Below are 45710 nucleotides of genomic sequence, written 5' to 3'. Positions count from 1 at the left end.
TGCGGGGCGGTGGTGCGGGGCGGTGGTGCGGGGCGGTGGTGCGGGGCGGTGGTGCAGGGCCGGTGGTGCGGGGGCGGTGGTGCGGGGGCGGCCGTGCGGGGGCGGCGGCGCGAGGGGCGGCCGTGCGGGGGCGGTGGTGTGGGGGAGTTCGGGCGGTTGGAGCAGGGGGCGCAACCTGGGTGGCGGCGTGGGACTCTTCTCTGTGCAGCAACCGGGGCAGAAGGGGAGCCGCGCGTGCCCGAGCCGATGATCGAGCTGGATCTCACCACGCCGTGGGAGTCGGTCGTCGAAGGCGGGCCGCCGCCCGGGCGGCGGCGGAAGCGGCGGGTCGTGGGCGCCGTCCTTGTCGGGGTCGTCGCCGCGGGGCTGCTCGCCGGCGCGGCGCCCGCGCGGGTCGACGAACCCCTGTTCGCGCTCGACTACCAGGTTACCGGGGTGTACCTCGCGGGCGGGCGGGTCTTTGCCGGGCGGTACAAGCCCGGTGCGTCCGGGCAGGAGCTCCAGGCGCTCGACGTGCGGGACGGGCGGGTGCGCTGGAGTCTTCGGATGGCGCAGAACCAGTATGTCCGCAGCGTCACCGCGAGCGTCGTCGTGCTGGTGCAGGAGCGCGGCGATCCCGACGACGCCGTCAGTGACGTTGCCGTGCACGATGCCGCCAGCGGGGTGCGGCTGTGGCGGCGGGAGTCGGTGCGGGTCTTCGGGCGGTTCGGGGGGCGCATGCTCGTCGAGGACATGGTCGACGTTGCGGAGCCGGAGCGGCGCTTCGTCGTCGACGAGGGCGACGACGGGGTGCTGCGGAACCAGGCGCCCGAGCTGCGCGAGCAGCATCTTCTGGCGCTCGACGAGCGGACCGGAGCCCCGGGCTGGCGGCTCGACGTGCCCAAGGGGAACCGGCTGTCGTTCGAGTGGGGCGGCAGCTGGGAGGACCTGGTGGGGATGGCCGAGCTGACGCCGGACGGGGAGCTGCGGGCGCACGACCCGCGCGACGGCACCGTGACGCGGACGGACCGGCTCGACTGGTCGGGGGCGGTTTCGTGGTTCGAGATGGACGGCCCGGAGGTGGTGGTCTACCGGGTCGGGGACGTCGGCGGCGACGTGTACGACCGCAGGGACGGGCGGCGGCTGTGGCACTGGCAGGACCCGGAGCACTACGGCGGGCTCGCCACCTGCTGGCCCGGCCTGTACTGCGTGCAGGACCAGGGCGGTACCGCCGCCCTCGACCGGCGGACCGGGCGCACGGTGTGGCAGCTCCGGCAGTACAACAGCCTCCTCGGAATGACGGCGGACGCAATGATCATGAGCGTGTGGGAGTCGCCCGACCTCGCCCCGGGGCCGGTCGCCGCCGTCGACCCGCGGACCGGGCGGGCGAGGACCGTGCTGGAGGGGTGGAACGCGATCCAGCTGAACGGGTCGCGGGTCGTCGTGTGGAAGGCCGTCGGGCAGCGCGACGCGATCCTCGCCGAGCTCGACCCGGCGACCGGGCGGGTGGCGGTGTTCGGGCGGGCCCACGACTGGTTCGGCCGGCCGGAGTGCGTGGCCGAGCAGCGGACCCTCGCCTGCGTCGTGGTCGGCGGGCTCACCGCCTGGCGGCTGCCATGATGATCGAGCTCGACCTGAGCACGCCCTGGGAGCCGCCGTCCCCGCCCCGGCAGCGGCGGCGCTGGCCACTGCTGCTGCTGGTCGTCCTGGCCGCCCTCGGTGCTCTGGCGGCAGCGGTACCCCAGCAGGGCGCGACCCCGGCCTTCGAGGTCGAGCACAACGTGCTGAGCGTCGACGGAGCCGGCGGCCGGGTGTTCACCGGGCAGTTCGGGTCCGTGGGCGGCAACGCGCGCCTGACCGCGTACCGCCTGCGGGACGGCGCCGAACTCTGGACCGTCCCGATCGAGACCAGGCAGCACTTCGCCTTCGTCGACGCGGACGTCGTCGCGCTCGACACCGCGTGGGAGGACGGCGGCGGGCCGGCGAGCACCGTCGTCGTGCTCGACGCGGCCACCGGGGAGCGCCTCTGGGAACGCGACTTCGTGCAGGTCATCGGGCACTACGGCGGCCTCGTGATCATCGAGGACCTGGAGGGGACGAAGGGCTATCCGCGCGCCGGGTACGACCCCGACCAGGACCCGGCCGTCAACCCCACGCCGGCGGCCCGGCCGCTGCGGTACCGCGGCATCGATGAACGCACGGGCGGCGTGGCGTGGACCGTGGACGTGCCGGCCGGCTCCCTCGCCGAGATCACGTGGGGCGGGGCGGGCTACCGGCTGGCCGGGTTCTCCGAGCTCGATCCGTCGGGGGTGCTGCGCCGGCGGGACCTGGCGACCGGCGCCGTCACCGACACCTACCGGCTGCGCTTCTCCGGCCCGCTCTCGTCGTACTCGACCGGCGAGGAGCCGCAGGCCGAGCAGGTGGCGCTGCCGGCCTACGCCCTGGTGTACCTCGCCGGGCAGCGCGGCGCCGACGTGTTCGACCGGGCCACGGGGGAGCGGCTGTGGCACTGGGAGGGCGACCAGTTCGACTGGCTGTTCGCCTGCGGGCCGGACCGCTTCTGCGCGGGCAGCGAGTCCGGGCTCGACATGCTCGAGGCCCGCACCGGCCGGCCGCTCTGGCACCTGGAGCGGTACGTGAACTTCCAGGGGTACGCCGGAGACAGCCTGCTCATGGGCACCTACCAGCAGCCGTCGCCCGACCATCCGGAGATCGTCGTCGTGGACCCGGACACCGGACGGGTCGAGCGCGCGATCGAGGGCTGGCGGGTGCTGCGCGCCGACGGTGACCGGCTCGTCGCCTGGCGGGCGATCGGCCCGTACCGCGCGCTGCTCGCCACGATCGACCCGGCGACCGGCGAGGTGACCGTCTTCGGCCGGCCGGACGAGTGGTACGGCGACCCGGACTGCATGGTCACCGAGGGGAGCCTGGCCTGCGTCGTGGTCGGACGGCTGTCCGTCTGGAGACTGCCGCCCGAGCCCGCCGGTTAGCACAATGGAACCGTGCCGGTGAGCGCGGTCACCATCGACCTGGGAGTGATCGACGACCGCTGGGCGGTCGACGCCGACCAGCGCCCGTCCGGCCTGCCCCGCGGCTGGGGGCTCCTCGGGGTGCTCGCGCTGCTGCTGTCGCTGGTCTCGGCGGTACCGGTGCCGGAGCGGCCGCGCGAGGTGACCCGGCAGCCGCTGCGCAGCGGCGAGTTCCACCTGGCCGGCGGTGCGCTGTTCGTGCTGGAGAGCCACAAGACCCCGAGCCCGGTGCAGGCGTTCGACGCGAGCGACGGCGAGTCCCGCTGGACGTACACGCCGCCCGGCCTGTCCACGCTGTCGTACGTGAGCGCCGCCGGCGACCTCGTCGTGCTCTCGCCCGACCTGTGCCGGTCCGGGGTCACCGGCACGACCGTCGCGCTCGACCTGCGCACCGGCTGGGAGCGCTGGCGCTCGACCGGGGTACCGGTCCGCACCGCGCCGGGCGTCCCCGGCACCGTCGTGCTGCGCAGCCTGTGGTCCGACGGCTGCACCGCGCTGGCCGCCGGCGCCCCGACCGGCGGGACGCTGCGCTGGCTGGCGATCGACGGCGCCGGCCGGACGCTGTGGGAGGCCGCGGTGGAGTCGGGCACGCGGGTCGCCGTCGACGGCGCCGAGGCGGGCGCCGGCTGGGCCGCGCTGCTCGACCGGCGCGGCACGGTCAGCGTGGTGGACTTCGCGACCGGGGAGCGCGCGGCGACCGGGGTCACGGCCGGCCCGGAGGACCTCGTCGAGGCGGCCGGCGACCTGCTCGTAGTGGTGTCAGCGACGACGCTCGCGGCGTACGACCGGCGGGCCGGCTTCGCGGCGCGCTGGACCGTGCCGCTGCCGGTCGAGCGTACCGACCACTTCGCCGTGCGCCCCTGCGCGCGGGCGCTCTGCGTCGTCAGCCGGCGCACGGCGGTCCTCGACCCGGCGACCGGCGCTCCACTGTGGATGGTCCAGGGCCGCCCGCCGCTGACCCCCGTGCCGGGCGGGCTGCTGTCCGGTGCGGGCGCGTCGCTGCTCGACCCGGCGACCGGCACCGCGCTCGCCGACCGCTCGGACTGGGCCGTGCTCGGCGTGGCCGGCCCGCGGCTGCTGCTCGGCCGGGTCTCCGGTGTGTCCGGCGACGACACGACGCTGCTCGCCTGGTCGACCGGCGGGGAGCCGGCGCCGTTCGCCACCGTCGACGACGTCATCGGCGGCTGCGAGCTGGAGGGCGGGTACGTCGCCTGCCGCACGCCCGACGACGACGTCGTCCTGTTCCGTTTGCCGGCCCGCTGATGCGCCGACTGGCGACCTTCGCGCGCAGCAGGGACATTGGAGGGGTGGGCGAGCCAGTGATTGATCTCGGTGAATTGGAACGGCGTCCGGCCGACGAGATCGACTTCGGGTTGCCGCCGGCCGCCGCCGGCGACGCGAGCCGGCGCCAGTGGCCCGTCGTGGCCGTCCTCTCGCTCGTCATCGTGCTCGCCACCGGCTCGCTGCCGGCGCGGCAGGTCGAGGAGATGGGCCTGTTGGCCGACCACACCGTGGGCTTCGTCGCCGACCGGAACTCGCTGTACGCGCTGCGCGACGAGCCGGCATTGACCGCCTTCGACTGGCGCACCGGCGACGTGAAGTGGACCAGGTCGATGCCGCCAGACAGCGGGCAGGTGTACCTCGCCGCCGACCGCGCCTACGTGCGCCACCGCCCCTGCACGAACACCGTCGGCTGGAGCCTGGAGCGGCTCGACCCGAAGACGGGGGAGCAGGCCTGGATGCGCTCCGGCGCGCCGGTGGCGGTCATCGCCGGGCCGCCCGGCCGGCCGCCGGGGCTGCTCGTCGTCGACGAGCGCTCGCCGAGCTGCCCGCCGGTCGTGCCGGCCCGCAACGCCCCGCAGACCTCGGTGCGGCTGGCCGGCCTCGACGCCGAGACCGGCGTGATCCGGTGGGCGTTCGAGATGCCCCAGGGCGGCCGGCTCGTCGCGCCGGAGGTGCCCGGCAGTCCGCGGTTCGTCATCTGGTACCCCGGAGGCCACACCGAGGTGCGCGACGCGACCACGGGGGCGGTCGTCAGCGGGGCCGACCTGTCCGAACTGGCCGACGGCCCCCCGACGAGCGTGCGGATCGTGGGCGGGCTGCTCGTCATCGTCTCGGTGCGCAACGACGGGGCGCTCATCACGGCGTACGCGATGGAGCCGCTGCGGTACCAGTGGCACCAGCTCTTCCGCTCGGCCGAGCCGGTCCCGATCGCCGAGCTCGCCTACGGCCCGGTCGTGGTCGCCTGCGGGCCGATGCTGTGCGTGCCGAACTGGCGGGACACCGCCGTGCTCAACGCGGCCACCGGCCAGCTGCAGTGGCGCCGCCCGATCCAGCTCGACGGCGTCGGCCCGGGCGTGCTCGTCGCCCGCGACCGCGGCGACTTCATGCGGATCCGGGTCGTCGACTGGCACACCGGCCGGGACCTGGCCGACCTGCGCGGCTGGGGCGTGGTCCCGACCGCGACCGACGGCACCGACGCCGAGGACATCACCGCCGCCGGGGCCGGCGCGTCGCACGTCATCGTGCAGAAGCCCGACGGCGACACCTCCCGGATCGCCCGCATCGACCTGCGCACCGGAGAGGTCACGCCGCTCGGGACGGTGACACCCGTCCCGTCGCGCTGCGCGATGCGTGGGCAGCGCCTGTCGTGCCTGGCCGACGGCGACTCCGTGCACCTGTGGCGGCTTCCCGTCTGACGTTACGGTTACTCACGCGGACTTCACAGCCGGTGGACGACACTGGCTCGATCCGGGTTGGGAGACTTACGTGCGGGTGCTGGTGATCGAAGACGAGCGGAGCCTGGCCGACGCGATCGTTCGCGGTCTACGGCGGCAGGGCATGGCCGTCGACGTCGCCTACGACGGCGCCGACGGGCACGAGATGGCCATGGTGACGCGGTACGACGTGGTCGTCCTCGACCGCGACCTGCCGAGCAAGCACGGCGACGAGATCTGCGCCGACCTGGTCGCCTCGGGCGCGCTGACCCGGGTGCTCATGCTCACGGCGAGCGGCAGCGTCGCCGACCGCGTGGAGGGCCTCCAGATCGGCGCCGACGACTACCTGCCCAAGCCGTTCGACTTCAGCGAGCTGGTCGCCCGCGTGCAGGCGCTCGGCCGCCGGGCGACCCCGGCCGCGCCGCCGGTGCTCACCATCGGCGACCTCGTCCTCGACCAGGCCAAGCGGACCGCCACCCGGGCCGGTCAGCCGCTCGACCTGACCCGCAAGGAGTTCGGCCTGCTGGAGGAGCTGCTCAAGGCCCGCGGGGCCGTGGTGTCCAGCGAGGAGCTGCTGGAGCGGGTCTGGGACGCCAACGCCGACCCCTTCACGACCACGGTACGTGTGACGATGATGACCCTGCGCAAGAAGCTCGGCGAGCCGGCGCTGATCGAGACCGTCGTGGGTGCCGGCTACCGCACCCGGCTCCCGCAATGACCGTCTACGACGCCCGCCGCGCCGCCGTCTTCCGGCCCACCCTGCGTCTGCGCCTCACGCTGCTCAACGGCATCCTGCTGGTCGGCGCCGGGCTGGTGCTGGTCATCCTGGCGTACATCCTGGTCGACGGCGCGCTGAAGCCGGCCGACCAGCTCCAGCCGGGCACCCGCGTGGTGCTCGCGGACGGCTCCGAGGTCGACGCCCACCAGTGGCAGACCGAGCTGGTCGACGCGGCCGAGTGGGAGCTGCTCACCCGGGGCAGCCTGGCCCTGCTGCTCATCGGCATCGTCGGCGTCGCCGGCGCCTACGTCGTGGCCGGCCGGGCCCTGCGCCCCCTGCAGCGGGTCACCACCACCGCGCAGCGGCTCACCGGCGAGACGCTCGACGCGCGCATCAACTACGACGGGGCCGACGACGAGGTGTCGGAGCTCGCCAAGACCTTCGACGCGATGCTCGACCGCATCGGCGAGGCCTTCGAGACGCAGAAACGCTTCGTGGCCAACGCCTCGCACGAGCTGCGCACGCCGCTGGCGGTCATGCGCACCGAGGTCGACGTCACGCTCGACGATCCGGAGGCCGACGTCGAGGAGTACCGCCGGATGGCCACGGTCGTCCGGGACGCCTCCATGCGGGCCAACGCGCTGGTCGAGTCGCTGCTGCTGCTCGCCCGGACCGAGGCGCAGGCCGGTCGCCGGCTGGGCCGGAAGGTCGGCGCCGACCTCGCGACGGGCGTCACGGTCGCGATGTCGGCGATGGGCAAGGAGATCAAGCGGCTGAACCTGTCGGTGGACACCGACCTCAAGCCGGCCAACGTCGTGGGCGACCCGGGACTGCTGGACCGGCTCGCGGGCAACCTGATCGAGAACGCGGTGCGGTACAACCACCTCGGCGGCCGCATCTGGGCGCGCACCGGCACCGACGACACCCTGGCCTGGCTCGTGGTCGGCAACACGGGCTTCGAGGTGGCGCCGGCGGACGTCCCGGCCCTGTTCGAGCCGTTCCGCCGCGGCGGCCGCGAACGCACCGGCGCCCGCGGCACGGGCCTGGGCCTGTCGATCGTCCGCGCGGTCTGCGACGCCCACGGCGGCGGCGTGAGCGCCGTGGCCCTGGACGGCGGCGGTCTGGAGGTCACCGTCAGCCTCCCCGCGGCGGCCCTGACCCCGCTGCTGTCGGGGACCGCCGCGGTGAAGCCGGCCGCCCGCTGATCAGTGCCGCAGCGAGTGGGCGGCGTGGGTGCGGCGGAGGCGGACCGCCAGGTCGACCAGCGACACCAGGATGAGCAGGGCGGTCGTGCTCTTGAAGGTCTCGTCGGCCGCCGGGGTGACGAAGATCGGGCCGCTGCCGATCAGCCAGGTGAGGACCGCGCAGATGACGGCGCCGTGGACCAGCTGGGTGACCGGCAAGGGCTTCCAGATCGCCACCGCCTCGCCCAGCAGCGCGGTGATGAGCAGGGCGAACATCACCGGCCCGCGCACGTCGAGGAAGCGCTCGTCGTAGGTGACCGCGTCGATCGCCGGCTGGGGCAGGCCGGCCATCCTGAAGGCCGCCGCCGGGTCGAGGAGGACGGCCGTGCCCGCCGTGTAGAAGGCCAGGGCGGCGATGCGGCCGGCGCGGTTGACGTGCTTGTTGGGCGCCGGGCGGGGCCGCCACCGCGCCGGGCGCCGGCGGCGCTGCCAGGCCCGCAGGGCGAAGCCGACGAACAGCAGGCCGAGCCAGGCGAAGACCACCGGCCAGGCCGCGTCCGCCGCCTGCTCGAAGTCGCGGACCGGCTTGATGAGCTCGCCGAGGACCGCGCCGAAGTGGATCAGCAGCGACCCGCCGATCGCCAGCGACAGGAAGCGGCGGGTGTCCACCGGGTCGATCAGTGTCACCGGCTGCCCGTACCGGGCGGCGACCTCGGCCGGATGCCCGAAGTCCGCGAGCAGGGTCTCGACGTCCCGGCCCTCCGCCTCCTCCGTCAGCAGCTCGCGCAGCTCGCGGGCCACGTCGCGCCGTTGCCGGCGGGGCAGGAGCGCCACGACGTCGGCAACGTACCGGTCGATCAGCTCGTCAGCGGTCATGACGCCTCCAGGAGATTCCCCATTGCCTCGTTGAGGCCGCGCCAGGAGCCGGTCAGTCGCCGGAGCAGGCGCTCGCCCTCTTCGCTGAGCTTGTAGTAGCGCCGGGGCTTGCCGTCCGCGGTCTGCCACTCGCTGCTCAGCACGCCCTGCGCCTCCAGGCGGCGCAGCAGCGGGTACAACGTGCCCTCCTCGATCGGCAGGCCCTTCTCGATGAGGGACTGCCGCAGCTCGTAGCCGTAGCGCAGCTCGCGCAGCTGGGAGAGCACCGCCAGGACGACGACGCCGCGGCGCAGCTCCTGCTCGAGCTTGTCGAAGGCATCGCTTACCATGCGCCACACAGTACCATGCGCCACACAGCTTTTTGCGGGGCTTCCATGATCAAGGGAACGATGTGGTCGTTGGGGCAGCCACATGTTTCCCTTGATCATGGGCGGCGGCGTCCGTGATCGCGGTTTGCGCAACATGACGCGAACGCCGGGCCGCCGTCGGTCGTGGAGCCATGATCGATGGCGAGTTCCGGTTGCCATGACAGCCAGAAGTCGCCATGGATCATGACGTCGGCCGGGTTGATCGCGGGTTCCGCGGGCAAGGCGCAGCCGGCGTGCGGGCCAGCAGTAGCCGCGGGCGGCCGCGCGGACTTCGGGTCGTTCTTGGGTCGACGGCGATGGCAGCGTCCGTGGCGCCGGCAGATGCACGAGCGGTGTCCGGGTGGACGATCACCGTGGCCGCGCGGTGAGATGTCGTGGTGATGTCGTTGGAGCCGGTGGCCGAGCTGTCGGACGGCTCGTGGCTGGCGCTGAGCGGCGAATGCACCGGCGAGCAGGTCGAGCGGTTCCTGTCCACCCTGACCGGGTACCTCCAGGTCGAGACGCTCGCCGAGGCGGAAGTGCTCATCATGCAGGGCGGGCTGCGGATCGCCGACCGGCGCACCGGCGCGGTCGTCGTGCCCGGCTGCTGCGGCGGGCTGGAGGACTGGCGCGACTGGCTCGAGATCCTCGCCGGCGGGTCGCCGTGGCTCGGGCACGACCCTTCGCCCAAGGTCGAGATCGACGGCGACCGCGCCCGGGTGTGGCAGGACAGCAACCCGGTGCGCGGGCCCTACGTCGACGTCCCGCTGGCGGACCTGCCCGGGCTGCTGCTCGGGGTACAGCGGGACCTCACAGCCTTCCTGGAGCTCCTGGACACCCCTGTGGCGCGCATGGTGGACCGCGACTTCGGGGTCACGGCCGTGCTGCTCGACGGCGCCGGCGCCGTTCTGGGGCGGTCAGTCGATGGGGGCGCCGTGGGCGCGCATGAACGGTAGTGGGTCGACGGCGTTGTACGGGCCCGTCGGTGGGGCGTTCAGGTGCACCTCGAAGTGCAGGTGCGGTGCGGACGAGTTGCCGGAGCTGCCGACGTAGCCGATGATCTGGCCGGCCGCGACCTTCTGGCCGGGCCGCACGATCGGGCGGCGGACCATGTGGCAGTACAGCGTCGCGACGCGGCCCGCGTGCTGGAGCTTCACGTACCAGCCGCAGCCGCCGACCGAGGCGCCGCCGGGCCGGTCGCAGGAGTAGCCGGCCTCGATGTTGCACACCACCGCGACCACGGTGCCGGCCGACGCCGCGCGGATCGGGGTGCCGGTGAACGACATGATGTCGACGCCGAGGTGCTTCGGGTTGCTCGGCGTGCGGAAGCCGGGGCGGGCCGTGAAGCCGGGCAGCGGGCTGACCCAGCGCCCGGTGGCCGCCGGTGGGGCCGCCGCGGGAGCGGCGGCAACCGGCGCGGCGGCCGGCGGCGCGGCCGCGCACGGTGGCGGGGTCGCGCCGCGCCGGACGTACGCGTCGGAGACGTAGGCACCCGAGGGCAGCCGGTTCCACATCGGCGTCGTGCGGACCGCGCCGGTGATGTTCTCGCCGCGCACCTGGCAGGCGAGCGTCAGGGCCGTGCCGTTGGCGAAGGCGCCGATGAGCGCGGCGCCGTGGGCCGGGGCCGAGCGGGCCTTCAGCGGGGTGCCGCCCGAAGCGACCGTGCCGGCGACGGACGCGGGTGCCGCCGTGGCCGTCGCTTCGCACAGCGGCACGTCCTGAGCGCGGCGGATCCACGCGTCGGAGACGTACGTGCCGTCGCCCAGCCGGTCCCACAGGTCGGTGACCCGGACCGTGCCCTGGTCGATGCGCTGGCCGCGGACCTGGCACACGATCGTGACCGAGCTGCCGTGCGCCAGGGTGCGCAGCTGGGGCGTCCACACGGCCGAGCCGGCCCGGACGTTGAGGGGCCGCTTCGGCGAGACCACGGTCGCGGTCTGTGCGGCCTGCGCGTCCGTCGCCGGCAGCAGGACGCCGATCAGGACAGCAAGAAACAGGGCGGTGCTGCGCATGGTGTACCCCCGTGCCTGAAGAACATGGCGGCCGGGGGGACCGCGTGACGAACCCCGCCAACGCTAGGCGTCGGCGGGGTCCCTGTCCGGCGATCGGTAAGGATTTCCCTCGATTGCGGGGTTACGGTGCGTTCGCCACGCCCGGCGGGAGGAAGCGCGCTCCGGTGACCTTCTCGGAGATGCCCTCGCGGTCGAGGTACGGCGTGACCCCACCGAGGTGGAACGGCCAGCCGGCGCCAAGGATCATGCACAGGTCGATGTCGCGGGCGTCCGCCACGACACCCTCGTCGAGCATCAGGCGGATCTCCTGGGCGAGGGCCGCGGTCGCCTGCTCGTGCAGCTGCTCGGCGGTGGCCGGCCGGTCGCCGGTCTCCAGCAGGGCGAGGACCTCCGGGTCGGGGTTGCCGTCGGCGTCGGTGAAGCCACGCTTGCCGGCGGCGACCACGCGGCCCAGGTTCGCCGAGACGCCGAAGCGGTCCGGGAACGCGCCGTGCAGCGTCTCGGCCACGTGGTGCGCGACGGCCGGGCCGACCATGGTGAGCAGGGCCATCGGGCGCATCGGCAGGCCGAGCGGGTCGAGGGCCGAGTCGGCGACGTCGATCGGGGTGCCGTCGTCGACCGAGGCGGTGACGACGCCGAGGAAGCGGGTCAGCAGCCGGTTCACGACGAACGCCGGCGCGTCCTTCACGAGCACCGACGACTTCTTCAGCGCCTTGCCCACCGCGAACGCGGTCGCCAGGGTCGCGTCGTCGGTCTGCGCCGCCCGCACGATCTCCAGCAGCGGCATCATCGCGACCGGGTTGAAGAAGTGCAGCCCGACCACGCGCTCGGGGTGGGCGAGGTCGGCGGCCTGCTCGGTGACCGACAGCGAGGAGGTGTTGGTGGCCAGCACGCAGTCGTCGCGGACGATCTTCTCGAGCTCGGCCCAGACCTGCTTCTTCACGCCGAGGTCCTCGAACACGGCCTCGAGCACCAGGTCGGCGTCGGCGAAGGCGGCCTTGTCGACCGATCCGCTCACGAGGCCCTTGAACTTGGCGGCCCGGCCGGCGCCGAGGCGCCGCTTCGCGACCAGCTTGTCGATCTCGGCGTGCACGTAGCCGACGCCCTTGTCCACGCGCTCCTGGTCGAGGTCGGTCAGCACCACCGGTACCTCGAGCCGGCGCACGAACAGCAGGGCGAGCTGCGACGCCATGAGCCCGGCGCCGACGATGCCGACCTTGTTCACGTCGCGGGCCAGGCCCTTGTCCGGCGCGCCCGCCGGCCGCTTGGCCCGGCGCTGCACCAGGTCGAACGCGTAGAGGCTGGCCCGGGCCTGGTCGCCCATGATGAGGTCGGCGAGCGCCTCGTCCTCGAGCGCAGTTCCCTCGTCGAACGACACACTCTTGGCCGCAGCCAAGAGTGAGAGCGCCTGGTTCGCGCTGTTGACGGCGCCGTGGAGGCGCTCGTCGAGCTGGTGCTTGGCGAAGTACAGCACCCCGTCCCACATGTCGCGGTCGATCTCCGGCCGGGTCACGGTGACCGTGCCGTCGACGACGCCCTCGGCCCACGCCAGCGACCGCTCCAGGTAGTCGGCCGGGTCGAAGATCGCGTCGGCGATGCCCATCTCGTGGGCCTGGGCCGGCTTGAGCTGCTTCTGGGTGAGCGGGTTCTGGAGGATGACCTGCGCGGCGGCGGCGATGCCGATGAGGTTCGGCAGCAGCTGCGTGCCGCCCCAGCCGGGCACCAGGCCGATCGCGACCTCGGGCAGCGCGAGCGCCGCGGCGCCCGAGGAGACGGTCCGGTAGTGGCAGTGCAGGGCGACCTCGAGGCCGCCGCCCATCGCGGCGCCGTTGACGAACGCGAACGTCGGCACCGCCGAGTCGCGCAGCTTGCGGAAGACCCGGTGCCCGTACCGCCCGAGCTCCACCGCCTGCTCGCGCGAGGTCAGCAGCGGCATGCCGGTGATGTCGGCGCCGACGCAGAAGATGTACGGCTTGCCGGTCAGCGCGATGAACTTCGGCTGCGCCGCGACCGCCTCGTCGATCGCCGCGTCGAGGCTGGCCAGCCCGCCGGGGCCGAAGGAGTTCGGCTTGGTGTGGTCGAAGCCGTTGTCGAGCGTGATGAGCGCGGCCCGCTCGCGGCTGGGCAGGGTCACGAACCGCAGCAGGGCCTTGGTCACGACCTCGTTCGGGTTGGTGATGGTCGCGGTCACTTGTCGCCCTTCCAGTTCGGGTTCTCCCAGATCACGGACGCGCCCATGCCGATGCCGACGCACATGGCGGTCAGGCCGTAGCGCACCTCGGGGTGCTCGGCGAACTGCCGCGACAGCTGCGTCATGAGCCGCACGCCGGAGGAGGCGAGCGGGTGCCCGACGGCGATCGCCCCGCCCCAGGGGTTGACCCGCGGGTCGTCGTCGGCGATGCCGAAGTGGTCGAGGAACGCGAGCACCTGCACGGCGAACGCCTCGTTGAGCTCGAACAGGCCGATGTCCTCGATGGTCAGGCCGGCCTGGCGCAGCGCCTTCTCGGTGGCCGGGATCGGGCCGACGCCCATGACCTCCGGCTCGACGCCGGCGAACCCGTAGGCGACCAGGCGCATGCCGATCGGCAGGCCCAGCTCCCGGGCGACGTCCTCGGCCGCGATGATCGACGCGGTGGCGCCGTCGTTGAGGCCGGCCGCGTTGCCCGCGGTCACCTTGCCGTGCGGGCGGAACGGGGTCTTCAGCGTGGCCAGCTTCTCCAGGCTGGTCTCGCGGGGCGCCTCGTCGACGGTGGCCAGGCCCCAGCCGGCCTCCGGGTCGCGGGTGGCCACGCTGACGAGGTCGGGCTGGAGCTTGCCGGCCTGGTAGGCGGCCGCCGTCTTCAGCTGCGACGCGTAGCCGAACCGGTCGGCCCGCTCCTTGGTGATGCCGGGCAGGCGGTCGTGGAGGTTCTCCGCGGTCGAGCCCATGACCAGGGCGGACGGGTCGACGAGCTTCTCGGCCAGGATGCGCGGGTTGGGGTCGACGCCCTCACCCATCGGGTGGCGGCCCATGTGCTCGACGCCGCCGGCGATCGCCACGTCGTAGGCGCCGAACGCGATGCCGCCGGCGACGGTCGTCACCGCGGTCAGGGCGCCGGCACACATCCGGTCGATGGCGTAGCCGGGCACGGACTTCGGCAGGCCGGCCAGCAGGGCCGCCGTGCGCCCGATGGTCAGGCCCTGGTCACCGATCTGCGTCGTGGCCGCGATGGCGACCTCGTCGACCCGCTCCGGCGGCAGCTGCGGGTTCCGCCGCAGGAGCTCGCGGATGCAGCGGATGACGAGATCGTCGGCGCGGGTGTTGGCGTACATCCCACCGGCCTTGCCGAACGGGGTGCGCACGCCGTCGACGAAGACGACGTCGCGGACGGTACGGGGCACGGAGTCCTCCTCCTGACGAGTTACCAGCTATGTTACTCGTCAGTAAGTCGGGCCGTGCTGTGGATCCGCCCACACCGTCCGCGGGTCAGTCCGGTATGTGCAGTGCCGCGGTCAGACCCGGCGCGACCAGGCCGACCTGCCAGGGGCGGGCCCCGTAGCCGGACAGCACCGCCGCCACCGCGTCCTCCGCCAGGTCCTCCGGGGGTGACCAGGCCAGCCGGCGCACCGAGTCCGGGGTGATCAGATTCTCCGGCGGCAGGTTGTGGGCCGCGGCGAGGCCGGTGACCAGCTCCCGGCAGCGGGCCAGCCGGGCGGCCGCGACCGGGTCGCGCTCGGCCCAGCGGTGCGGCGGGGGCGGGCCTTCCGACGGCGGCGTGGTCGGCAGCTCCTTGTCGGACAGCGCGCGGGCGTCGGTGAGGGCGCCGAGCCAGGTCGGGGCCAGCCGGCGCACCGACCGTCCGCCGAAGCCGGCCAGGGCGAGCAGGCTGCGCTCGTCCTTCGGGTCGGCCTCGGCCGCGGCGATGATCGCGGCGTCGGCGAGCACCCGGCCGGGGCTCGCGTCGCGGCGCTGGGCGATCTCGTCGCGGGCGGTCCACAGCGCGCGCACCCGGGCCAGGGCGCGGGCCCCGCGGACCCGGTGGATGCCCGACGTGCGCCGCCACGGGTCGGCCCGCACGCGCGGCGGGTCGCCGGCCGAGGCGACCAGCGCGGCGAACTCCTGCTGGGCCCACTCGGTCTTGCCCTGCTTCTGGAGCTCCTCGACGAGGTGGTCGCGCAGCTGGAGCAGCAGCTCGACGTCGAGCGCCGCGTAGGTCAGCCAGGAGGTGGGCAGCGGCCGGGTCGACCAGTCGGCGGCCGAATGGTGCTTCTCCAGCGTGTAGCCCAGCAGCGACTCGGTCAGGGCGGCCAGCCCGACCCGCTCGAAGCCGCACAGCCGGGCGGCCAGCTCGGTGTCGAACAGCCGGGTGGGGCGCAGGCCGAGCTCGGTGAGGCACGGCAGGTCCTGGCTCGCGGCGTGCAGCACCCACTCAGTGGGTGAGATCACTTCGTCGAGCTCGGGCAGCTGGCCGAACGGCAGCGGGTCGATGAGCACCGTGCCGGCTCCGGCACGCCGCAGCTGCACGAGGTAGGCCCGGTGGGTGTAGCGGTAGCCGGAGGCGCGCTCGGCGTCGACCGCCACGGGGCCGGAGCCCGCGGCGAATCGTTCGACGGCGCGCGCCAGGTCGGCCCGGTCCACGATGGGCTCGGGTGTCCCGTCTCGGGGGGCGGTCAGCAGGACGGGCTCGGTCGTGTCGTCCGGTTTGCCCGGACTGTCTGGCTCCTCGTCCCGACGCCGCGCGGGGGGTTCGTCGGTCACGCGGACCACGGTACGTTGCGCCACAGGTACCCCGTTGCAGCCGGTCCGGCGCGTCGGGTTCAAGACCCCTTACCGACCCGCGTGAAGACCGCCGGAAAAGGGTTGGGAAACGGGTCGGACAGACGATGGTGGTTGCCGGTACGGTCGCGTGCGCAGGACATCCGGATCTGTCGGCAGGTTGCTTCTGTCCATAGGTTGCCTCGAACGTCGCAGGGCTTGTGCAGGCCGTCTAGGGTGAGGCCGACCGGCGACGCCGCGATATGGCAGCCTGCGGGCAGGCATTTGTCCGGCGAACCGGGCGCAATCGTGACAGGAAGGAAACGAGAAGCATGACGGCCGGGTATGACCCCTCCAACCCGGTGGCTTCCGGCCCCTCCGACTCGTACGAACGGCCGCGACAGGCGGACCGGTCGGCTGACGAGCCGGAGCGACTCGGTCCACTTCCCCCGCGCATGACGTCGACCGGCTCGTTCCAGGCGGTGTCGAACACCGGGTCGATGCCGACCGCTGCGGTGCCGACCGCCACCGGCGCGATGCCCGCCCAGCCGACGAGCGCGTGGCCGGTCTCGGGGCCGGGCCAGCCGCGGCCGCACAGCGGCCCGCCGCTCGCCCCGCCCGCCCGGCGCAGCGGCACCTCGGTGTTCGCCCTGGTGCTGGCGATCGTGCTGCTCATCGTGGTCGGCGTGCAGGCGGCGTTCATCGTGAACCTGCAGGGCCGCCTCGACAAGACCGAGGACCGGCTCGCCCAGGCGCAGCAGGCGGACGAGTCGCGGCTGAAGGCCCTCGAGGGCCGGGCCGACAAGCTGGAGGCGAAGACCGGCGGCAGCCTCGACGCGGCCGAGGTCGCGGCGAGCGTGCGGCCGAGCGTCTTCCGGGTCTCCACCAAGTACGCGACGGGCACCGCCTTCGCCCTCGGCAAGGAGCCGGCGGGCGGCGGCACCAACCTCATCACCAACTACCACGTGGTGCAGGAGGCGTACGAGCGCAACGAGCGCAACGTCAGCCTCGAGCGCACCGACCAGCGCTTCGGCGCGACGATCGTCGAGGTTCACCCGGACAAGGACCTGGTCGTGCTCCACACCGACGAGGTGTTCACCCGGCTGAACCCGGCACCGGAGGTCCCCAAGGTCGGCGAGCCGGTGCTCGTCGTCGGCTCCCCGCTCGGCCTCGAGGACACCGTGACGACGGGTGTGGTGAGCGCCTTCCGCACGTTGAGCGGCGAGCAGCTGATGCAGTTCGACGCGGCCATCAACCCCGGCAACTCCGGTGGCCCGGTGTTCAACGCGAAGAAGGAGGTGGTCGGCGTCGCGACGCTCAAGGCCCGGGAGGCTGAGGGCATCGGCCTCGCGATCCCGATCACGGTGGTCTGTCAGACGGTCAATAACGTCTGCTGAGCGGTAGTCCCCGAACCACCCGCCGTCGCGTCCCGGTCGCGGCGGTCGTACGAAGCCCGCCGGGGCGCTGCCCGGCGGACCATCAGGAGGAAGCAGATGTCATACCCCGGAAACCCCCAGGGGAACCCGAACGAGGGATACGGCTACCCCGACCCGAACGCGCCCGCCGGGGCCTACCCGCCCCCGCCGCAGCCGGGGTACCCGGCGCCGGCGCCGCCGCAGCCGACCTACGACCAGCCGGCGTACCCTGCGCCGCCGCAGCCGACCTACGACCAGCCGGTGTCGCCCTACGGCGGCCCCGTGCCGCCGCAGGCCGCCCCGGTGCACGACCAGGGCACCGCGCAGCTGCCGCCGTACGGCAGCGAGGGCTCCTACAGCCTCGACCCGTCGGTCTCGGCCCCGCCGACCGCCCCGATGATGGCCCAGCCGCCGATGTCCGCCCCGCCGATGTCGGGCCCGCCCATGTCCGGCCCGCCGAACGCGTTCGGCCCGGTCTCCGGCCCGCCCGCGTTCCCGGGTCAGCCGGTGGCGTACCCGCCGGTCGGGCCGCCGAAGAAGCGCGGCGTCGCCGTCCCGATCCTGGCCAGCCTGCTGGCGCTCGCCGTCATCGCGGCCGGCGTCTTCGTCGGCCTCTACGTCGACAAGAGCGGCAAGCTGGACAAGTCGGAGAAGCTCGCCGCCGACCGTCAGGTGACGATCGACAACACCACCAAGGAACTCGACACCACGAAGGCCGACCTCAAGTCGAAGGCCGACGACCTCGCCAAGGCCCAGCAGGACCTGCGCGGCACCCAGGCCGACAGCACCGAGGCCAAGCGCCAGCGCGACGTCATCGGCACCTGCCTGAAGCTGCTGCTCGAGGCGCTGGAGGCGGCCAACAAGGGCGACCAGACAACGATGCAGAACAAGCTCAACGAGATGGACAAGCCGTGCAACGAGGCTGAGGTCCTGCTCGGGATTTGATGACGGGAAAGGGCCGGCGCGGTGCGCCGGCCCTTTTTCATGCGTGCAGCGCGGTCACGCCGGGCGGTGGCAGGCCGGCCGTCGAGGCCAGCAGTGCGCACCAGGCGTGGACGTGGGCCTGGAGGTCGTCGTCGGTCGGCGTCCACGAGGCCCGGATCTCCAGGTCGGCCGCGGCCGGCGGGCCGGCCAGGTCGCCGAAGCGGGTCGACAGGGTCTGCGTGATGGTCCCGCCGATGGCCGTATAGGCGGCGTGGTGCCCCTCGAGCGCGTCGGTGAGCCAGCTCCAGCCGACGCCGGGCAGCAGCGGGTCGGCGGCGAGCTCCGCCTCGAGCTCGGCCGTCACATACGTCACGAACCGCATCGTGCCGTCCCAGGCGTCGTGGCCGGCCGGGTCGTGCAGCAGGATCAGCCGCCCGGTGGCCACCTCGTCGCCGCTGCGCAGCACCGTGCCGCCGAGGGCGTGCGCATAGGGCGCCAGGCGCTGGGGCGCCGGCACCTCCTCCAAGGTGATCTCCGGCCGGGCGGTCACGGCACGCAGCTCCTCCACCGCCCGGGTGAACGTGGGGGGAGTCGCGGTCGATGGCGCCATAACGGAAGACTAAGAGAGAAAGTCGCGCAGGGGGTGCCGCCGCGCCGCCGCGCTGCACCGAGTGAAACGATGGTCGCGCTATGGATGACACGACGAAGGTCCTGCTGCGCGCCGCCCGAGGCGAGGCGGTGCCGCACACCCCGGTCTGGTTCATGCGTCAGGCGGGCCGGTCCCTGCCCGAGTATCGCGAGCTCCGGGCCGGGATCGGGATGCTGGAGTCCTGCCGCCGGCCCGATCTGGTCACCGAGATCACCCTCCAGCCGGTCCGCCGGCACGGCGTCGACGCGGCCATCCTGTTCAGCGACATCGTGGTGCCGCTCCAGGCCGCCGGCGTCGACCTCGACATCGTCGCCGGCACCGGCCCCGTCGTGGCGCACCCGGTGCGGACCATGGCCGACGTCGAGGCGATCCGGCCGCTGGAGCCGGAGGCCGTCGAGTTCGTCGCCGAGGCCGTCCGCGGGCTCCAGCGCGAGCTCGGCCAGACGGCGCTCATCGGCTTCGCGGGCGCGCCGTTCACCCTGGCCAGCTACCTCGTCGAGGGCGGGCCCTCGAAGCACCACGTGCTGACCAAGGCCCTCATGCTGGGCGCGCCCGACGTCTGGCACGCGCTGTGCACCCGCCTGGCCGACATCACCCGCACCTTCCTGCGGGTGCAGGTCGACGCGGGAGTCGACGCGATCCAGCTGTTCGACTCGTGGGCGGGGGCGCTGTCGGAGGCCGACTACCGGCGCTCGGTGCTGCCCCACTCCGCGAGCGTGCTGCGGAGCCTGCCCGAGGTTCCCCGGATTCATTTCGGCGTCGGTACTGCGGAGCTGCTCGCCGCCATGAGCGAGGCGGGCGCCGACGTGGTGGGCGTCGACTGGCGCACCCCGCTCGACGTCGCCGCCGGCCGCGTCCCGGGCAAGGCCGTCCAGGGCAACCTCGACCCCGCGGTGCTCTTCGCCCCGTGGGAGGTCGTCGAGCAGGAGGCCCGCCGCGTGCTGGCGGAGGGCGCCAAGGCCCCCGGCCACATCTTCAACCTCGGCCACGGCGTGCTGCCGGAGACCGACCCGGACGTGCTGACCCGCCTGGTCGAGCTGATCCACACGGCCTAACCGATCCGGTCGGGGCCTATCGGCTCTGGACCGGGTCTGAACGGTCCGCCGAACGCGGTCCGCCTAACGGTCGGACGGCACCCAGCGCGGCCAGCCGTGGTCGCCGGCCAGCTGGGCCAGGCGCGAGGCGAGCATCAGGCCCGTGGCCTGGGCGTTGCCGAGCAGCCGGTCGTGCACCTGCTCGGCGATCCCAGGCGCCCGGTACTCGGCGTGCTCGAGCAGTTGGAGCGTCACCGACCACCAGTAGCGGTCCTCGTCGGTGGCGTGCGGCGCCCCGGCCCGGAACCAGTCGGACAGGCCGTCGAGCAGGTCGTCGCCGACGCCGTCGGGGTCGGTCAGCCGCAGTGCCGCGCACACCCGGGCCACAACGTCGTCGTCCCAGCCCGACAGGTGCCCGCGCACCAGCGTGTGCAGCGACGGGTGCCCGAGGGCGCCGGCTGCGTCGATCTCCAGCGAGTACACGTTGTCGCGGGCCAGCCGCTCGCCGAGCACCGGCAGCACCCGCTCGTCGCGGCGCCGGGCCAGCCCGAGCAGTGCCTCGCAACGGGTGTCGTCGTGCGGGTCGTCGAGCCGGGCGACCAGCGCCTCGCGGACCTTCGGCTCGTCCACTTCGGACAGCTGGGTGCCGAGCGCGAAGCAGGCCCAGTCGCGCACGTCGTCGTCCAGGTCGCCACTCAGCGTGAGCAGCGCGGCCACGGTCTCGTCCGGCGTGGCCTCACCGAGCACGCTCGGCAGCGCCTGGGCCACGGCCCGCCGCACCCGCGCGTCGGTGTGCCGCGCGAGCGGCAGCAGCAACGGCAACGCGGTGTCGTCGTAGCACCACGCTACGGCGTCGGCCAGCTCGGCCGGGCTCGTCGTTGGGGACTCCAGCAGCGCGGCGATGGTGCGGGCGGTCGGCTCGGCGTCGTCGATCGGGATCGCCCGTGCGCCCAGCCCGGAGACGTCCGCGAGATCGCCGAGGTCGGCGAGGTCCGCGAGGCCGGCAATCACCTCGGCGAGCGGGTCGAGCCCATGTGCATCGGCATGATGCCGTTGCGGGTCGCCCGGCTCGTCGGGTGACGGCCTGGAGGACGCGAGGTCGCTCATCCGTGAGAGTGTGCGCGCCTCGGGCGAGATCTTCCAGAGGGGTTCGCCCCACAGATGGACATCGCCGCCCCCGGCATCACCCGAGTCGCCGACATATCGACGCACATCGGGTGTGCGAAATGCCACTCCGGGGAACTCTCCCCGCTCTCAGCGCGCCCGGCTCTCCAGGCGCAGCGACTGCCACGATCCGTCGGCCGCCCAGCCGCCGTCGACGGACAGCGTCGCACCGTTGACGAAGCCGCTCTTCGCCGGGTCGGCCAGGAACGCCACCGCGCGGGCGATGTCCTCCGGCTGGGCGAACCGGCCCATCGGCACGTGGTCGGTGATGTCACCGTCACGGTATGCACCCGAGGCCTGCGACTCGTCGTCCATCTCAGTCTTCACCCAGCCGGGGCACACCGCGTTGACCCGGACGCCCCGCCCGCCCCACTCGACCGCGAGCGTGCGCGTGAGCCCGACCAGCCCGTGCTTGCTGGCGTTATAGGCCACCCGGTCGGCGACCCCGAACAGGCCCGCGACGGACGCGATGTTGACGATCGAGCCGGTGCCGCGCACCAGCATCCGCCGGCCGAACGCCTGGCACAGCAGGAACGGCCCGGTCAGGTTGACCTCCAGCACCCGCCGCCACTGCGCCGCATCCGTCTCCTCGGCGGGTGCGATCGACGCGATGCCGGCGTTGTTGACCAGCACGTCGGCGCGCCCGAACCGCGCCTCGACCTCGGCCGCGAACTGCGCCACGTCCGCCTCGTCGGACACGTCGCCCACGAACGTCAGCCCGTCGAGCCCGAGGACCGGCTGCCGGTCGAACAGGGCCAGCGCGTAGCCCTCCTCCGCCAGCACCTCCGCCGTCCGCCGCCCGATGCCCTGCGCCGCGCCGGTGACGATTGCCACTCGCTCTTCCGTCATGCCGCGACAATAGACTCGGGGTATGACAAAGCGCGTCGTGGTCGTCGGCGGCGGCATCGCCGGCCTGGCCGCGGCGCAGCGCCTCCACGAGCGCGGCCTCGACGTCGTCCTGATCGACCGCGGCGAGCGCACGGGTGGCAAGCTGCGCACCGGCACCCTGGCCGGCGGCCCGGTCGAGCACGGCGCCGAGTCGTTCCTGATGGCCGCGCCCGAGGGCGGTCCCAGCGCCGCGGTCCGGCTGGCGGGCGCCGCCGGCCTGGCCGACGCCGTGGTCCATCCGACCCCCGCGCGCGCCGCGGTGGCGATCGAGGGCGGCCTGCGCGACCTGCCGGCCGGGACGTTCATGGGCATTCCGGTGGATTCGGCAGTACCCGATGAGCCGTCCCCCGAACCCCTGCTCCCGCCCGGTGGCGACGTCACCGTGGGTGAGCTGGTCCGGCCGCGCCGCGGCGACGCCGTCGTGGACCACTACGTCGAGCCGCTGCTGGGCGGGGTCTACGCCGGCCGGGCCGACCGCCTGTCGCTGCGCATGGCCCTGCCGAGGCTCGCCGCCGCGGCCGAGCGGTCCCACACCCTCACCGACGCGCTGCGGTCGGCGGTGCCGGCGCCGTCCGGCGGGCCGGTCTTCGGGACCGTCGCCGGCGGCATGAGCCGGCTCACCGACGCCGTCACCGCCGCGCTGCCCGGCGTGCGGCTCGGGTCGACCGTCCGTGAGCTGCGCCGCCACGGCGCCGGCTGGCGGCTCACCGTCGGCTCGACCCACGACCCGGCCGACCTCGACGCCGACGGCGTGGTGCTCGCCGTCCCGGCCGCGCCGGCCGCCCGCCTGCTGTCCACTGTGGATGGTCTGGCCGGGGTGCCGCTGGAGTACGCCTCGGTGGCGCTGATCGCGCTCGCCCTGCCGGCGACGAAGCTGCCCGAGCTGTCGGGCTTCCTGGTGCCGGCGGCCGAGGGGTTCGCGGTGAAGGCGGTCACGTTCTTCGACCAGAAGTGGGCCCACCTGCACCGCCCGGGCGTCACGCTGCTGCGGGCGTCGGTCGGCCGGCACGGCGACGAGGAGCAGCTCCAGCGCACCGACGAGAACCTGGTCGCCCTGGTCCGTCACGAGCTGGCCGTGCTGCTCGGCGTCGACGCGCTGCCCGACCCCGTCGCCGGCGCGGTGTACCGGTGGGGTGGGGCGCTCCCGCAGTACACCCCGCATCATCAGGACCGCGTGCGGGCACTGCGCGAGGCGCTGCGCAGCCACCCGGCGATCGCCGTCGCCGGTGCGGCGTACGACGGTGTGGGCATTCCCGCCTGCATCACGTCCGGCTGGGCCGCCGCCGACGCGGTCCTCGAGGGCCTGGGAGAATAGCCGCATGACGACCACCAACGCCGCCCGCATCCGCGAGCTGAACGACTCCATCCGCTACACGATGTGGTCCGTCTTCCGCGCGTCGACCCCCGTCGACCCCGCCCGCCGCGACGAGATCGGCGCCGAGGCGGCGGCGTTCTTCGCCGACCTGGCGGCCAAGGACGTGGTGGTCCGCGGCACGTACGACGTGGCCGGCCTGCGCGCCGACGCCGACCTCATGGTCTGGTGGCACGCGCCGAGCGCCGAGGCCCTCCAGGAGGCGTATGCGGCGCTGCGCCGCACCGCCCTGGGCACCCTGCTCACGCCGGTGTGGTCGCAGCTGGCCCTGCACCGTCCGGCCGAGTTCAACAAGAGCCACATCCCGGCCTTCCTGGCCGACGAGCACGCCCGCGCGTGGGTCTGCGTGTACCCGTTCGTGCGCTCCTACGAGTGGTACCTCCTGCCGGACGAGGAGCGCCGCGCGATGCTGGCCGAGCACGGCCAGCAGGCTCGCGGCTTCCCGGACGTCCGCGCGAACACGGTGGCGAGCTTCGCCCTGGGCGACTACGAGTGGATGCTGGCCTTCGAGGCGGACGACCTGCACCGCATCGTCGACCTGATGCGCGAGCTCCGCGCGTCGAGCGCCCGCCGCCACGTCCGCGAGGAGGTCCCGTTCTACACGGGCCGCCGCCGCGAGATCGCCGACCTGGTGGCCAACCTCCCGTAACCCGGCCGGGGAGCGGTCCGGCCCCGGCGGCCGTGATCGCGAAGACCTTGGGTGGCCAGGGGTGCCAAAAAGCTTCGCGATCAAGGTCGCCGCACGTGGCCGGCGGGGGGTCAGGCGGCGGGGCGGCGCATGTGGATGTGCTCGATGCCGTCCTCCAGGAACGGGGTGCCCTCCGCCGTGAAGCCGAAGCGTTCGTAGAGGCGCATCGCCTCCGTCTGGGCGTCCAGGACCACCTCACGGTCCGGGCCGACGTGGGTCAGCGCGTCCGCCATGAGGCGGGCGGCCAGGCCCTGGCCCCGCGCGGCCTTCGCGGTCACGACGCGGCCGATGCGGGCCGCGCCGGACGGGTCGGACAGGACGCGCAGGTACGCGGCGGGGGTGCCGTGCTCGTCGTCCAGCCAGAGGTGGACCGTCGCCGGCTCGACGTCGCGGCCGTCCAGCTCCGGGTAGGCGCAGCGCTGCTCCACCACGAAGACGTCGCAGCGGAGCTTGAGCAGGGTGTAGAGACGGTACGGGTCCAGGTCCGCGAAGTGTGCCAGCACCCGCGCGATCCTACCGATCCCCCCGTGAGTCGCCGGCGAGCTTCTCGGCGGCCTTGCGGGCGGCGATCAGGATCGGGTCCCAGACCGGGGCGAAGGGCGGGGCGTACGACAGGTCGAGGGCGGTCATCTCCTCGACCGTCATCCCGTGCCACAGCGCCACCGCCAGGGCGTCGATGCGCTTGGCGGCGCCCTCCTGGCCGACGATCTGGCCGCCCAGGAAGCGGCCGGTGGTGCGCTCGGCGATGATCTTCGTCTTGATCGTGCGGGCGCCCGGGAAGTAGCCGGCGCGGGTCGTCGACTCGGTGACCACGCTGAACGTGCTGAAGCCGGCCGCCTCCGCCTCGGCCGTGGTCAGGCCGGTGCGGGCCACCTCGTGCGAGCACAGCTTCGAGACGGCCGTGCCGACGACGCCGGGGAAGGTGGCGTAGCCGCCGCCGATGTTGATGCCGATCGCCCGGCCCTGCTTGTTCGCGTGGGTACCGAGGGCGATCGCCACCGGCCGCTGCGAGACCAGGTGGAGCGTCTCCACGCAGTCGCCGGCCGCCCAGATCCCCGCCACGGAGGTGCGCATGCGGCGGTCGACCCGGATGCCGCCGGTCGGGCCCACGTCGATGCCGGCCGCGGCGGCGAGCCCGCTGTTCGGGCGGGTGCCCAGGCCGAGGATGACGACGTCGGCGGGGATCTCGCCGGCCGTCGTGCGAACGGCGGTCACCCGGCCGCCGGTGCCGGCGAAGCCGGTGAGGCGCTCGCCGAGCCGCAGCCGGACACCCTCCTTCTCCAGGGCGGCGGCGACCAGGGCGCCCATGTCCGGGTCGAGCGTGCGCATCGGCTGCTCCGCGGCGTCGACCAGCGTGACGTCCAGGCCGTGCCGCAGCATCGCCTCGGCCATCTCCAGTCCGATGTAGCCGCCGCCGACGACGACGGCGCGGCGGGGGGCGTGGCGTTCGAGGTACCCGAGGATCCGGATGCCGTCGTCCAGCGTCTGCACGCCGTGGATGCCGGCCAGCACCGCGCCCGGCACCTCGGGCCGCGCGGGCGTGCCGCCGGTCGCGATGACGAGCTGGTCGAAGGGCTCGCGGTACTCGTGGGTGGCGTCGCGCACCACCACCTCGCGCCGGTCGGTGTCGATCGCCAGCACCTCGCTGCCGAGCCGCAGGTCGATCTGCTGACGCTCGCGGAACTCCTCCGGCCGCCGGGCGATCAGCGCGTCCACGTCGTCGACGTCGCCGGCGACGAGATACGGGATGCCGCAGGCCGAGTAGGACGCGTGCTGCCCGCGCTCGAACGCGACGATCGCCAGGTCGTCGGCCGGGCGTCGCCGGCGGGCCTGCGAGGCCGCGCTCATTCCCGCGGCGTCGCCGCCGATCACCACCAGTCGCTCGCTCACCACACCATTGTGATCAGTCGTGCCGGTCGGGGGCGGGAATCGGTGCGCCGGTGTCGTCCCAGACGTTGCCGCTGTTCTGGCTGAGTGTGGTCTGCGTGCTGACGAGGATGGGGCAGACGTACTTCGACGTCCGGCCGAAGCGGTTGTTCACGACCGCGATCCCGGTGAGCGTGGCCGCGCCGCCGCCGCGGTGGGCGAAGTTCAGCGTGCAGGCGCCGCCGTCGAGCCAGTTGCCCTCGACCCGCAGGTCGCCGCTCGCCCCGCCCTCCTGGGTCACCTGGACCGCCGAGTTGCCGTCGCGGCCCGCGTCGAGCACGTTGTGCCGCAGCATGATCCGCCGCTTGCCGAACGCCTCCACCGCGTCCCGGATCGCCGGCCCGCCGCCGAGGTCGTGCACCCACGAGTCCTGCAGGACCACGTCGTTGCCGGTCGCCTTGACGCCGTTGACGACGTTGTGGATGTTGACGCGGGTCAGGTTGGTGGCGCTCGCCCACACCCCGTCGAGGCAGCCGCCGGCGGTGGTCGGCACGATCTCGACGTCCTCCAGCGTGGCGCTGCCGTCGACCTGGACGACGCCCCCGCACTTCGGCGCGCCGCCGCGGATCACCGAGTTGCGGATGGTCACCTTCCGGCCGGTGATCCGCACGAACCCGCGGATGTCGGCGTTCTCGACGACCTGGTTGTCGGTGCCGTACGTCTGGTCGCCGGTGATGACGGTGAGCCGCGTGCCGGCGATGACCCCGGTGTTGGCCGCCGACGGCTTGCCGGTGCGCTCGACGGCCTTCGGGGTGGCCTTCGGCGAGGCCGACGCCGAGCCGGACACCGACGTCGAGGGCGAGGCGGCGGCGGAGCCGGCGGTGCCGGGCAGGCCGGCCATGCCGGCCGAGCGGCGGCTGTCCGGGGCGCCGCCGAGGGCGCGCTCGTCGGCGCTGGGGACGATCACCGGATAGAGCAGGACGGACGTGAGGGCGATGGTGACCACGCCGGCGGTGGCCACGCCGATAGGCGCCCACGGCAGAGTCCGCCAGTCGAGATGGCGTGGGGTAGTCGGAAGATCACCTTCGGTGGTCACCGACCATTTCTAGTGGTACCAGAGTGACAATGTCCAGCCAGTGATGCAGGTGTTTACCGAAGTGTTTCCGCCATCTGGAGAAACGCCATATTCTCGCTGCGTCGGGGCCTATCGGCTCTGGACCGATCTACAGCACGAACGCGTCGGTCCACAGCTGGCGGGACCGGCCCGACAGCGCCTCCAGCAGACCGACCGCCTGCCCGTCGGTGAGCGCCGCGACGAAGTCGACGATCGCCCGCCCGCGCGCCATCGCGGCGGTGTCGAGCGGCATGCCCGCCGCGAGGCCGTAGTCGGCCCCGGTCAGCCCGGCCATCTCGGCCTGGGCCAGCTCGACCAGGTCGTGCAGCCGGCGGGGGAGGCGCGCCTCCTCGTCGGGGTCGACGAGCCAGGCGTGCAGCGCCTCGACCAGCGCCGCCAGCAGCCGGGCCTGGCCGCGCTGGTGCAGCGCCAGGTCGGGCCGCTCCAGCACGAAGCGGTGGTGGATGAACTTGAGGACCTGCACCTCGTGCCACTGGGCGGCGCCGAGCCGGACGTGGCCGGAGCGCACCGGCGGGTCGGGGCGTACGTGGATGGCGTCGATCAGGCGGCGCGTCCAGCGGGCGGAGAATCCGGCCACGGTCTGCTCCGCGTCGATCGATCCGTCGAACGGTACCGCGAGCAGCCCGTCGACGAGCTCCAGCCGCACGTGCTCGACGGCCGCCCGGAAGGCGTCGTCGTCGCAGATCCAGTCGTCCTTGCGGCGCAGGTCGCGCCAGAGCAGCTCGACCGAGCGCCCGGGTCGCCGGCTGGTCGCCCGCAGCGCCTCGACGCTCAGCGCGCGCAGCTCGGCCGCCTCCCGCTGCCAGGCGATCAGCTCGGTGGCCACCGCGCCCTGCTGGAGCACCCCGACCCGGTGGAAGTCCTCCAGGTCGTGGATCGCGTACGCGATGTCGTCGGAGGTGTCCATGACCGACGCCTCCGGGGTCTGCTGCCAGTCGGCCAGCCGCCCGGCGAACGGCGCCCGGGCCTGGCGCAGGTCGGTCAGCTCGGTGACGTAGGCGCCGAACTTGGCCGAGCCGTCGAGCGGGTCGCCGGCGGCGCCGCGGGGCGTCGGCTTGAGGTGCCGCGGGTGCGGGTCGGGGTAGGTGCGGCGGGTCCACGGGTACTTCAGCAGGGCCGCCCGCACCGCCGCGGTGAGGGCGAGGCCGGTGACGATCCGGTACGACTGGGCGTTGCCCTCGAAGCCGTCGGGCAGCCCGAGCCGCTCCCGGGCCAGCCGGTCGAGCACGTGCTCGCCGAGGTGCCCGAACGGCGGGTGGCCGAGGTCGTGGGCGAGCGCGGCCGCCTCGACGACGTCGGCGTCGCAGCCGCCGAGCTTTTCCAGCAGCTCCCGCTCGGCGGGGTCGGCGGTCAGCCGCTCCACGATGGCCCGGGCCACGCTCGCCACCTTGAGGCTGTGCGTGAGCCGGTTGTGCACGAGCAGGCCGGAGCCGCCCGGGCTGATCACCTGGGTCACGCCGCCGAGGCGCGCGAAGAACGGCGACGCGACGATCCGGTCGCGGTCGGCCCGGAACGGGTTGGCCGTCAGGTCGCCCGCCTTCTCGCCCTTGTCGCCGTCGAGCCGTTCCCTACGAAGATCCATATGCGTCAGGCTACGCGGGCTTGCGGACCTCGATGATGAACCCACTGGCAACCTGGGCCGCCATCGGGTGGTGGACCATGACCAGGTCCAGCAGCTTCAGCGGCGAGAGGATCCAGGTCAGCGGGAGGACCAGGCGGTACAGCCTCGCCGAGCCGAACGACAGCAGCATCGCCAGCCATTCCTGGAGCACCCAGATCATGCCCGAGGTCGGTCCGGCCCCCGGCTTGAGGCTGAGCACCTCGAACTGCGGGAACTGCTCCCGCAGGCCCACCTCCGTGTACCGCTGGAAGTCGTACGGCGAGGCGTGGAACGGCTGCATGAACGGGACGAACACCAGCATGCGGCCGCCCGGCCGGAGCACCCGGTGCATCTCGGCGATGTGCGCGGACGGGTCGGGGACGTGCTCCAGCACCGCGATGCTGACCCCGCCGGCCAGGCTGTCGTCGGCCAGCGGCAGCCTGCGCAGGTCGGTGACGATGTCGACGTTGCCGTACGACGCGCCGTCCATGCAGACGATGCGCTCGTCGCGGCGGTGGGTGCCGCAGCCGAAGTCGGCGACCAGGTCGCGGTCGAGGTCGAAGCTCTTGAGAAAGCCGCTGATCGCCCCCGGGCGCTCCATGGCGGGCGAGAGGACCTTGATCGCGGTCGGGTAGAGCCGGTGGAACCGGGTCTTGACGAACTCCTTCACCCGGTTGAGTGCGTCGGCCTTGAGCTCCTCGGACTCGAAGCCGCCGAACCTCAGCCGGGCGCCGTCGCGCCGGCCGGCGGTGCCGCACGAGGGGCACACGACGGTGCCGCGCAGCGGGTGGTGGCAGCTCGGGCAGGCCAGGACCTCGGCGAGGCGGGCGTGCCGGACCAGCGCGACCGGCGTGTCGGCGATGGTGTCGTTCATCAGTCCCGGACGCTAGCGGACCTGGGGGGTCGCGCAGGTGGGATCGGCCGCGCGTCGCTCGATCAACACCTCGATCCCGTCCAGCAGGCGGTCGAGGCCGAACTCGAAGTCCTCGTCCGGGTCGCCCGGCGGCAGGTCCAGGATGCCCGACTTGATCAGCTCGCCGACCGCCGGGAACCGCGCGGGGTCGACCAGCCGGGTGAGCAGCCGGCCGTACGTCTGGATCGCCTCGTCGGGCGTGGTGCCCGCGGCCGCGGCCGAGGCGGTCATGTCGGCGGTGAGCAGTGCCCAGTTCCGCACGTGGCCGGCCATCGTCATGATCGCCGACAGCTTCTCGTACTCCTCGAGGCCGGTGTCGCGCAGCACGGTGAGCCCGTAGTTCATCCAGCCGATCTGGTTGGGGGTGAGCGGCGGCCCGGCGAGCGGCACCCGCACCACCCACGGGACGCTGCGCAGCAGGGCGAGGTGGGTGCGGGCGAAGCGGGCCAGGCCGGCGCGCCAGCCCTCGCCGTCGACCGGCACCGGCGCGGGGCCGATCGCGGCGTCGACCATGAGGTCGAGCAGCTCCTGCTTGGCGGTCACGTAGCGGTACAGCGACATGGTCGAGGCGCCGAGCTCGGACGCCACCCGGCCCATCGAGACCGCGGCCAGGCCCTCGTTCGTCGCCACCTTCACGCCCGCGGCGACGATCCCGTCCAGCGTGAGGCCGGGCTTCGGCCCCTTGCCGGGCCGGGCGCGCAGGCCCCAGGCCGCGGCCAGGTTGGTCGGGATCCCGTCGGCGGTGTCGTCAGTCATTGACTCAGCATTCTACTTCTGCGTATAACTTACGCAGTAGTGCGTATGACATACGCAGTAATCTCACAGGGGAGCCGTCATGGCAGACGACCTCGCGATCGAGGCGACCGGCCTCGCGAAGTCCTACGGCAAGCTCAAGGTCCTCACCGGCGTCGACCTGCGGGTCGCGCCGGGCACGGTGTTCTCGCTGCTCGGCCCGAACGGCGCCGGCAAGACCACGGCCGTGCGCATCCTGGCCACGCTCATGCGGCCCGACGGCGGGACCGCGCGGGTCGCCGGGCACGACGTCGTCGCGGAGCGCCACCTCGTCCGCCGGCGGATCAGCCTCACGGGGCAGTACGCGGCGGTGGACGGGATGCAGACCGGCTTCGAGAACCTGCGGATGATGGGCCGGCTCAGCGGCCTGTCGCGGGGCGCCGCCCACCGCCGCGCGGCCGAGCTCATCGAGCGCTTCGACCTCGCGGCCGCCGCCCACCGGCGGGTGGCGACCTACTCCGGCGGCATGCGCCGCCGCCTCGACCTGGCCGCCGGCCTGGTCGGGCAGCCGGCCGTGATCTTCCTCGACGAGCCGACCACGGGCCTGGACCTGCCCAGCCGCCAGGCGATGTGGGAGGTCATCGGCGGGCTCGTGGACGCCGGGGTGACCGTCTTCCTGACCACGCAGTACCTCGAAGAAGCCGACCAGCTCGCCGACCGCATCGCCGTCGTGGACCACGGCCGGGTGGTCGCCGAGGGCAGCCCGGCCGAGCTCAAGGACCGCTTCGGCGACCAGCGCCTCGACCTCGACCTGGCCTCCGGCGACGCCTGGCGGGCCGCGCTCGACCTCCTCGGCGACCGGGTCGTGCAGCACGACGCCGAGCGCCTCACGCTGGGCGTCACCACGGACGGCAGTGCGGCCCACGTCCGCTCGGTCCTCGACGAGATCGACCCGCACCGCTCGGCTGTGCGCCGCTTCGCGCTGCACAGCGCCACCCTCGACGACGTCTTCCTCACGCTCACCGCCAAGGAGCTCGCTCATGTCTAGCGTGACCGTTCAGTGGATCACCATGGGCGGCCGGTCGCTGCGGCTCGGCCGGCGCAACCTCGAGGCGCTGCTCATGTCGGTGGCGCTGCCGGTGATGCTGATGGTGGTTTTCGTGTACCTCTTCGGCGGCGCGATCCAGACCGGCACCGAGTACGTCACCTATGTCGTGCCGGGCGTCATGCTGCTGTGCGTCTCGTTCGGCTCGGCGATGACGGCGGTGTCGGTCGCCAACGACATGTCCGAGGGCATCGTCGACCGCTTCCGCTCGCTCGACGTCGGCGGTGCGGCGGTGCTCGCCGGGCACGTCACCGCGAGCCTGGCCCGCAATGTGCTGTCCAGCGCGCTGGTCTTCGGGGTGGCGTTCCTGCTCGGGTTCCGGCCCCGGGCCGACGCCGGGCAGTGGCTCGCTGCGGCCGGCATCCTGGTGCTCGTCATCGCCGCCGTGTCGTGGCTGGCGGCGGCGCTCGGCCTGCTGGCCCGCACGCCCGAGGCGGCGAGCGGCTACACCTTCTTCATCACCTTCCTGCCGTACGCCAGCAGCGCCTTCGTCCCGATCGACACCATGCCGTCGTGGCTGCGCGGCTTCGCGAGCCACCAGCCGGTCACCCCGATCACCGAGAGCCTGCGCGGCCTGCTGCTCGACCAGCCGGTCGGGGACGCGCCGTGGCGGGCGATCGCCTGGTGCGCGGGCATCACGGCCGTCGCGATCGTGGCCGCCGCGCTGCTGTTCCGGGCCCGGACCAGGACGTAGCTCTTCGGCGCGGCGGCGCTCTCCGGCACGGTGGCGTGGCCCCTTCGCGGGGTCACGCCGCCGTTCTGTTCGCCTAGCGGGGGTCGAGCCTGATCGACAGGCTGTTGACGCAGTGGCGGGTGTCCTTCTCGGTCATCCGCTCGCCGCGGAAGACGTGGCCCAGGTGCGAGTCGCAGCGGGCGCAGCGGATCTCGGTGCGGAGCATGCCGTGCGAGCGGTCGTCGATCTCCTTGACGGTGCCGGGGATCGCGTCGTCGAAGCTCGGCCAGCCGCAGTGCGAGTCGAACTTCGTCGTGCTGTCGAACAGCTGCGCGCCGCAGGCCCGGCAGTGGTAGACACCGTCGGTCTTGGTGTTCACGTACTCGCCGCTCCACGGCGCCTCGGTGCCGGCGCGGCGCAGCACCCGGAACTCCTCCGGGGACAGCCGCACCCGCCACTCCTCGTCGGTCGTGGGCATGCTGACAAGTGGCTCGGTCATGCCTCAACGGTAAGCCGGACCTCTTGCGCCGACCATTACGGCTCACGAACGCGCCGGACCCGTGCCGTCCCGCGGCTCGACCCGGCTCGTCGAGCCGCCCGAAAGCCGCAATTCGAACTTTCAGGAATTCTCCTCACCCCGCCCGGGCGACCACGGCGAGGTACCGTCGCCGTCGCCCCCAGTCGCAGCCGACCCGCCGCGCCCGACGCCCCGCGGGCCCGGTCGCCGCGGGTTAGAGTCCGAGCATGGCCGATGCGCTGGAGATCGAGGTCGCGGGCCGGCCGGTCCGGCTGACCAGCCCCGACAAGGTGTACTTCCCGGAGCGTGGCTTCACCAAGCGGGACGTCTTCGAGTACTACCTGGCCGTCGGCGACGGCATCATGCGAGCCCTGGGCAACCGCCCGACGACCCTGCAGCGGTTCCCCGAGGGCATCGGCGGCGAGATGTTCTTCCAGAAGCGCGTCCCGACCCGGGGCGTCCCGCCGTGGATCGAGACGGCCCGCATCGCGTTCCCGAGCGGCCGCAAGGCCGACGAGCTCTGCCCCGCCGACCTGGCCCACGTGGCCTGGGCGGCCCAGATGGGCACGATCGTGTTCCACCCGTGGCCGGTCCGCAGCGCGGCGGTGGACAACCCGGACGAGCTGCGCATCGACCTGGACCCGCAGCCGGGCACCGACTTCGCCGACGCGGCCGTGGTGGCCGGGGAGCTGAGGGCGATCCTGGACGAGCTGGGCTTCGCCGGCTGGCCCAAGACCTCGGGCGGCCGCGGCGTCCACGTGTACGTCCGAATCCGTCCACAGTGGACCTTCGTGGAGGCGCGGCGCGCGGTCATCGCCCTGGCCCGCGAGCTGGAACGCCGCCGCCCCGACCTGGCCACGACCAGCTGGTGGAAGGAGGAGCGCGGCGAACGCGTCTTCATCGACTTCAACCAGATGGCCCGCGACCGCACGATCGCGTGCGCGTACTCACTGCGCGCCAACCCCAGGGCGACGGCGTCGACCCCGCTGACCTGGGCCGAACTCCCGGACGTCGACCCGAACGACTTCGACCTGCGCACGGTCCCCGAACGCATCGCCACGCTGGGCGACCCGCACGCCGCGATCAACGACGAGGCGTACGACATCACCCCCCTGCTGGAGTGGGCCGAACGGGACGCGGCAAACGGCCAGGGCGACATGCCGTACCCGCCGGAGTACCCGAAGATGGAAGGCGAGCCGATGCGCGTCCAGCCCAGCCGCGCCCGCCGCCCCGCGGAGGAGCCCTCCTGACCCGCCGGGACAGGGGTGTCGCCGGGGGCACAACCCACCCGTGCCGGCTGGACCCTGAGCCGCGACAACACGATCACCACGGTCCCCGGTCGGCCATCCTCAAACCCTCGCCCACGGCGCGCCGAGAAGCGGGCAGGGTTACTGGCCAGCGGAGGAAGCCAGGGAAGGGCGCAGCGCCCGACGTGTGATGGCGTGCCCGGTCGTGCGGTGGCGTGCGCGGCCCGGTCGTGGGTGGCGTGGCTGGCCTGGTCGTAGGTGTGCCTGATCGTGGGTGGCGTGCGCGGCCGTGGGTGGGCCTGGGCGTGGCTGGCGTGGTCGTCGGACGGGTGAGGTTGCCCCGTGGCCAACCCAGCGTGCCGTGCAGCCCGCCCCGGAGCCTGGCGCCCGACCCGACCCGACCCGGGCGGGGGCGGGCGGGCGGGCGGAGGCGGGTCGGGGACGGGCGTGGGTTACTTGTCGCAGGTCAGGTCGGCGCCGGGGACGCGGAGGTCGATCAGGTAGCGGTTCACGGCGTCGATGACGCAGCCCGTCTTCGGGTACGCGGTGTGGCCCTCGCCCTTCCAGGTGACCAGGGTGCCGACGCCCAGCATCTTGGCCAGGGCGGGGGCCTGCTCATACGGGGTGGCGGGGTCGCCCAGGGTGCCGATCACCACGATCGGGGCCGATCCCGTCGCCGCGGCGGCCGGGTAGGGGTCGCGCTTGCCCGGCCACTGGGCGCAGATCAGGTTCAGGGCCAAGGAGCCGCCGAACAGCGGGTACTTCTGGCGCCACTGGCCCTGCAGAGCGCGCGCCTGCTCGACCGTCGGGGTGTCGTCGCTGTCCGCGCAGCCCACGGCGGCGTTGGCGTCGAACATGTTCGTGTAGTCGCCCGACGGGTCGCGCTCCGCGTAGGAGTCGGCCAGGGTGAACAGGCGGTCGGACTTGCCGGACCGGAGGTCCTGCATCGCCTGGGCGAGGTCGCGCCAGCTCGACTCGCTGTACAGCGAAGAGACCACGGCCGTGAACACCCAGCCGGCCGTCGCCTTGCGGCCGTCCTTGCCGGCGACCGGGGCCGCGCGGGCGTCAGCGATCGCCTTCATGACCACGGCCCGGGCGTCGGGGCCGATGGGACAGGAGGTGCCGTTGCTGCGGCACCAGGTGGCGAAGTTGGTGAACGCCAGCTCGAAGCCGGCCGCCTGCTTCTCCGCCGAGTCCTGCGTCGACAGCGTCGGGTCGACCGCGCCGTCGAGGACCAGGGCGCGGACGTTCTTCGGGAACAGCTGGGCGTAGACGGCGCCGAGGAGGGTCCCGTAGCTATACCCCAGGTAGGTGAGCTGGGACTCGCCCACGGCGGCGCGCAGCGCGTCCATGTCGCGGGCGGTCTGCTTCGTCGAGTAGTAGCGCAGCGCGTCGCCATACTTGTCGCCGCAGCTCTGGGCCAGCTTGCGGGCCAGCGTGACGCTCTGCTGGAACTGCGCGTCGGAGACCGGGTCGGGGTCGATGCCGAAGTTGGCGTCGAGGTCGGCGTTGGAGAAGCACTTCACCGGCGACGACCGGCCGATGCCGCGCGGGTCGAAGCCGACGACGTCGAAGCGCCGCAGGACCTCCGCCGGCAGGTACACCGAGCGGTACACCGCGTAGTCGAAACCCGACGCCCCGGGGCCACCCGGGTTGATGAACAGCGAGCCCACCCGGTCGCGCTGGGTCGTCGAGCGGCCGCGGACCAGGGCGATGTCGAACGTGCCCGAGTCCTTCGGGCGCTCCCAGTCCTGCGGCACCTTGACCGTGGCGCAGCTGAACGTCACATTCTGCGGCGGGCTCGGGAAGATCGCCTTGTAGGCGTCGGGGCACGGCTTCCAGTCGGCCGGCGCGATCGGCACCCCGGAGCTGGACGCCGACGGCTGGCCCGACGCGCCGGGCAGCGGCCGGCCGGCGGTCGGCACGGTCCACCGCGTGTCGGGCGAGATGCACCCGCCGAGCAGCGCCGCGACGACGAGCAGCGGAACGAGGGCGGCGAGCCGGTGGCGAAGGAGGCGGTGGGAGCGGTGGTGGCTCAAGGACGCCCCGCCAGCACGGACTCGACGTCGAACCGCACGGGCCGGTCGAGCTGCTCGTAGGTGCACGAGAGCGGGTCACGGTCGGGCCGCCAGCGCTTGAACTGCGCCGTGTGCCGGAACCGGTCGCCCTCCATCGCGTCGTAGCCCACCTCGACCACCAGCTCGGGCCGCAGGGGGACGAACGACAGGTCCTTCTTGCCCGTCCAGCGGCTCACGCCGCCGGGCAGCCTGGTGCCGCCCTCGGCCGGGACCGACTCGATGCTCTCAGCCGCGCTGCCGGGCGCCAGGCCCGCCCAGTTCCAGGGGTGGTCGACCACATCCTCACGGTACTGCGCGAGCTCCTGCACCAGCTCGGCCCGCCGCTCCCGGGTGAAGGAGGCGGCCACCCCGACGTGGTGCAGGCGGCCGTCGTCGTCATAGAGCCCGAGCAGGAGCGACCCGACGATCGGCCCGTCCTTGTGCCAGCGGAAGCCGGCGACGACCGCGTCCGCCGTCCGGGAGTGCTTGATCTTGAACATCGTGCGCTTCCCCGGCTCGTAGAGCCCCTCGGCCGGCTTCGCGATCACCCCGTCGAGCCCGGCGCCCTCGAACCGCTCGAACCAGTCGCGGGCCGTGTCGACGTCGGTCGTCACCGGGGTGACGTGCACCGGCGGCTGGACCTTGGCGAGCGCGTCGGCCAGGCGGGCCCGGCGCTCGGCATAGCCCTGGCCGGTGAGCGCCTCGTCGCCGAGGGCCAGCAGGTCGAACGCCACGAACGAGGCCGGCGTCGCCGCGGCGAGCATCTTCACCCGGCTCGCGGCCGGGTGGATCCGCTGGCCGAGCAGCTCGAAGTCGAGCCGCGGCTCGCCCGTGTCGCGCCGGATGACGATGATCTCGCCGTCGACCACGCAGCGCTCGGGCAGCTGGGCGAGGACCTGCTCGACCACCTCGGGGAAGTAACGGGTCAGCGTCTTGCCGCCGCGGCTGGCCAGCTCGACCTCGTCGCCGTCGCGGAACACGATGCAGCGGAACCCGTCCCACTTCGGCTCGTAGCTCATGCCGGGCGCGGTGGGCAGGCTCGGAATGCTCTTGGCGAGCATCGGCTCGACCGGCGGGTTGACGGGCAGCTCCACGGGGACCAGTCAACCACAGAGCTACGACAACTTTCAGAATCGCGCGAACGAGCGCAGCGGCATCCGCGGCCCGAACCTGGGCGCCGCGATGCCCGCGGCCGCGAGCAGGCCGCAGACCCGCCCGCGGTGCCCCGCGTAGGGGGCCAGCAGTTCCAGCATGTGCTCGTCGGTGCCGCGGGGCGCTCCGGTCAGCGCGAACGCCACGATGTTCTTGATGTGGTAGTCGCCCACCGAGACGGCGTCGGGGTCGCCGTAGGCGGCCCGGGTCACCTCGGCCGCCGTCCACGGGCCGATGCCGGGGATGCTCGTCAGCCGGGCGGTCGCGGTGGCCGCGTCGGCGCAGCGCTCCAGGGCCGCCGCCTGGGCCGCGGCGCGGCGCAGCGTGTCGGCGCGCTTCTGTTCGACGCCGAACGGGTGGAACACCCAGTACGGCGTGGCGGCGACGGCTTCGGGTGACGGGGGCAGCCGCAGCCGGGTCAGCGGCCCGGGTGCGGGCTCGGCGCTGAAGTGGCGCAGCATCCGCACGTACCCGTGGTGCGCCTCCTTGCCGGTCACCTTCTGCCCGAGGATCGCCGGCACCAGGTGGTGGAAGACCCGGCCGGTGGCGCCGATGCGCAGCCCGGCGTGCTCGCGCGCGAGCCGCGCGACGAGCGGGTGCTGCTTCGCGAGCTCGGCGAACCCGGTGACGTCGTCGCGCAGCCCGGCGACCGCGTCGGCCCGGTCGAGCAGCCAGCCGGCCCCCGGCCCGTAGGCCTCCGCGGTCAGCTCAGCGGCCGCCGGAACGTACGACAGCCGCAGCGTGCCGGGCCCGTCGGGGGTGCGGGTCGCGAAGAACGCCTCCCGGCCGCCGATCGCGAGCGTCGGGTCGCCCTGGATCAGCGCCAGACCGCGCATCGTGCCGGCCAGGTCGTAGCGCTCCGGCGTCGCAAAACGGGTGACGGTCACGCCGCGACCCGGGAGAGCGCGCGGTGCAACAGGCGGGCGTCGCCCAGCATGGCCCGCAGCTTACGCTCCAGCCCGGCGATCGGGATCAGGTTCTGCGGCGCCCTGGGGTCCTTGTAGGCGGTCGAGGCGAAGCGCGGGAGCGTCACCGCCGACAGGTGGGCGAGGGCCACCGCGTCGGCCGGGAGAAGATCGGCCGAGCACTCGGCGCGGACCAGCCCGGCCCACGGCGAGCCGGCCGGCCCAGGCAGCCGCAGGTACCACGAGAACCGGTGCCAGGACGTGCCCAGCAGGAACACCGGCGACCGCTGACCCCCGCGCAGCCCGGTGACCACAGCCGTCAGCTCGCTCGGGAGGTACTCCTTCTGATGCGTCTTGATGTAGCCCAGCGTCCGCGGCAGGTGCGCCCGCTCCTGCAGCGGGCCGTCGACGATGAGCAGGTCGCCGTCGGTGCGCTCCTCGTTGGACACCCCCACCTCGAGCGCCCGCATGTGCCGCTGGACGCCCAGGGCCAGGTCCTTCGGCTCGCCGCGGGAGACCCGCCGGGCCGGGTAGCGGATGCTGCCGGTCACGATCGGCGGCAGCGGGTCGAGCGGCGTGAACAGCCCCCGCTCGATCCGCGTGGTGGCCACCTGGGCCGCGCCCCGGTCGAGGTCGCAGCGCACGACGCCGGCCGCGTAGGAGGCGGCGACGCCGGGGTGCGTGGTGCCCTCGTCGTCGGTCAGCCACACGCGGGCGTCGATGCGCTGCACGCCGTCGACGATGAGCACCGTTCCGGGGGCCGAAACGCCCGGAAGCGCATCCAGAGGGCGCCACGCGGCCGCCGGCAGCTCGACGTCGGCCTGGATCTGCGCGGTGCTCTGCGCCTGCGGCCCGTCGGGAGCCTCGAACGCGATGCCGTACGCCGGGTCCCAGGCGTCGACGTGCAGCTTCACAGGCCCACCCGCTCGATGCGCGCGGTCCGGGCGTCGCGCCGGACCTCGAACCGGACCGGGATCCGCTCGGCGAGCGCCCCGACGTGCGTGACGACGCCGACCATGCGGTCGCCGCGGGCGGCCAGGTTCTCCAGCGTGGCCGCCACGGTGTCGAGGGTCGACGAGTCGAGGGTGCCGAAGCCCTCGTCGAGGACGATCGACTCGAGGCTGGCCGCGGCCGTCGACAACCCGGCGAGCTGGTCGGAGAGCGCCAGCGCGAGCGCGAGCGACGCCTGGAACGTCTCGCCGCCGGACAGCGTGCGCACCGCCCGGCGCAGGCCGGCGTCGTGGTGGTCGACGACGAAGAACTCGCCCTTCTCGTGGACGAGGTCGTACTGGTTGTTCGAGAGCTCCCGCAGCGTGCGGGAGGCGCCGTCGACGAGCGTGTCGAGCGCCTCGGCGAGCAGCCAGCGCTCGAAGCGGTCGGCCCGCAGGTGCTGGGCGAGCGCCTTGGCGACCTGGCTCTCCTTCGCCACCTCGTCGCGCTGCTCACGGATGCGCTCGGCGTCCTTGCGCTTCTCCTCGATCCGGCGGCGGGCCGCGTCGGCCCGCTCCAGCGCGACCGCCGCGTCGCGGGCCGGGTCGGCGCCGGGCAGCGGCAGGCCGGCGTCGGCGAACAGGGTGCGTAACTCGTCGCGGACCTCGGTGACCCGCCGCTCGGCGGCCCGCAGGTCGTCGACCGCGGCCTGCCTGCCGGCCCGCCGCCGGCCCGCCTCGCCGGTCGCCCAGGCGGCCAGGGTGCCCCACGCGTCGGCGAGGTCGTCGCGGTTGGCCGGCGGCGGCGCGAACGCGGCGAGGCCGTCGCGGGCGGTGTCGAACGCCCGCCACGCCGAGCGCAGCTTCTCCTCGGCCCGGTCGGCGGCCGCGGCCGCCTTGCGGTGCGCGTCGCGGGCCCGCCGCACGTCCAGGCCGGCCTTCTCGAGTCCACTCTGGAGGGTCGCGATCGCGTCGAGCTCGCGGCGTAACGCCTCGGGGGCCGGTGCGCCGTCGAGCGCCGTGTCCAGGGCCGCCAGCCGGGTCTCCACCTGCTCCGCGTGGGCCTTGGCCGCGGCGAGCGCCCGGTCGGCGTCGCGCGTCGCGCGGTCGTGCTCCTCGACCAGCGCGGCGGCCGCGTCGCTGCGCTTGCGCGCGGCGTCGCCGGCGACCCGCAGGGCGGCGACCGCCGAGTTGTGGGGCGCCTCGGGCACCGCGTGGACCGGCTGCTCGCACACCGGGCAGGCCTCGCCGACCTTCAGATGGGGCCGCAGCGCGATCGCCCGGTCGACCGCCATGGCGGCCTGGTAGGCCTCGCGGGCCGCCTCCAGCGCGGCGAGGGCGTCGGAGGCCCGCATCCGAGACTCGGACAGCAGCGAGGCCGCCGCCGAATGCTGCCGCTCGGCCGAAGCCACCGTCGACCGCACGTCGGTGGCCTCCCGAGCCAGCTGGGACCGTGCGGCATGCGTGTCGAGCAGCCGCCGCAGTGCCGTCGCGTCGCCGGCCGCCTGGAGCTCCCCGCGCAGCTTCTCCTCGGCCTCCTCGGCCGCGCGGGCCGCGTCGAGCGCCCCGGTGACCGCCTCGCGCGCGGCGGAGGCGCCCGCGGCGAGCGTCGCCGCCTCCGCGGGCACCGCGACCGCGCCGAGCCGCTCGATCTGGGTGTCGAGGTCGGCGAGCGCGTCGGCGGCCCGCCCGGCGAGGCGGCCGGCGTCGGCGAGCTGCGGCGCGATCCGGTCGACCGCGCTGCCGAGGTCGGTGAGCGCCGCGACCCGGGCGACGGCCGCGGCCAGGGCGTCGTCGCCGATGTCCGAGAGCGCCCGCAGCTGGTCGTCGAGGATCTTCAACTGTGCTTCGGCGGTGGTACCGAGTGAGGTCGCCCGCTCCCGGATCTGCCCGTAGACGTCGAGGCCCAGCAGGTTGACCAGGATCTTCTGCCGCTCGGCCGGCTTGGCGTGCAGGAAGGCGGCGAACTCGCCCTGCGGGAGCACGACGCACTTGGTGAACTGCTCGTACGGCAGGCCGACGACGGTCTGCACGGCCTCGTCGACCTCGGTCGCAGTACCGGCGAGGACCGTTCCGATGTCGTCTCCGGTGAGTCCGGTGTCGAACCTGCCCAGGTCGAAGCCGTGGGGGAGGGCCTCGAGACCGGCGTGCTTCGTGGTGACCGCGCCCTTCGCGTCGCGCCGGACCACGCGCGCCAGCACGTACCGCACCCCGGCCGACTCGAACACCAGCCGCACCCGCGCCTCGGCCGCCGACGGGGCGAGCGCGTTGGCGATGGCCCGCCGGTCGCCCCACCGCGGTACCGTGCCGTACAGGGCGAAGCAGATCGCGTCGAGGACGGTCGACTTGCCGGAGCCGGTCGGGCCGACGAGGGCGAAGAAGTCGGTGTCGGTGAAGTCGACGGTCGTCGGCTCCCGGAAGACGGTGAAGCCGTCCATGTCGAGCCGGATGGGCCTCACTGGGACACCACCTCGTCGTGCAGCCGGTGGAACAGAGTGACGGTCGCCTCGTCGGCGTGCCCGCGCTGGGTCAGATAGTCGGCGAACAGCTCCCCGGCCGAGCGGCCGGCCCGTGCCGGTTCGGCATCGCCGCCGGACTTCGGGCCGGGCAGCAGCTTGGGGTCGATGCGCACCTCGAGCGCTTTCGGCAGCAGCTCCTGCACCTCCTCGCGCAGGCCCGCCCGGGGCTTCTCCTGCACGTACACCCGAAGCCACGCCTCGCCCGTCTGGAGGGTCGCGAGCTGGTCCAGCGTGCCGCGCACCGTCCGCAGCGGGGTCTTCACCGGCAGCGTGACCTCCCGCGCGTTCGCCGCGGTCGTCGCGGTGACGTCGACGACGACGGCGGTGGAGAGGTTCTCCTCCTCACCGAAGTCGATCGGGAGGGGGCTGCCGCTGTACCGGATGGGGCACGGGCCGTTGACGGACTGCGCGCGGTGCAGGTGGCCGAGCGCGACGTAGTGGGCCGACGTCGGGAACACGCTGGCCGGCACGGCGTAGCCCATGATGGTGTGCGCCTCGCGCTCCCCGCCGCCCATCGTGGCGCCGATGACGGTCAGGTGCGCGGTGACGAGGTTGACCGTGTCGCCGCCGAAGCCCTTGGTCAGCGCGCTGAGCAGGCCGCCGATGTGCTGCGGGTACGACTGGGCGTTCTCGGCGGCGGTCAGGTCGAACATCTCGGCGGCCCGGACCGCGTACCGCTGCGAGACGAACGGCAGCGCGACCAGCCGCCACTCCTCGCCGGCCCCGGTGCGGCCGGTGATCAGGTGCTCCTCGGGCCTGCCGACCGCGCCCCGGACGGTGATGCCGGCCGCGTCGGCCCACGGGCGCAGCGCGTCGAGGGCCGGGCCGTTGTCGTGGTTGCCGCCGATGACCACCACCTCGGCGCTCTTTCGCAGCGCCGTCAGGCCCCGCGTCACGATCTTCACCGACTCGGCGGTCGGTGTGGCCCCGTCGTACAGGTCGCCGGCGACGATCACCAGGTCGGGCTGCTCGGCCTTGGCGACCTCGACGAGCGCGTTGATCGCCGCGATGTGGTCGGCGGCCCTCGACTGTCCCTTGAGGACCTTGCCGACGTGCCAGTCCGAGGTGTGCAGGATCCGCACCCGGTGTGCCCCTTTCCTAGAACGGGATGTCGTCGTCGGAGATGCCGCCGGCGCCGACCCGGGCCACCACCGCGAACGGGTCGCCGCTCTGCACCAGCGAGCGCAGCGTCGAGGCCGGCGGCGGGCCCGCCTCGCCGGGCCGGGTGGCCCACGACGGGAACGGGAACTCGATGCACAGCGGCACCGGGATCTCCGGCTGCGAGACGAACATGGTGCCGGGCTTGGCCAGCAGGGCCCGCTGCCGCTGGGCGGGCGGGAGGAAGCCGTACTCCGGGCGCGAGGCCTCGGCCGGGTCGAGCCGCCCGACCACGCGGACCGCCGAGTTGGCCACGATCCGCCGCTCGACCTCGCTGGCGGTCTGCTGGGCGCCGATGAGCACCACGCCGAGGGACCGCCCGCGCTCGGCGATGTCGAGCAGCACCTCCTTGATCGGGCTCGTGCCATCCCGCGGCGCGTACTTGTTCAGCTCGTCGAGCACCACGAACAGCAGCGGCTTGGCGGTGCCGGCCTTCTCCTTGCGCTCGAACTCGGTGCGCAGCGTCACGCCGACCACGAACCGCTGCGCGCGGTCCGGCAGGTTGTGCAGGTCGACCACCGTGACCTGGGCGCTCTCGGCGGTGTTGATCTGGTGCGGCTTGCGGGTCGCGAGGTCGCCGCGGATCAGCCGGGACAGGTCCTTCTTGCTGCCGATGAGCCGGCGCGCGAACGCGTTGACGGTGCCCAGGCCGATGGAGCTGCCCGCCCACTGGCCGCGGGTCGAGTCGTCGTTGAGCTGCTCGACGACGAAGTCGACCAGGTCCGCGTACGAGTTGATGCGGGTGCCGTCGATCGCGACGCCGCCCTCGGCCGGCTGGGCGATGCGGGCGAGATGCGCGGTGACGGAGTGGACGACCATCGTGTACTGCTGGCGTTCGTCGTCGGCGTCGGCGAACACGTACGGCAACAGCCGGTCGGCGCAGAACTCCTGGAGCGTCCAGTAGAAGGCGTCCACGCCCGACAGCCGGCTGCTGACGTCGGGTGTACCGCTGGCGTCGCCCGCCCGCGGCGGCGCGTACACGCGCACGTCCGGGAACGGCCCCGCGACCAGGCCGAGCCGCGCGTACGCGGCCTCGGTCGACTGGTCGAGCCGCGCGTTGGGGTGGTCGAGGAACAGCAGGTCCTCGCCCTTGACGTTGAAGATGAGCGCCCTGGTGTTGGCGGTCTCGCCGGCGCCGCCCAGCACGCCGGAGCGGAACACGGAGTACAGCAGGAAGGTCGCGAAGCTCGTCTTCGTGGCGACGCCGGAGATTCCGGAGATCGAGACGTGGGCGCCGCGCGTGCCGTCGAGGAAGTCGGCGTTGAGGAACATGGGCATGCCGTCGCGCCCGAAGCCCATCGGGATCGTGCGGTCCATGCGGTCGAAGTACAGGGCGCCGGCCCGCGCGTCGCCGCGGGCCCGGTGCACGAGCGCGCCCGGCGTCGGCGGCACGTAGACCTCCGGATCGACCCGCGTGGTGGTGATCTCGGCCGCCTCCTGGATGGTCGCGGGCAGCGTGCCGTCGGCGACGAGGAAGACGTCGGAGTCGAACACCACGCCCTCGTGCCGCGCGCGGACGGCGGTGACCACGCCCGCGATCGTGACGGGGTCGTGCTCTGGAAGGTCACGCTCGGTGACGACGACGTCGTCGAGTTGCAGGTAAGCCCCGTCCTCGACGGCCACCCAGAACGTCAACGGGGTGGCGTCGGCGGTACCGAGGACGCGCCCGACGATCGGACCGTCACCCTCGGCTGCCGTCTCGTCCTGCATGGTCGACCCCCAGTACATGTGTTCGCCTGTGCATCGTGCCTCAAGACCACCAGCGGGTCGAAGCCACCACGCCATCGGGGTGAGTATTCAGGTTCGGAAATGCGGACAGAAGCGGACGCAACACGCCGCTGTCAACAGGGTCGTGGCATGTTGTCCACAGGCTTGTGGATATCGCTGTGGATGACGGGCTATCTGCAGTACCGCAGCATCAGCTGGCCCTCGGCGAGCAGCACGTGACGGAGCGTGAGCTCCTGGGGGACCGGGACCGGGGGCCCGGCGGTGATCCGGCCGGCGCCCGGACCGGCGAGCAGCGGCGAGACGGTGAGGCACAGCTCGTCGACGAGCCCGGCTGCGGTGAGTGACCCGAACAGGTGGGGCCCGCCCTCGCTGAGGATGCCGCGGAGGCCGCGCCCGTGGAGCGTGTCGACGGTTGCCGGCAGGTCGTCGGCCGTGGGGACGACGTCGGCCACCTCGCTCAGGTGGGCGGCCTGCGCGCGGGTGACCACGATCGGGCGGACCGGGGCGTCGGCGAGGGCGGGGTGGGCCGGGTCGAGGTCGGCGCGGCCGGAGACGACGACGAGCACCGGGTACTCGCTCAGGCCGTGGTCGAGGCGCCACTTGCGGCGCTCCGGGTCGAGGCGCAGGGCGCGGTAGCCCTCGTCGCGCAGGGTGCCGGCGCCGACGAGGAGGGCGTCGCACAGCATGCGCAGGATGCCGAAGACGCGCTTGTCGGCCGGTCCGGACAGCCCCGCCGACTTGCCGTCGAGGGTGCCGGCGCCGTCGAGGCTCGTCACGAAGTTCATCCGCAGCCACGGGGTGCGCGGCTCGGCGTAGAGCTGGACGAGGTCGGGCTGTTCCTGCTGCGTCGGCCAGAGTTGCTGCACCTGGCGACTTTACTCGCCTTACTCGCTTTTACTCGCCGGGTGGACCGGTCACCGGCGGCGTCGGCTGAGGTTCGCGGTGCTGGCAGTCGCAGTGGTTGCCGCCCGGGCACTCCTCGTGCCGTTTCTCCCGGCAAGCTGGGCAGATCACGTCATTCAGGGTGCGCCGGTGGTTCCCGGCGGTCAAGAATGACTGCACCATGGCGCGCTCGATCTACCAACTCCGGATCGCCCTCGACGGCGTGACCCCGCCGGTCTGGCGGCGTGTCCTCGTGCCCGGCGGCTTCACCCTCGACCGGGTGCACCGGGTGGTGCAGTTCGCGATGGGCTGGGGCGACCGGCACCTGCACGTGTTCGACGCGACCGGCGTCCAGTACGGCGTACCCGACCCCGACGGCCTCCTCGACGTGCGCGACGAGCTCGATGTTCGCTTGGACGCGGCCGCGCAGAAGGGTTCGAGGCTGCGCTATACGTACGACTTCGGCGACTGGTGGGAGCACGAGCTCGTGGTCGAGGACGTGACGCCGGCCGACCTCGACACGCGCTACCCGATGTGCGTGGCCGGCGAGCGGGCCTGCCCGCCGGACGACGTGGGCGGCCCGGAGGGCTATCGCGAGTTCCTCCGCGCGTACGCCGACCCGACACACCCGGAACACGCCGCGATGCGCGAGTGGCACCCGGCCGCCTTCGACCCCACTGCGTTCGACGCCGCCCGGGCAACCGCCCTGCTCCGCCGCATGACCTGATCACCCCCACAACCGTTCGGTCGGTCGACCGACCTGGGGGGAGGCGCTTGGTTTCGGTCGGTCGACCGACCTGGGGGATGCGCTTGGTTTCGGTCGGTCGACCGACCTGGGGGATGCGCTTGGTTTCGGTCGGT

40 protein-coding genes are annotated in these 45710 nt (G+C 73.5%); 16 read left to right on the top strand and 24 right to left on the bottom strand.

What is annotated here, in order from left to right; all coding sequences use genetic code 11:
- Positions 1 to 234 precede the first annotated feature (234 nt).
- From ABZS66_RS22385 to ABZS66_RS22360, 6 genes are all read left to right on the top strand, one after another.
- Complete coding sequence (locus tag ABZS66_RS22385; protein WP_354760538.1) at positions 235 to 1599, top strand: PQQ-binding-like beta-propeller repeat protein; 1365 nt, start codon at positions 235 to 237, stop codon at positions 1597 to 1599.
- Positions 1596 to 2969 (top strand): PQQ-binding-like beta-propeller repeat protein, encoded by a 1374-nt coding sequence (locus tag ABZS66_RS22380; protein ID WP_354760536.1) that lies wholly within the window; start codon positions 1596 to 1598, stop codon positions 2967 to 2969. Before ABZS66_RS22385 ends, ABZS66_RS22380 begins: the two co-directional genes overlap by 4 nt.
- A 12-nt stretch (positions 2970 to 2981) precedes the next feature.
- On the top strand, positions 2982 to 4271 hold the full coding sequence (locus ABZS66_RS22375) for a PQQ-binding-like beta-propeller repeat protein (protein ID WP_354760534.1): 1290 nt from the start codon (positions 2982 to 2984) through the stop codon (positions 4269 to 4271).
- Between the two features lie 74 nt (positions 4272 to 4345).
- Positions 4346 to 5707: a PQQ-binding-like beta-propeller repeat protein gene (locus ABZS66_RS22370; protein WP_354760532.1), complete on the top strand. Its 1362-nt coding sequence runs from the start codon at positions 4346 to 4348 to the stop codon at positions 5705 to 5707.
- A gap of 70 nt (positions 5708 to 5777) precedes the next feature.
- On the top strand, positions 5778 to 6443 hold the full coding sequence (locus tag ABZS66_RS22365; protein ID WP_190256261.1) for a response regulator transcription factor: 666 nt from the start codon (positions 5778 to 5780) through the stop codon (positions 6441 to 6443).
- A complete protein-coding gene (locus ABZS66_RS22360; protein WP_354760530.1) occupies positions 6440 to 7648 on the top strand; it encodes a HAMP domain-containing sensor histidine kinase in 1209 nt (402 codons plus the stop codon). Before ABZS66_RS22365 ends, ABZS66_RS22360 begins: the two co-directional genes overlap by 4 nt.
- On the opposite strand, the gene ABZS66_RS22355 is transcribed toward ABZS66_RS22360, so the two are convergent.
- Together ABZS66_RS22355 and ABZS66_RS22350 are read right to left on the bottom strand one after the other, a co-directional pair.
- The gene (locus ABZS66_RS22355) at positions 7649 to 8503 is read right to left on the bottom strand and encodes a hypothetical protein (RefSeq protein ID WP_354760528.1); all 855 of its coding nucleotides are present in this window, start codon (positions 8501 to 8503) and stop codon (positions 7649 to 7651) included.
- Positions 8500 to 8832 carry a PadR family transcriptional regulator gene (locus ABZS66_RS22350; RefSeq protein ID WP_354760526.1) on the bottom strand — a complete coding sequence of 111 codons (333 nt, stop codon included), beginning with the start codon at positions 8830 to 8832 and terminating at the stop codon, positions 8500 to 8502. Before ABZS66_RS22350 ends, ABZS66_RS22355 begins: the two co-directional genes overlap by 4 nt.
- 413 nt (positions 8833 to 9245) lie before the next feature.
- Between ABZS66_RS22350 and ABZS66_RS22345 the strand changes: the two genes are divergently transcribed.
- A complete protein-coding gene (locus ABZS66_RS22345) occupies positions 9246 to 9806 on the top strand; it encodes a hypothetical protein (protein WP_354760524.1) in 561 nt (186 codons plus the stop codon).
- On the opposite strand, the gene ABZS66_RS22340 is transcribed toward ABZS66_RS22345, so the two are convergent.
- The 4 genes from ABZS66_RS22340 to ABZS66_RS22325 form a co-directional block, all read right to left on the bottom strand.
- Positions 9768 to 10862 (bottom strand): peptidoglycan DD-metalloendopeptidase family protein, encoded by a 1095-nt coding sequence (locus tag ABZS66_RS22340; protein WP_354760522.1) that lies wholly within the window; start codon positions 10860 to 10862, stop codon positions 9768 to 9770. The two genes, ABZS66_RS22345 and ABZS66_RS22340, sit on opposite strands and share 39 nt — an antisense overlap.
- Positions 10863 to 10983: 121 nt before the next feature.
- A complete protein-coding gene (locus tag ABZS66_RS22335; protein WP_354760520.1) occupies positions 10984 to 13053 on the bottom strand; it encodes a 3-hydroxyacyl-CoA dehydrogenase NAD-binding domain-containing protein in 2070 nt (689 codons plus the stop codon).
- On the bottom strand, positions 13050 to 14243 hold the full coding sequence (locus tag ABZS66_RS22330) for a thiolase family protein (RefSeq protein ID WP_354760518.1): 1194 nt from the start codon (positions 14241 to 14243) through the stop codon (positions 13050 to 13052). Before ABZS66_RS22330 ends, ABZS66_RS22335 begins: the two co-directional genes overlap by 4 nt.
- 85 nt (positions 14244 to 14328) lie before the next feature.
- Positions 14329 to 15600: an HRDC domain-containing protein gene (locus ABZS66_RS22325; protein WP_354760516.1), complete on the bottom strand. Its 1272-nt coding sequence runs from the start codon at positions 15598 to 15600 to the stop codon at positions 14329 to 14331.
- 452 nt (positions 15601 to 16052) lie between these two features.
- On the opposite strand from ABZS66_RS22325, the gene ABZS66_RS22320 reads away from it, so the two are divergent.
- Positions 16053 to 16994, top strand: coding sequence for a trypsin-like peptidase domain-containing protein (locus tag ABZS66_RS22320; protein WP_354760514.1), 942 nt, complete (start codon positions 16053 to 16055; stop codon positions 16992 to 16994).
- Positions 16995 to 17090: 96 nt separating this feature from the next.
- Complete coding sequence (locus ABZS66_RS22315) at positions 17091 to 17957, top strand: hypothetical protein (RefSeq protein ID WP_354760512.1); 867 nt, start codon at positions 17091 to 17093, stop codon at positions 17955 to 17957.
- Positions 17958 to 17994: 37 nt separating this feature from the next.
- On the opposite strand, the gene ABZS66_RS22310 is transcribed toward ABZS66_RS22315, so the two are convergent.
- Positions 17995 to 18546, bottom strand: a complete 552-nt coding sequence (locus ABZS66_RS22310; RefSeq protein WP_354760510.1) for a DUF3000 domain-containing protein — start codon at positions 18544 to 18546, stop codon at positions 17995 to 17997.
- 80 nt (positions 18547 to 18626) lie between these two features.
- Here ABZS66_RS22310 and hemE point away from each other — a divergent pair, with 80 nt between their 5' ends.
- Positions 18627 to 19640, top strand: a complete 1014-nt coding sequence (gene hemE, locus ABZS66_RS22305; RefSeq protein WP_354760508.1) for a uroporphyrinogen decarboxylase — start codon at positions 18627 to 18629, stop codon at positions 19638 to 19640.
- Between the two features lie 63 nt (positions 19641 to 19703).
- Here the strand turns inward: hemE and ABZS66_RS22300 are convergent, their stop codons facing one another.
- Both ABZS66_RS22300 and ABZS66_RS22295 read right to left on the bottom strand, forming a co-directional pair.
- Positions 19704 to 20726 (bottom strand): HEAT repeat domain-containing protein, encoded by a 1023-nt coding sequence (locus tag ABZS66_RS22300; RefSeq protein WP_354760506.1) that lies wholly within the window; start codon positions 20724 to 20726, stop codon positions 19704 to 19706.
- A 147-nt stretch (positions 20727 to 20873) separates the two neighbouring features.
- A complete protein-coding gene (locus tag ABZS66_RS22295) occupies positions 20874 to 21632 on the bottom strand; it encodes an SDR family oxidoreductase (RefSeq protein WP_354760504.1) in 759 nt (252 codons plus the stop codon).
- A 22-nt stretch (positions 21633 to 21654) separates the two neighbouring features.
- On the opposite strand from ABZS66_RS22295, the gene hemG reads away from it, so the two are divergent.
- Positions 21655 to 22986: a protoporphyrinogen oxidase gene (hemG, locus tag ABZS66_RS22290; protein WP_354760502.1), complete on the top strand. Its 1332-nt coding sequence runs from the start codon at positions 21655 to 21657 to the stop codon at positions 22984 to 22986.
- Between the two features lie 4 nt (positions 22987 to 22990).
- The gene (hemQ, locus tag ABZS66_RS22285) at positions 22991 to 23692 is read left to right on the top strand and encodes a hydrogen peroxide-dependent heme synthase (RefSeq protein ID WP_354760500.1); all 702 of its coding nucleotides are present in this window, start codon (positions 22991 to 22993) and stop codon (positions 23690 to 23692) included.
- 110 nt (positions 23693 to 23802) lie between these two features.
- Here the strand turns inward: hemQ and ABZS66_RS22280 are convergent, their stop codons facing one another.
- The 6 genes from ABZS66_RS22280 to ABZS66_RS22255 form a co-directional block, all read right to left on the bottom strand.
- Entirely contained in the window at positions 23803 to 24252 is a 450-nt protein-coding gene (locus ABZS66_RS22280; protein ID WP_354760579.1) for a GNAT family N-acetyltransferase, read from the bottom strand.
- Complete coding sequence (locus ABZS66_RS22275; protein ID WP_354760498.1) at positions 24245 to 25621, bottom strand: FAD-dependent oxidoreductase; 1377 nt, start codon at positions 25619 to 25621, stop codon at positions 24245 to 24247. Before ABZS66_RS22275 ends, ABZS66_RS22280 begins: the two co-directional genes overlap by 8 nt.
- A 13-nt stretch (positions 25622 to 25634) precedes the next feature.
- Positions 25635 to 26618, bottom strand: a complete 984-nt coding sequence (locus ABZS66_RS22270; protein WP_354760496.1) for a hypothetical protein — start codon at positions 26616 to 26618, stop codon at positions 25635 to 25637.
- Between the two features lie 202 nt (positions 26619 to 26820).
- The gene (gene dgt, locus ABZS66_RS22265; protein ID WP_354760494.1) at positions 26821 to 28314 is read right to left on the bottom strand and encodes a dGTP triphosphohydrolase; all 1494 of its coding nucleotides are present in this window, start codon (positions 28312 to 28314) and stop codon (positions 26821 to 26823) included.
- 10 nt (positions 28315 to 28324) lie between these two features.
- Positions 28325 to 29206, bottom strand: coding sequence for a methyltransferase domain-containing protein (locus ABZS66_RS22260; protein ID WP_354760492.1), 882 nt, complete (start codon positions 29204 to 29206; stop codon positions 28325 to 28327).
- 12 nt (positions 29207 to 29218) lie between these two features.
- Complete coding sequence (locus ABZS66_RS22255) at positions 29219 to 30001, bottom strand: TetR/AcrR family transcriptional regulator (RefSeq protein WP_354760490.1); 783 nt, start codon at positions 29999 to 30001, stop codon at positions 29219 to 29221.
- Between the two features lie 79 nt (positions 30002 to 30080).
- On the opposite strand from ABZS66_RS22255, the gene ABZS66_RS22250 reads away from it, so the two are divergent.
- On the top strand, positions 30081 to 31025 hold the full coding sequence (locus tag ABZS66_RS22250) for an ATP-binding cassette domain-containing protein (RefSeq protein ID WP_354760488.1): 945 nt from the start codon (positions 30081 to 30083) through the stop codon (positions 31023 to 31025).
- Positions 31018 to 31776, top strand: a complete 759-nt coding sequence (locus tag ABZS66_RS22245) for an ABC transporter permease (RefSeq protein WP_354760486.1) — start codon at positions 31018 to 31020, stop codon at positions 31774 to 31776. The genes ABZS66_RS22250 and ABZS66_RS22245 overlap by 8 nt, the downstream gene beginning before the upstream one ends.
- A gap of 73 nt (positions 31777 to 31849) precedes the next feature.
- On the opposite strand, the gene msrB is transcribed toward ABZS66_RS22245, so the two are convergent.
- On the bottom strand, positions 31850 to 32254 hold the full coding sequence (gene msrB / locus ABZS66_RS22240) for a peptide-methionine (R)-S-oxide reductase MsrB (RefSeq protein WP_354760484.1): 405 nt from the start codon (positions 32252 to 32254) through the stop codon (positions 31850 to 31852).
- Between the two features lie 245 nt (positions 32255 to 32499).
- On the opposite strand from msrB, the gene ligD reads away from it, so the two are divergent.
- Positions 32500 to 33522: a non-homologous end-joining DNA ligase gene (gene ligD, locus ABZS66_RS22235; RefSeq protein WP_354760482.1), complete on the top strand. Its 1023-nt coding sequence runs from the start codon at positions 32500 to 32502 to the stop codon at positions 33520 to 33522.
- Between the two features lie 449 nt (positions 33523 to 33971).
- Here the strand turns inward: ligD and ABZS66_RS22230 are convergent, their stop codons facing one another.
- The 8 genes from ABZS66_RS22230 to ABZS66_RS22195 form a co-directional block, all read right to left on the bottom strand.
- A complete protein-coding gene (locus tag ABZS66_RS22230; protein ID WP_354760480.1) occupies positions 33972 to 35558 on the bottom strand; it encodes an alpha/beta hydrolase in 1587 nt (528 codons plus the stop codon).
- Positions 35555 to 36670: an ATP-dependent DNA ligase gene (locus tag ABZS66_RS22225; protein WP_354760478.1), complete on the bottom strand. Its 1116-nt coding sequence runs from the start codon at positions 36668 to 36670 to the stop codon at positions 35555 to 35557. Before ABZS66_RS22225 ends, ABZS66_RS22230 begins: the two co-directional genes overlap by 4 nt.
- 33 nt (positions 36671 to 36703) lie before the next feature.
- Positions 36704 to 37564: a DNA-3-methyladenine glycosylase 2 family protein gene (locus ABZS66_RS22220; RefSeq protein WP_354760577.1), complete on the bottom strand. Its 861-nt coding sequence runs from the start codon at positions 37562 to 37564 to the stop codon at positions 36704 to 36706.
- A 47-nt stretch (positions 37565 to 37611) separates the two neighbouring features.
- Complete coding sequence (locus ABZS66_RS22215; protein ID WP_354760575.1) at positions 37612 to 38541, bottom strand: hypothetical protein; 930 nt, start codon at positions 38539 to 38541, stop codon at positions 37612 to 37614.
- A gap of 2 nt (positions 38542 to 38543) precedes the next feature.
- Positions 38544 to 41021 carry an SMC family ATPase gene (locus tag ABZS66_RS22210; RefSeq protein WP_354760476.1) on the bottom strand — a complete coding sequence of 826 codons (2478 nt, stop codon included), beginning with the start codon at positions 41019 to 41021 and terminating at the stop codon, positions 38544 to 38546.
- Entirely contained in the window at positions 41018 to 42163 is a 1146-nt protein-coding gene (locus ABZS66_RS22205; protein ID WP_354760474.1) for an exonuclease SbcCD subunit D, read from the bottom strand. Before ABZS66_RS22205 ends, ABZS66_RS22210 begins: the two co-directional genes overlap by 4 nt.
- 16 nt (positions 42164 to 42179) lie before the next feature.
- On the bottom strand, positions 42180 to 43949 hold the full coding sequence (locus ABZS66_RS22200; protein ID WP_354760472.1) for an ATP-binding protein: 1770 nt from the start codon (positions 43947 to 43949) through the stop codon (positions 42180 to 42182).
- A 188-nt stretch (positions 43950 to 44137) separates the two neighbouring features.
- A complete protein-coding gene (locus tag ABZS66_RS22195; RefSeq protein ID WP_354760469.1) occupies positions 44138 to 44833 on the bottom strand; it encodes a pyrimidine reductase family protein in 696 nt (231 codons plus the stop codon).
- 197 nt (positions 44834 to 45030) lie between these two features.
- On the opposite strand from ABZS66_RS22195, the gene ABZS66_RS22190 reads away from it, so the two are divergent.
- Complete coding sequence (locus ABZS66_RS22190; protein ID WP_354760467.1) at positions 45031 to 45576, top strand: plasmid pRiA4b ORF-3 family protein; 546 nt, start codon at positions 45031 to 45033, stop codon at positions 45574 to 45576.
- Positions 45577 to 45710 lie beyond the last annotated feature (134 nt).

Source organism: Dactylosporangium sp. NPDC005572, assembly GCF_040605515.1.
GTDB lineage: Bacteria > Actinomycetota > Actinomycetes > Mycobacteriales > Micromonosporaceae > Dactylosporangium.
Note: the sequence above shows the minus strand (reverse complement) of the source record. Positions and strands in the feature narration are given on the sequence as shown.

What these genes read in the sequence shown, in the direction of transcription:
- hemE (WP_354760508.1), top strand. Translation starts at nt 18,627, where the DNA reads ATGGATGACACGACGAAGGTCCTGCTGCGCGCCGCCCGAGGCGAGGCG.
- ABZS66_RS22255 (WP_354760490.1), bottom strand. Translation starts at nt 30,001, where the DNA reads ATGACTGACGACACCGCCGACGGGATCCCGACCAACCTGGCCGCGGCC.
- hemG (WP_354760502.1), top strand. Translation starts at nt 21,655, where the DNA reads ATGACAAAGCGCGTCGTGGTCGTCGGCGGCGGCATCGCCGGCCTGGCC.
- ABZS66_RS22295 (WP_354760504.1), bottom strand. Translation starts at nt 21,632, where the DNA reads ATGACGGAAGAGCGAGTGGCAATCGTCACCGGCGCGGCGCAGGGCATC.
- ABZS66_RS22380 (WP_354760536.1), top strand. Translation starts at nt 1,596, where the DNA reads ATGATGATCGAGCTCGACCTGAGCACGCCCTGGGAGCCGCCGTCCCCG.
- ABZS66_RS22350 (WP_354760526.1), bottom strand. Translation starts at nt 8,832, where the DNA reads ATGGTAAGCGATGCCTTCGACAAGCTCGAGCAGGAGCTGCGCCGCGGC.
- ABZS66_RS22315 (WP_354760512.1), top strand. Translation starts at nt 17,091, where the DNA reads ATGTCATACCCCGGAAACCCCCAGGGGAACCCGAACGAGGGATACGGC.
- ABZS66_RS22360 (WP_354760530.1), top strand. Translation starts at nt 6,440, where the DNA reads ATGACCGTCTACGACGCCCGCCGCGCCGCCGTCTTCCGGCCCACCCTG.
- ligD (WP_354760482.1), top strand. Translation starts at nt 32,500, where the DNA reads ATGGCCGATGCGCTGGAGATCGAGGTCGCGGGCCGGCCGGTCCGGCTG.
- ABZS66_RS22320 (WP_354760514.1), top strand. Translation starts at nt 16,053, where the DNA reads ATGACGTCGACCGGCTCGTTCCAGGCGGTGTCGAACACCGGGTCGATG.
- ABZS66_RS22300 (WP_354760506.1), bottom strand. Translation starts at nt 20,726, where the DNA reads ATGAGCGACCTCGCGTCCTCCAGGCCGTCACCCGACGAGCCGGGCGAC.
- ABZS66_RS22190 (WP_354760467.1), top strand. Translation starts at nt 45,031, where the DNA reads ATGGCGCGCTCGATCTACCAACTCCGGATCGCCCTCGACGGCGTGACC.
- hemQ (WP_354760500.1), top strand. Translation starts at nt 22,991, where the DNA reads ATGACGACCACCAACGCCGCCCGCATCCGCGAGCTGAACGACTCCATC.
- ABZS66_RS22310 (WP_354760510.1), bottom strand. Translation starts at nt 18,546, where the DNA reads ATGGCGCCATCGACCGCGACTCCCCCCACGTTCACCCGGGCGGTGGAG.
- ABZS66_RS22355 (WP_354760528.1), bottom strand. Translation starts at nt 8,503, where the DNA reads ATGACCGCTGACGAGCTGATCGACCGGTACGTTGCCGACGTCGTGGCG.
- ABZS66_RS22220 (WP_354760577.1), bottom strand. Translation starts at nt 37,564, where the DNA reads ATGCGCGGTCTGGCGCTGATCCAGGGCGACCCGACGCTCGCGATCGGC.
- ABZS66_RS22200 (WP_354760472.1), bottom strand. Translation starts at nt 43,949, where the DNA reads ATGCAGGACGAGACGGCAGCCGAGGGTGACGGTCCGATCGTCGGGCGC.
- ABZS66_RS22340 (WP_354760522.1), bottom strand. Translation starts at nt 10,862, where the DNA reads ATGCGCAGCACCGCCCTGTTTCTTGCTGTCCTGATCGGCGTCCTGCTG.
- ABZS66_RS22250 (WP_354760488.1), top strand. Translation starts at nt 30,081, where the DNA reads ATGGCAGACGACCTCGCGATCGAGGCGACCGGCCTCGCGAAGTCCTAC.
- msrB (WP_354760484.1), bottom strand. Translation starts at nt 32,254, where the DNA reads ATGACCGAGCCACTTGTCAGCATGCCCACGACCGACGAGGAGTGGCGG.
- ABZS66_RS22245 (WP_354760486.1), top strand. Translation starts at nt 31,018, where the DNA reads ATGTCTAGCGTGACCGTTCAGTGGATCACCATGGGCGGCCGGTCGCTG.
- dgt (WP_354760494.1), bottom strand. Translation starts at nt 28,314, where the DNA reads ATGGATCTTCGTAGGGAACGGCTCGACGGCGACAAGGGCGAGAAGGCG.
- ABZS66_RS22260 (WP_354760492.1), bottom strand. Translation starts at nt 29,206, where the DNA reads ATGAACGACACCATCGCCGACACGCCGGTCGCGCTGGTCCGGCACGCC.